This window comes from Streptacidiphilus melanogenes, from assembly GCF_000787835.1.
Lineage (GTDB): Bacteria > Actinomycetota > Actinomycetes > Streptomycetales > Streptomycetaceae > Streptacidiphilus > Streptacidiphilus melanogenes.
Genome location: NZ_BBPP01000012.1, coordinates 99,842 through 156,505 on the forward strand (window position 1 = coordinate 99,842; position 56,664 = coordinate 156,505).

Below are 56,664 nucleotides of genomic sequence, written 5' to 3' on the forward strand. Positions count from 1 at the left end.
AGGCCGTCGGCCATCGCGCGGACCACGGTGTCGGCCAGGCGCTGTTCGCCGAACAGTTCGCCGTCGGCGGCGCGCGCCTCGGTGACTCCGTCGGTGAAGAACAGCAGTCGGTCGCCGGGCTGCAGTTGCGCGGTGTGGACGGGCGGCGGCGAAGCGTCGTACCCCGACAGCCCGAGCGGCAGGTGCGGCGTGCGTTCGAGTGCGCCGGTCACGATGCGGCGGTCGCGGATCAACAGCGGGTGCGGGTGGCCGCAGTTGACCCAGTGCAGGCGCCCACTGGCATGGTCGAGGTCGGCGATGACGCAGGTCAGCAGTCGTTCCGGGATCCAGCGTGTCAGGGTGCGGTCGATCTGTTCGGCGATGTCCTGCAGCCCACCGCCCGCCCGGCGGGTGGAGCGGCAGGCTGCCATCGCGGCGGCGCTGCTGCCGCCGGAGGCGAGGTCGTGGCCCATGGCGTCCAGCAGTGTCAGGTGCAGCAGGGATCCGGCCAGGTTGTGGTCATAGGCGTCGCCGCCCACCTCGTAGGCGGGTTCCAGCATGGCGCTGGAGGTCACCGCGTCGGTGCCGATGGTGCGCGGCGGCAGGAACGCCCACAGCAGTTCCGCCTGGAGGCTCATCGGCCGGCTGCGCGTGGTCCGGGCAAGAACATCGCTGTAGGGCTGCTTGGTGGCCAGCATCATGGCCACCAGGGAGGCGAGGGCCTCGCAGTGCTTGAGCAGGGCGGGGTCGAGCTCCGGTGCGGCGATCCGCAGCACGCCCATGCGGCCGATGCCGTCCACGACCGGGAGCCAGCCGGTCCGTCCGTTGTCGTCCGTGCCCGGCCTGCCGAGTTGCGGCGTCTCGGTGCGGTACGCGTGTCCGGCGAGGGAGTTGTCGATGGGCAGCGTCTCCAGGTCCGGTGCCGCACTCCCGGCGGCCGTGAGCCGCTGCGCCTGTTCGGGCGTGGGCAGCGCCACCAGGTCGTGCTGTTGCAGGTCGGCGATGTACACGCGGGCCTCGGACAGGCCCAGCCGTCGTCCGGCTTGCGCTACCAGCCCGGGGACTTCACGCGGCGCGAGGCGGTGGCACACGGCCAGCATGTCGGCCAGCACCGGACCCAGACTCTCGCGCTCGGCTGGCACCACATCGCCCTCCGCCGTCGGTCCCCGGACACACTCGGATGATCTCCCCATCATGCGTCGAATCCGGTGGCCGCGTCGGGCGCCGCGCGGGAACGGCGCCGTGCGGGGGCACGGGCCTGTCCGGTGAACCGGTCAGGGGGCATGCGCGCTCGACAAGTGCCGCTGCGGGAGTGGCGAGGCTCCGACCTGCGCGGATCGTTCCTCGGCAGGCGCGAGGCGGCTGCCGAGGCGAAGATGGAGACGCCGTGTTCTGCGGCTCCCGCCTGCTGGGCCCGGGCCGTCTGGGCCGGTCTTCCCTCATGCACGACGGAGAAGGGAGGCGGGGGTCACGCCGTCGATCCCGGCGCTGCCGTCGGGCCCCGTGCCCCGCCGGCAGAACCCGCTCAGGCGCCGCAGCGACTGCCTTCGCAACTGGCTGCCGGCCCTGTTCGCCATGACCCTGTCCATCGCCGGGGCCCTGTCCATCCTGCTGGGTCTCCACGTCTACCTCGGTCTTCGTGCCGCCGCGGAGCGGCAGGCGGAGGGGCTGCACCGGGTGGTCGCGGTCGCCGCCTCCCAGCCCTTGCAGGTCGGCGTCGGCGTCGGAATCGCGACCCTCGACTGGACCGACGCCACCGGAAACCACGCCGCACAGGCGTCGGTCCCGGTCACGACGAGGCCGGGCGACCAGGTGCCGATCCTGGTCGACCGGAACGGCGTTCCCCAGCCCGCACCCCCACCGGCCGCCCAGAGTGTGGGCACCGCCACGGCGTACGCGGCGGCGGTCTTCGCCGGATCGGTTGTGCTGCTGACCGGCGGCCACGCCTGGGCCCGGCACACCCTGGACAGACGGGTGGCCCGTGCCTGGGAAGACGAGTGGGCGCTGGTCGAGCCCCAGTGGAGTCGGGGCAACCCTCGGGGCTGAGCAGGGACGAGGCTCCGGGCGCAGGCTCGGTTCGTCCGCGTGGGCCCGGTCGGCGGAACCGTGGCGCGCACCTTGCGGCCGGATTTCCTGCGGACTCCCTCCGGGTTACGCGTCGCCGCCCGCCTGTCATGGCGTCAACAGGATGTCCGTTTCTGCGGGTTGGACGTCCTGGTGGTCAACAATTTGTTGATCGTAGCGTGGGGGCGTCCAACCGAACCGCCGAACGAAAAGGTGCACCACCGTGGCGACGACGACCCTGCGGGAACTCAACAGCTTCGACCAGAGCCCGGCCCGGCTGGCCGACTCCACGCTGATCCTCATCGACTACCAGAACACCTACACCCAGGGCGTCATGGAGCTCGACGGCTGGAAGGAGGCCCTCGACGCCGCCGCCGACCTGCTCGCCCGGGCCCGCGCCGCCGGCGCGACGGTCATCCACGTCGTCAACGACGGCGGCGAGGGCACCCCCTACGACATCCGCGCGGAGATCGGCCGGATCCACCCCAAGGTCGCCCCCGTCGACGGCGAGCCGACCGTGGTCAAGGGCAAGCCGAACGCGTTCCTCGACACCGACCTCGGCGAGCTCGTCGACGCCGCGGGCAGGGACAAGCTGATCATCGCCGGCTTCATGACCCACATGTGCGTCGCCTTCACTGCCCAGGGCGCGTTCCTGCGCGGCAACCACGCCACCGTCGTCGCCGACGCCTCCGCCACCCGCCCGCTGCAGAGCCCGGCCGGCCAGGTCACCGCCGAGGAGCTCCACCAGGGCGCACTGGCCACCATCCACGACCTCTACGGCGTCGTCGTGCCCACGGCCGACCACCTGTCCTGACCCACACCCCGACGCGCGAACCGACGCACGTCCCGACACACCGCACCACGTGCACCCGGGCGCAGCCTCCCGACGAGGCTGCGCCCGTCCATCCGAGGGGGGAACCCGAGATGTCACCGACCCGCAGAACCGTCCTGGGCGGCGCGGCCGCCATCGGCGCAGCCGCCGCACTGACCGGCCTCAACGCCCGCAACGCGTCCGCCGACGGCACCAGCGGCAGCGTCACGCAGGCGCAGGCCCGCAACAACATGATCGCCGTCGACACGGCCATGCAGAGCAACTACGACGCCCTGCGCGCGAACGTCATCAACCAGCTGGCCCCCGTCATCGTCGTCAACAACGACCTCGTGGGCGGCACCTACTACCTGATCAACAAGGGCACGGTGGTGGAGCAGATCCAGCCCGTCGACCCGGTCTTCGCCCTCGCCAAGTCCATCGCGCACACCCCGCTGGGCATCTACTCCATCTGCGCGCCGTCGCTGGACCCGGGCCGCATCCTGCCCGCGCAGAAGCAGTACATCGACCCGCACGACCTGCGGATGGTGGCGTTCAACGGGCCCGGCAACACCAGCTGGACGACCCCGCTGCAGACCTTCGCCACCACCCTGCAGAACGCACGGCAGACCCTGGAGGCCGCCAACCTGCCCCAGGACGCCAACGGCAGCCTGCACGACTCCTGCGCCTACATCCTCGACAAGGCCCAGGACTACATCAGCGAGACGATCCGCAGCCGCGAGTTCGACATGGCGAAGTTCGAGGCCTTCACCGCCGACGTCTACCCGAGCGTCCGCACCAACATGTACTGGTCCTCGCGCGTCCAGATCGACGGCGTCAGCCAGCTGATGACCCGCTGGCGCAACCAGATCGGCTCCGCCTGGTCGGGCCTGTACGTGGTGGTCCTGTCCATCTGGACCACCTACGAGCAGAACCAGAACAGCATCATCCTGCAGAACTTCATGGACCAGAGCCAGGTCTCCACGCACCTGGTCAACCTGATGACGGCGCAGACCCCCACCGACCCGGTCCACGTCGCCCTGGACAACCTGGCGCGCATCGTCCAGGACAACATCGCCGCCGAAATGGTCTTCTCCACCGACCAGCCCACCGCCGACGCCCTCAAGGGTCAGCCGGACCTGCTGTCCACGGAAATCCTCAAACTGCTCGGCGGCACCACCGCCACCGGCAGCGGCGCGAAGGCGGCGAGCGCCCTCACCAAGGGCCAACTCACGCAGATCGCCTGCCCGTTCCACAACCGGTCCGCCGCCCTCAAGGCCTGACCCCACCCGCGCGCACCCGCGCGCGTCAACCCTTCACCACCGACGGCTTCCCCCCGGCCCGCGGCACACCGCCGCACCCCCGGGCGGGAAGCCGTCGCCGTTTGCGCACCACATGTCCCGGGGGGAAACCAATCGTGAACCGCACACGCGGCCTGCGCCACGGCAGACAGGCCTGGACACTCGTCGGCCTGGTCCTGCTCACCGTCAACCTCCGCGCCGCCATCACCGGCGTCCCGCCGCTCCTCGGTCAACTCCAGGCCACCGTGCACCTGTCCGGCCTCGCCGTCAGCGCCCTGGCGACGCTGCCGGTGCTCTGCCTGGGCGTGTTCTCCGCCGTGGCTCCGGCCCTCGGCCGCCGCCACGGCAAGGAAGCCACCATCGCCGCAGCCCTGCTGGCCACCACGGCCGGCATCGTCCTGCGCGTGGCGCCGGGCCCGGTGGCCCTGTTCGCGGGCACGGTCCTGGCGGGCGCGGGCATCGCCGTCGGCGGCGCGCTCCTGCCCGCCGTCATCAAACAGCACTTCCCGGCCCAGGTCGGCCCGTTGACCGGCGTCGCCATGACGCTCATGGCCGCCAGCGGAGCCGTCGCCGCAGCCGCCGCGGTTCCCCTGGCCCAGGCGGCCGGATGGCGCCTCGCACTGGCGGCGTGGGCGCTGCCCTCGCTCGTCGCCGCCCTCACCTGGAGCCCTCTCGCGGCCCTCGCCCGACGTGTGCCCGCACCGCCGCAGGCGCGGCCGGACGCGGGCACGCTGCTGCGCTCGCCGCTGGCCTGGTCCGTCTCGGCGTTCCTGGGAGCGGTGTCGCTGATGTTCTACGTCCTGGTCGCCTGGCTGCCACAGATCATGCAGTCCCGCGGCTACACCCCCGACGAGGCCGGGGCGATGGTGTCCGTCATGCTCGCCACCGGCATCCCCCTCGGGTTCGTCACGCCCTACCTGGCCGCACGCCTGCACGACCAGCTCCCGCTCGTCCTGGCCGTCGCCGCCGTCAAGGTCGTCGGCCTCGGCGGCATCCTGCTGCTGCCCGGGGATGCCTGGGTCTGGGCCGCCGTCCTCGGCGTCGCCGTCGGCGCCGCGTTCCCGCTGGCCATGACCTTCCTCAGCCTGCGCTCACCCGACGCAGCCACCACCGCCCGCCTCTCCGGCATGGCCCAGACCGCCGGCTACCTCCTCGCCGGAACCGGCCCCCTGGCCTTCGGCCTCCTCCACACCGCCACCGGCGGCTGGACCACCCCGCTGGCACTCCTCGGCACGCTGATCGTCCCCGAAGCGCTCTCCGGCCTGCGCGCCGCCCGCCCCGGCCAGGTCCGCACCGCCCCTCCCACGCGCCCGGCCTCCACGCCCCGGCCGCCGAGACGCGAAACCGTCCACCGGTGACGGGCCCTGGGTTCGGCCCGGGAGCCCGCACGCAAGTGCCGTGCGGGCCCCCGGCACCCCTGACCGGCGGCGCTAGCCGACGGTCAGGCTGATGTCGTCGCAGGTGGCTGTGGCCGATGCGGACGGCAGGTAGCAGAAGACCGTCGCGGACGTGCTGGTGGCACCGGTGGTGAAGGTGTCGGAGACCGGGGTCCACCCGGTGGCCGTGGTGTGGGTGGTGACCTGGGGGCCTCCGAAGTTCTTCACCCCGAAGCTGGTGGAGGCGCCGGAGTCGGCGCGCACCCAGCCGGAGTAGGTGTAGGTGGTGGCCGGTCGCAAGCCGGTGACCTTGTACTCCATGGTCGCGTAGTCGCCGGCCGGGGACTTCAGCTGAAGGTCGTGGGTGGGGCTGTGGGCCGCCGCGTCGCCGACGACGGCGGCGTTGTGAGCGGTCCAGCCGGGCAGGGCGCCGGACTCGAAGTCCCCGCCGGGGATGAGGTTCGCGGATCCGGCCGGGAAGGTGAGCGTCTGGGCGTCGACCGGGTGCGTGTTGCCCGCGGCGCCGGTGTCGGACCAGTCGCGCTGCGGCGCGGTGACGACGCCGCCGCTGCCGGAGGTCAGGCTGAGTGCCTGGCCGCTGTAGCGGTTCGCGTTGCCGGTGCAGCCGTACGTGCCGATCTCCTCGGGACCGGCGCCCTTCTGCGGCCCGTAGACGGCGCCGGCGCCGTCCGGGCCGAGGAGCGGGTTGGTGACGTCGGTGAGCAGCCGGACACCGCCCGGCGGCGCGGGCCGCAAGCGGCTGAGGGCGATCCGGTGCAGGCGGGTGAGGGCCCCGCCTCCGTCCGCGAGCGGGAGGCCGTCGGCGCCGAGCAGCCGCACGCCGAGGGCGCTCAGCAGCCCGGCTCCGCCGTCGCTGGAGGCGGAGCCGCCCAGCCCGACCAGCAACGGGCCGCTGCTGCCCGGCGTCGGGCCAAGGGGGAGCGTCGCGGCGTGGTCGAGCGCGGCGGCGATGAGCTCGCCGGTGCCGCGGGTGGTGGCGGCGAGCGGATCAGGACGGGCCATCAGCGGCAGTCCGCTGGCGGTGGCGAGCTCGACCACGGCGGTGCCGTCGGCGAGGAGCGCGAACTCACCGTCGACGGGGCGGCCGTCGGGGCCGGTGCAGCCGCCCACGCGGGCAGGGCGCTCCCCGGGTGGGCGGCCAGGACGGCGGCCAGGGTCCCCTCGCCGCCGTCGGCCATGGGGAGGGTCGCGATGCGATCATCCGGTCTGAGAGAGCGCCAGCCCTCGCTGAGGGCGCGTGCCGCCTCCTCGGCGGTGACGGTGCCCTTGAAGAGCGGAGCAGGGCGCGAGGGGCGCTGCGGTCAGCGGGACCTCCGCGATGCCTGGGCGCGGTAGCCGTCCAGCAGGGCGGTCAGGATGTCGGTGAGGCGCGGTGCGACGTCGACCACGGCGTGGGCGAGGTCGGGGGTTTCCTCGTAGAAGCGGCGCAGCTCGGTGCCGGGCGCTGCCATCTGCCACAGGGCGCCGGCCATCGCGGTGGCGGTGGCGACCGTGTCGCCCGCCTGACGCGCGGAGATGGCAGGGGCCGCCTGGCACAAGGCCGCGCCGACCGCACCGGCTTCGGCGAGCGCGGTGGTCTTGAAGGCTCTGACCGCCGTGAGGGACACCCCGCGTTCGAGCGTGATCGGCGTGTGGGCGAGCAGGTCGCAGAAGAGCGGACGGGCGACCAGGGTGTCCGCGAGGACGCCCGCGACCACGGCGCTCGCCGGCTCGACGCTGGTCGCGCCATCGGCCGGGCCCGCGAGCCGCTCGCGGACGGCCTGCGACCACTCCGTCCAGCCGCTGGCCGCCAGCCGGAGGAAGATCTCCTCGCGCGTCTCGAAGTAGCGCAGCATCGCCGACTTGTGCATGCCCACGGCAGCGGCGATGTCGGTGAGGGTCACCGCGCGGACGCCGGCCTCCGTGGCCAGCCGCCCCGCGGCCTCCAGGATCGCTGTCTCGCGGATGCGCTTGGCCTCGGCGCTGCGGGCGCGTTCGAACTGCGGTGGGGTCACCCGTCCATGCTAGCGCAACCACGTTGCACTATTAGCGCAACGGTGTTTCACTAAAAGGGCACCCGCGGACCCGCGGACCTGGGACAGCGAAGGAAGAAGGCCCCGCCATGTCATCCAAGACCATCGTCATCACCGGAACCGCCAGCGGCTTCGGCCGCCTGGCCGTGGGGCGGTTCACCGAAGCCGGGTGGAACGTCGTCGCCACCGTCCGCAGGAAGGAGGACCTGGGCGCGCACGCCGACCTGGAGAACGTGAGGACGCTTCTGCTGGACGTCGACGACGAGGAGGCCGACCTGGCCTTCGGTGAGCTGGCGAAGTCCCAGTTCGGCCGCGTCGACGCGTTGATCAACAACGCGGGCTACTTCCAGTCCGGGCCGCTGGAGGCCACGACCATGGATCAGGCCCACCGTCAGTTCCAGACCAACGTCTTCGGGCTGATCGCGCTCAACAAGGCCTTCATCCCGATCTTCCGCGAGCAGCGCTCGGGCGTCATCGTCAATGTCAGCTCGATCAGCGCGGATGCGGGATTCCCGTACACCTCGGTCTACGAGGCGTCCAAAGCGGCGGTCGCCGCGCTCAGTGAGGGCCTGAACGCCGAGCTGTCGGAGTTCGGCGTCACCGTCAAGGCCCTGTTTCCGGGCAACATGGACACCGGGATCTTCGGCAAGGTCGACCGGGCCCAGGACGTCCCCGAGGACTACCTCGCCTCCTGGGGCCGCTTCGCCTCACTGAACGCCGTCCGCTCGGACCCGCGGATCACCGCCGACGTGATGCTCCGCATGGTCACCGACGGAGACACCCGCAAGGTCCGCTACTACAGCGGTCCGGACGGGGAGGCGATCCCGCGGGTGAAGCAACTGCTCGGACAGGACTGGTACTGGCAGGAGTTCAGTGCGCGCAACCGCGGAGAGTCCACGCCGCTGTGGGACGCCCTGATGCCGCAGCCGGTGACGGCCGAGCGGCGCTGACGCAGCGTCACGGAGCTTGCGGCGCCGGGGCGTCCGTATGCGCCGTGCTGTCCTTCTGTGACGGCGGCCCCTCTGCGCCGCCTGCCACGAAGGTGTGGAGCTCGACGATGACCCCGTCCCTGACGTGGGCGATGTCCATGCCGGTGACAACGGGCGGCTGTCCGGGCGGGCCGAAGCGGAAGCCCAGATGGCCGAGGTCGTCGTTGACCGAGACGGGCCCGTCGGGCTGGAAGACCCAGCCGGGGGTCTGCGCCTGAAGCTCCGCCGCGCGGACGGCCAGGGCCTCGCGCCCGCGGACGACGCGGTCCGGTTCGTGCCAGACCACGTCCTCGGCGTAGGTCTCGGCGATGGCCTTGGCGCGGCGCTCGGCGTCGGGTTCGTTGAAGACGTCGAGGAGGTTGCGCCGCATGAGGTCGGCGACGGTGGTGGCCATGAGCGGTGGTCCTTTCGGGTGACTGTGTGGGTGCCGCTGCTCCGCCGCCCGCAGCGGGTGGGTGCGGGCGGGCGTCAGGTGCGCAGGGTCTTCATGGCGGTCGACCAGGCCTCGATCTCCTCGAACAGTTTCGTCGCCGCGGCGTCGTGGTGCGCGCCGGGCTTGAACAGGCTGAGGTTCTCGAAGTCAGTGAACAGCGAGAAGGCCAGCTGCTGGTGCACGTGGGCCAGTTGGACGGCGCTGGCGATGCTGCGCAGGTGCTCGGCCGCGCGGATGCCGCCGACGGTGCCGTAGGAGACGAAGGCGGCGGCCTTGTCGTTCCACTCGGCGTAGGCGTAGTCGATGGCGTTCTTCAGCACCGCGGGGATGGAGTGGTTGTACTCCGGGGTGACGAAGACATAGCCGTCGAACTCGGCGACCTTGGCCGCCCAGGCCTTGGTGTGCTCGCCCTGGTACTGGCCCATGGAGGGCGGCATCGGCTCGTCCATCAACGGCAGCGGCCAGTCGGCGAGGTCGACCAGCTCGTACTCGGCGCCGGTGCGGGCGCCCGCGCGGTCGACGACCCAGTCGGCGACGGCCTTGCCGTTGCGGCCGGGACGGGTGCTGCCCAGGATGACAGCGATCTTGAGGGTGCTCATGTCGTGCTCTCCTTCCGCGTGCCCGGCCCGCTCAGGCGGAGTGGTCGCCGTCGCCGTGGCGGGCCCGGATGGTGGCGGTCAGCTGGAGGTGGCGCGCGGCCATGCCCTTGAGCTTGGTGACGCCGTGGGCGTAGCGGTCGACGATCGCGGTGGCCTCCACGGTGATCTCGTCGCCGTCGACCTCTGCGCGGGTCACGGTGAAGGTGACGGGTGCGTCGACGCCGTGTGCGGTCAGCCGGCCTTGAAGGGCCCAGGTGCCGGCCTGGTCCAGCTCGGCACCGGCGGCGCGGAAGACGATGTCCGGGTAGTTCTCCGTGTCCAGCAGCGCCTTGGACAGGACCTGGCGGTCCCGGTTCCTGTTGCCCGTGGCGAAACTGGCCGCATCGGCCACGGCGTCCACGTGGGTACCGGTGAGCGGCTCGGCGAGGGCGACGGTGCCGCTGCGCAGCCGGAAGCTGCCGCGCACGGTGCCCAGGCCGAACAGGTGCTTGGTGGTGAAGGTGATCTCCGAACGCGGGGCGTCGATGACGTAGCGGCCGGGCGTCGGAGTCGGCGTTGCGGTGGTCATGATGACCTCCTTGGTCACTTGAGCCTTCAAGTGAAACGTTAGACCTGTCAACTTGAATGCTCAAGTGATGAGGGAGAATTCCCACCGCTCAGGCGAGGCCGAGCTGCCGGGCGATGACCGAGCCCTCCGCGTAGCAGTCGAAGCGCTTGATCTTGCCGTCGACCAGCTCGAACACGTCGCAGCAGGGCGCGTCCATGCGCCGGCCGGTGGGCGGGACGGTGCCGGAGGGCAGCTCCAGCGGGCCGGTGTGGGTGCCCTGCAGGCGCAGCTGCACGATCACCGTGTCTCCGTCGCTGGCGTAGAAGCGCTCCAGCTCGCGGTGCATGTCGGGGAAGGCCTTGGCGTAGACCTCGACCGTCCTGCCGAGCTCGTCGGGGCCGCAGTAGGTCAGCGGGATCGACATGTCGGTGAAGGTGCCGTCCTCGGTGAAGGCCGCGATCCAGCCGGCGACGTCCTGCTCCTCGGCGACCTGGTAGGCGGCGCGGATGATCTTCTCGTTGTCGTGGGACATCTCTCGACTCCCCTGGTTCGTGTGTGGTTGCTGGGCTTCTGTCCACCATTCACTTTAATGCTCAAGTCATATCCCGGCACAAGAGGTCCTTGCTCATTGAGTTCCAGGTGAGTTCGCGACCGGTGACTTGAAGCGTCAACGCGCTGGGGAGTCGATCCGCTGCAGGATCCGCTCCGCGTCCTGGCCGAGGCGCCGCAGGCGTTCGCCGGAGAGGTTGTCGACCACCAGGCGGCGGACGTAGGCCACGTGTGCGGGCGCGGCGGACTCCAGCTTGGCCATGCCGGCGGGGAGCAGGATCGCGTTGGTGAACCGCCCGTCGGCCGGATCCGCCTCGCGCCGTACGTGGCCGCGCCGCTCCAGTCGCTTGACCAGGTGGGAAAGGCGCGACAGCGAGGTGCTGGTGTTCTCCGCGAGCGTGCTCATCCGCAGGGTCCACTCCGGGGCCTCGGACAGCATGGCCAGGGTCATGTACTCGACCATGCTGAGGTCGGCGTCGCGCTGGAGCTGCGTGTCGATAGCCCAGGGCAGCCGGGTCATCAGGCGGACGACCGAGAGCCACGAGTCCAGCTCGCCGGAGGTGAGCCACAGGCCCGCGTGTTCGTCTGCGGGCGCCTCGGCGGGTGCTTCGTCCTGAGTCGTCATGGGGGGAGCGTAACAGCCCCATCCTGCGGATGACATGCCTCTGCTGGGAAGTCCCCGATCCCGAACTTTCACTTGAAGCATCAAGTCAGGCAGGCGTAGGCTCTCAGTGAGAAGTGATCCGGAACCGGCGCGCCGCCCGGAACGCGGACCGGTGATCCGGCGGTGTGAATCAACCGAATCCGGTGAGGTGGGCACACCGGCCCGGTGGTAGGACTCGCAGGGGCGGCGGACATCACGGGCCGTGGGTTCGCCTTCCACCCCATCACCACGATCGTGAACGGCAGGGGTTCGACATGAGCGAAGCACTCGACTGGAACGCGAGGACCATCGCGGAGTTCCGAGCCAACGAGGGCCGCGTCGGTGGGCCCTTCGAGGGCGCTCCGTTGGTCCTGGTCCATCACCGGGGCCGCAAGAGCGGCCGTGAGCACGTCACTCCGATGATGTACCTCGCGCACGAAACGGAGCCGGAGACCGTCTACGTCTTCGCGAGCAAGAATGGAGCACCGACCAACCCGGACTGGTACCGCAACCTGATCGCCGCCGGCGAGGGCACCATCGAGCGCGGAACCGAGACCTACCGGGTCACCGTGCGGGATCTGACCGGTGACGAGCACGACCGCGTCTACGCCGAGCAGGCACGGCGCTACCCGGCCTTCGCCGAGTACGCGCGCCAGACCGAGGGGGTGCGCACCATCCCGGTGCTCGAGCTCCGGCGGGTCTGACAACGCCTCGGGAAGGAGGAGTCATGCCGAAAGCGGTCCGGTACGACCGGTTCGGCGGGATCGACGTGCTGCACGTCGCCGAGGTGGAACGCCCGGCGCCCCAGGACGGGCAGGTCCTCGTGCGCGTGAAGGCGGCCGGCATCAACCCGAGTGAGGCGGTCATCCGCACCGGGGCGCTGGCGGAGATGTTCCCGTCGACGTTCCCCTCCGGGCAGGGCAGCGACCTCGCCGGGATCGTCGAGGAGGTCGCAGCCGGGGTCGGCGGATACCGGCCCGGCGACGAGGTGATCGGGTTCAGCAACGAGCGGGCCGCCCAGGCCGAGCTGGTCCTCGTCGAGGCAGGTGACCTCACCCGCAAGCCGGCGGAGGTCTCCTGGGAGGTCGCGGGCGGCCTCTACGTCGCCGGCGTCACCGCGTGGGGCGCGGTCCACTCCGTGCGGCCCGCCGAGGGCGAGACCGTCGTCGTCTCCGGAGCCGCCGGGGGCGTCGGCTCGCTCGCGGTCCAGCTCGCGCGCCGCACCGGCGCCACGGTGATCGGGCTCGCCGGCACGGGCAACCACGACTGGCTGAGGGGCCACGGCGTGATCCCCGTCGCGTACGGCGACGGAGTCGCGGACCGGATCCGGGCCGCCGCACCCGGCGGCGTGGACGCCTTCGTCGACACCTACGGCGACGGGTACGTCGAGCTGGCCCTCGGCCTCGGCGTCGCGCCCGAGCGGATCGACATCATCGCCGATTTCGCCGCCGCCGCGACGTACGGGGTGAAGACGGACGGAGGAACGGCGGCGGGCCCCGGCGCCGCGGTGCTCGCCGAGCTGGCCGGCCTGATCGCCGACGGCCGGCTCGAGGTCCCGGTCGCGAAGGTCTACCCGCTGGAGCAGGTCCGCGAGGCCTACGCCGAACTCGAACGCCGCCACACCCACGGCAAGATCGTTCTGCGGCCCTAGGCGGTGGCCTGGCGATCAAGAGCGCTGGCGCCAGGTGCAGCCGAACGTGGCGACGAACAGTATCGCTGCCAGTCCCGCTCGGACGACGCTTCAACGCGCCGGCCCGATCCCCTCCGGCAGGACGGCCACCACGAAGGCGACGGCCTCCTCCGGCGTCTCGAAGCGCGCGAGCACCTCATGCCCGTTCCGTACCGCGTAGGACCTCTCATAGTGCGGCCAGATCATGGGCCCGATCCCTGTCGTCCTCCGATTAGCCGTGGTACTGGTGGAGAACCAGAGGTTGAAGTGGCTGGTCACCGGCATCAGTTGGCGGAGCACCGGCTGGGCGTACGCCGCTGCCAACAGCGCGTGCACGCGCGGGAAACGGTTCATCGGCGGCATGTGGATGCCGTCGAGCCTGCGGCACCACTCCAATTCGACAGCACCGAGCGGCTCCCGCTCGTGCGCGAGAGCCCAAGGGCGGAAGTCAATGCACGAGGCCTGCTCCTTGGTCTCCTCGAGCCCCGCTCCACCGGTCCAAGCCACCACTGCCCTCACCACCTCAGCCAGATCGGCGGTCAACCCGCCGGCCAGGCGCAGGCCATTGCTCTGCAGGTACACCCAGAAAGTCCGACACTGCTCGCCGGTCGGACTCACCCCCACCCACCGGTTGAGCCCTGCGTCGACGTACACGGCTATGCGGCTCCACTGTCCTTCGTGGTCAGGCAAGACGACCCCAAGGCCCTCCGCCGCACGCAGCAACCTCTCCCCGAGTGTCATGCCGCCCCAGTCGTTCTCGCCGGACCCCACCTTGAAGCTCGTCCCGCCAGTATGCCGCCGAGCGCGTCGACGGTCTCAGGCGATCAGGTGCCGGTCTTCCCAACCCCGGGCCATGCGGGCCCGGAATTCGGCCAGGTGACCTTTGGCGACCCAGCCGGCCTGGGGCTCGCAGCCCTGTTCGGCCAGGTGCCGACCTGCGTCGATGCCTTCGGCCTGGTCCAAGCCGAGGCGGATGCGGCCGGTGAGATCGACTGGGACGTCGCGGTCGACTCGACGTCCGTGCGCGCGCACCAGCACGCCGCCGGTGCCCGGCTCGCTCCGCCACCTGCCCTCAAAAGGGGCTCCGTGTAGGTGGTCAAAGCCGCTCAGGTCCGGGCGGAACTGATCGACCGGCTGGCGGAGGTGGCGCGGGAGGTGAGGCGCTCGGCCGCTCGAGCGGCGGGTTCACCACCAAGATCCACCTGAGTGCGGCCGGGCGCTGCCAGGTGCTGTCGCTGGTCATCACGCCCGGCCAGTGCGCCGACTGCACTCAGTCGAAGACGATCTCTCGTGCGGCCTGCCGGGTCACCCGTGGACTGGCCCGGCCGAGATCTGCAGGTGGCGTCGGTCCCAGTCGGTTTCCATGGTCCAGCGCAGCACCGGGTCGGTCATCCAGGGGGACAGCTCGTGGCTGCCGTCGTGGACTGCGAGGAGGAATTCGACCATGCCGCCGTCGAAGGGGACCACTTCGGCCGGTCCGCGAAGCAGCATGACCACGGGCCAGCGGTCGGGGTCGGCGTCCTGGGTCGACCAGTAGAAGGTGTCGCCGCTCAGGTTGTGTCCCCATGCCAGCAGTCCGCCCGGCGCCGGGAGGTCGGGGTAGGCCGGGCCGTCCCAGCAGTTGACTTCGTGATCGAGCGTCAACCCGGAGATCGTCTCCTCCACGAAGGCCCGGAAGCCTCCGGGATCACCGGACAGGTAGGGCGCGGACGAGGGGGCCATTACGGACGTGGGCAACTCCTCCGGCCCGACGTGTATCACTCCTCCGCCGAACCGGTTGACGAACTCCCGGTAGTCCGCGGGGAAGTCGAAGCCGCACTCCGCTTTCGACCGTTCCCATGGCGGCGCGGCCACGGCTTCCTGCGGTGGCGGCAGTAGTCGGGACAGGGCATCAAGGTTCGCGCTCACCGGAACTCCTCGTGTGCTGGCCGTCTCTGGTCGCCGCCGCGTCGGCGACGATCGTGCTCGGACCGCACAGTAGCTCCCGGCCAGGACATCTCGGGGCGCCGGCGGGGCTCAGGCCCCCTGCCGACGCGCGTCGTCGGGGCCGCTCTGGCCTTGGGTGCGCAGGAGCCCGACGGGCGGCCGGTGGTCAGCGATCGTGCGGTGCCCGCACCACGAGGTCCTCCTCGGGCACGGCGTGGCCGGCCTCGCAGTGGATCTCCACGTGGGCGGGCGCCCCGCAGTCCGCGTGCGTCAGGCGGCTGGGGCCGAACTCCGAAGGTGTGTAGCGTCCGCCCCACTCCAGCAGTGCGATGACGATCGGCAGCAGTGCGTGGCCGGCCTCGGTGAGCCGGTACTCGTGGCGGGTGCGCTGGCCCGGCTCGCGGTAGGGCTCCTTGGTGAGGACACCGGCGGCGACCAGCTCCTTCAGGCGCTGCGCCGCCACGGCCTCGGTGACCCCGACCCGCCTGTGCAGGGCGTCGAACCGGGTGGTGCCGTGGAACGCCTCGCGCAGAAGCAGCATGGAGGTCCGGTTGCCGACCAGCTGCATGGTGCGGTCGATGCCGCAGTGGTCGCCGAGGGGCGTGTCGCCCCGGCGGGCGAACCAGCCTTCGAGTTGAAGGGTCATGGGTCCATCGTACGGCCCTGGCTTGCCATTGCCATAGTCAGCTGTCTAGATTCTGGCTATGGCATCCAATAGTCAGCCTCCGCGCACGAGGCTCGCGGTCGCGATCCTGACCGGCTCCGCCTTCCTCGCCAGCCTTGACCTGTTCATCGTGAACGTGGCGTTCGACGAGATCGGACACGACTTCGGCACCTCCTCGCTCGGCTCGTTGAGCTGGATCCTCAACGCCTACGCGGTCGTCTACGCCGCGCTGCTGGTACCCATGGGGCGACTGACCGACCGCTACGGCCGCAAGTCCGGCTTCCTGGCCGGAATGCTCGTCTTCACCCTCGCCAGCCTCGCCTGCGGCTTCGCCCCGGGCATCTGGTGGCTGGTCGGCTTCCGCATCGTGCAGGCCGCGGGCGCGGCCCTGATGACACCGGCCTCCCTCGGCCTGCTCCTGGCCGCACTCCCGGCGGACCGGCGCGCCGCCGGCGCGCGCCTGTGGGCGATGACCGGTGCGGTCGCGGCTGCCTTCGGCCCCGCGGTCGGCGGCATCCTGGTGCAGATCTCCTGGCAGACGGCCTTCTGGATCAACGTCCCCATCGGTCTCGCGCTGACACTGGCCGCCGCCAAGGTGGTGCCCGACGTGCGCCACAACGCCGACGCCCCCCGGCCCGACCTGCTCGGCGGCGCCGTCATCGCCGTGTCCGCCGGTGCGCTCGTGCTCGGCCTCGTCCAGGGCAACGACTGGGGCTGGGCGTCCGGCCCCGTCCTCGCCTCCTGGGCGGTGGCGGCCGCGGGCCTGGCCGTCTTCGTCTGGCGCATCAACCACCACGCGGCCCCGATGATAGATCCGGCCCTGCTCCGGATCCCCTCCTTCGCCTGGGCGAACACCGCCCAGTTGCTGTTCAACACCGCCTTCGGCGTCGGCCTGCTCTCGCGGATCCTGTGGCTCCAGCAGCACTGGGGCTACTCCGCCATCCGCACCGGTCTGGCCGTAGCGGTCGGCCCCGCCCTCGTGCCGGTCACCTCCATGCTGGTCACGCGTGCCTTCCCGCGTGCAGCGCGGGGGCGCCTCATCGCGCTGGGCTGCGTCCTCTTCGGCGCCGGCGCCGTGTGGCAGGCCGCGGTGACCGGCGACCAGCCGGCCTACGCCACGCAGATGCTCGGTCCGTGGATTCTCTCCGGCGTCGCCGTCGGCATCGTCCTCCCTCAGCTCACGGCAGCCGGAACGGCGGCACTGCCGCCGCACCAGGCCTCCACAGGCTCCGGCGTCGTCAACATGGCACGCCAACTGGGCATGGTGATCGGCACATCGGTGATGGTCGGCCTGCTCGGCAGCGGAGAGCCCTCGCTGGCGCGCTTCCAGCACGTGTGGGTCTTCATGGCGGCCTCCTCCGTGGCGGCCGCGATCGCGGCCCTCGTCATGGACGGCGTCCGCAGCCCGGCGGTCCAACCCGCGACGGCCTGACCGTCGACGCGATGCCCGGTCGGGACGCCCGTCCCGGCGTCAGAACCTGCCGTACAGCGCGAACCGCCGACCGACATGACGGCTGATCAGCCGGTCGGCTCTCCGCCGATGACGAGGTTGGATCCCCCGGTCAGGGGGCCTTAGCCGGGTGACCAGGGGTGCTCGGCCGGGCGGCGTCCCCAGGCCGAGATCAGCGGCGCGAGGGTCAGGTCGAGTTCGCCCGCGTGGATGGCGGCCAGGTGCGCGTCGATCTCGGCGTCGTCGGCCAGGCCGGCCGCGAGCAGCTCGGCGCGCACGTGCCGGATGGTCGACGCCTCCAGGTGGTTGCAGGCCGGTCCGCCGACCGGGAAGGAGCCCGAAGCCGCGACGTCGACCAGGCCCGCGTCACGCAAGGCCCGCGGCAGGGTCCGGCCGTAGCGCAGGTCCGCGCCGCGACCCGCCAGCAGCGCGCGGATCGCCTCGCGCAGCCGGTTGGCACGCCGCTGCGCAGGGCCGCTGTCGTCGAGGCAGGCCAGCGGCTGCAAAGCGGTGTCGGCGTCCTCGACCAACAGCCAGCCGCCGGGCCGTAGCGCTGCCGCCATCGTGGCCAGCGCCCGCGCCCGGTCCGGTACATGGACCAGCACCAGCCGGGCGTGCACCAGGTCGAACGTCCCCGGCTCCGGGGTCGGATCAGCGGCGAGGTCGTGCCGGCGCACCTCGTACCCGTGGCCCGCGTTCAGCCACGACGGGTCGATGTCCGTGGCCAGCACGTGGCCGGTCGGACCGACGGCCGCCGCGAGCGCCTCGGGGATGCCAGGGCCTCCGGCCCCCACTTCCCAGACGCGCGAGCCGGCCTTGACGCCGAGTCGATCGACGTGTCCGCGGGTCACACCGTCGAACAACTCGGCCAGCCAGACGAATCGCTCGCCCGCCTCGGCGCGCGCGTTGTCCAGCAGGTACCCGCGGCCGGGAGCGGACTCTCCATCGAGCTCGGACGTCATGACTCCATGATCGACCCTCCCCGGCCACCGGCGCCACGACGACGCGCGAGGGATGGCTCACACAGAGCGGCGAACCCCGCACCTCCTACGGCAAGTTCGGTACCCGTGACGCGGTGCCGGGATCAGGGTTGGTGCCAGACCTCCAGTTCGCCGGTGGCATCGAGGGTGTAGTCGGTGGTGGTGCCGTTCTCGGTGACCTCGAGGCGGGCGGGGGTGTCGGAAGCGGCGGTGGCCGGGAGGACGGTCAGCTGGGTGACGGCGTTCCAGCCCGTGGCCGGAGCCGGTGCCGGAGCCGGCGTCGGTGCCGGGTGGGTGAGAGGTTCGGCGGTCGTCGCGTAGGTGCCGTCGCTCTGGCCTCGGTAGAGCTGGAGTTGGCCGACGGTGTCGAGAACGATCCGGTCGGTGAGGCCGTCGCCGGTGAGGTCGCCGAGAGCGGAGAGCCGCACCGCGGGTGCGGCGACGGTGAAGCGGTAGCCGGTCGTGGGGGAGGTGCGGGCGTCGGTGGTGGTGAAGCGGACGTACAGGGTGTGCGTGCCCGCCGCCGACGGGGTGAGGGTGATCGTCGCCTGACCGGCCGGGTCGGGCTGCACCGTCGTCGGCGTGACGCCCGTGGAGGTGAAGGGCTGGTCGAGGCTGTACTGGAATGCCGCAGTCCCGGCCGCCTGCGCGGTGGTGAGCCGGAATGTGCCGGGGGTTCCGGCAGGGGAGCCCGCCTGCGCGGCGGGGTACTGCGTGGAGGTGACGGTCGGGGCCGTCAGCGGCATGGGCTTCGGCGGCTTGGGCTCACCCGGCTTGGGCCTGCCCGGGGCGGTCGGCCGACGCGGGGGAGTGGGCTTTCCCGGCCGGGCCGGTGTGGTGGGGGGCGGCAGGGCCGGATCGCCGGGATCGGGACGGACGGCGCCGAGAACCGGATTGCGGTCCAGGGGCACGATGTCGACGACGGCGCCGGGGCGCGGGGCCTGGATGACCCTGCCGTCGCCGAGGTAGAGGGCGACGTGGCTCGCACCGGCGAAGTACACGACCAGGTCGCCGGGCCGCAGCTCGCCGAGCGGAACGTGCTGAAGCTGCGCCCACTGGTCCTGGCTCGTGCGCGGGATGGCGATGCCCGCGTGCGCCCACGCCTGCGAGGTCAGGCCGGAGCAGTCGAAGGTGTCCGGACCCGACGCGCCCCACACGTACGGCTTGCCGAGCTGGGCCACGGCGTAGCGGACCGCGGCCGCACCGGCGACCGAGGGCCGGTCGCTCGCGGAGGCGAGGGCTGCCATGACGACGGCCGCCTGGAGGGTGGGGTCGGAAGTCTGCGCGGCGGCGACCTGGACCACCGGAGGCACGCTGTCGCTCGCCTGACCGGGATGCTGATAGCGGTGGATCCAGGACAGGACGTCGGCCAGGTACGGCGCGGAGTGGTTGTACGCGCGGATCGCCCTGTCCAGTCCGCTGCCGGAGGCGAGGTCGCCGCCCGCCGCGCACAGGTAGTGGCCTGCGGCCAGGGCCGCGTCGTAGACGTTGTTCGGGTCCTTGCGGCCGTCGCCGTTCCCGTCCGCACCCCACGTCGCCCAGGTCGACGGCAGGAACTGCATCGGGCCGACGGCACGGGCCCAACTGCCGTCGTTCGCCCGGACGGCGGCGAACGCCTGACCGTCGAGCGCCGGCCCCACGATCGGGTGGACCGTGGTGCCGTCGGCGGTGACCTGCCCGCCGTCGGCCTGGCCGGACTCGACCTGCCCGATGGCGGCGAGGACCGGCCAACTGAGGTGGCATCCCGGGTCGGTGGCCGCGATGGCCGCGGTGGCCCTGCGGTAGGCGTCGGCGACGATCGCGGGGACTGCGACCAGCCCGGGGCTCGTGCTGACGGGCAGCGCGCCCGCGCCCGGGACTGGGTTCGACGCCGCGGCGGTGCCGCTGCGGGCCGCCGGAGCGTAGGCGGCCGGGGGAGTGGTCGGCGTCGCGGGTGCCGCGGCGGCCCCGGCGAGTTGGGCGACGGTCGCGGTCAGCGCGGTGGCGCAGGCGAGGCGGGCGAGACGGGACGGAAGGCCAGGGAAGACAAGGTGCATGAGTGGAGAGAGATAGGGGATCGGTCGGGGCGGTGAGGGCGCTCAGCTGCAGTCGAGGCTGTTGTCCTTGGCCTGGAAGAAGGTCATGGGGCCGGTGCGGACCTTGCCGGTGGCGGGGTCGGTGTCGTTGCCGGCGTTCTGGTGGGCGACGGTGATGGTCCAGTCGCCGTGGTCGAGCGCGATGGTGTCGGGCCCGGCCCCGGCGTCGGGGGTCCAGCCGGAGGCCTTGACGGCGTGCTCCAGCGTGGTGGCGACCTGGGCGGCGTGAGCGTTGGGGACCAGCAACAGGAGGCTGTTGAGGCAGTACTTCGCACTCGTGCTGGTCAGCGAGCCGCCCGGGTGCAGGTCCACCACGGCGTCGCCCTTGAGGCCGGCAGCGCTCACGGCCTGGTTCATCTCGGTCCGGATCTGCGCGAACTGGGTCTGGCGGGCGGTGGTGGCCGGGTCGGCGGCCGCGGTCCGGTGGGCGGCCGGGGACACCGGCGCCGTGCCGGTGCCGACGTCATGGCCGGCGCCGCAGGCGGTGAGGAGCAGAGCGGCGGTGGTCGCTCCGGCGGCGCAGGCGAGCGTGCGAGCGGTGTGGTGGCGGTGCGTCATGGTGCGGTTCCTGACAGCTGGGAGTGGTGGTCGGGGTGAGCGGCGAACAGGGCCGGGGCCCGCCCGCCCTGCACAGGCGGGCGGGCCCCTGCGTGTCCGGCTACATGCCGTTCCAGTCCCCGGTGACGGGGGTGTCGGTGGAGATGCCGAACAGCGTCGACTGGCTGGTGGTTCCCGAGGTGAGGGAGTCGTCCAGGTAGAAGGTGCTGTTGGCGGAGTGGCGGACGCCGAAGGTGGTGGTGCCGTTCCCGGTCCAGTCGCCGGTGAACGGGGCGTCGCCCGAGGAGCCGAAGACCTGGGTGGACAGCGCGGTGGCGTTGGTCAGTGAGGCGGCGGGGATGAACTGCTCGGTGCTGGGGCGGTAGACGCCGATGCTGTCGACGCCGGTGCCAGTCCAGTCGCCCACCAGCGGCTGGTCGCCGCTGTCGCCGTACCAGACCACGTGGTCGGCGTTCGAGACGGTCAGCGAGTCGTCGAGGTAGAAGTGCTCGTTGCCCGGCCGGTAGACGCCGATGGTGGTGATGCCGTCGCCGTTCCAGTCGCCGACGACGGGGGTGTCGCCGGAGTCGCCGAAGCGAATGGTGTGGTCGATCTCGGAGACCGTGTTGGAGTCGTCCAGGTAGAACGTCTCGTTGCTCGGCCGGTAGACGCCGACCCCGTCGACGCCGGTGCCGGACCAGTCACCGACCAGCGGGACGTCGCCAGCCTGGGCGAACCCGAGGGTGAGGCTGTGGTCGAGGGTCGTGCTGTTGTTGGCCTTGTCGAAGTAGAAGGTGACGTTGCTCGACCGGTAGACCCCGATGCTGCTGGTGGGGTGGAGCGGTCGGACGCCCTCGAGGGTCTGGGTGCCCTCCGCCCAACCGACCGTGCTGACCGGGGTCGCGGAGCCGAGCGTGACCGTGCTGCCGTTGACCGTCGTCGGGATGTCGAACAGCCGGCCGGTCTTGTTCGTGGCCCAGATCGTGGGGCCGGATCCGTCCTCGGGCCCGTCGCTGGTGACGGACGGGTACTGGCCGACGCGGTAGCCGCTCGCGGCGATGGTGCTGGCCGAGGGGGCCGCCGTCAGGCTCTGCCAGGACTCGACGCCGGTGAACTGCAGCAGCGCGCCGGTGCTCAGGGAACGCACCCACAGGGCTGGCGAGCCGCCCACCAGACCGGGGGACATCAGCGTGTAGTCGGACAGCCAGCTGCCGCTGGCCAGCATGGTTGCCGTGTGGAACGTGGAGCCGGACGCGGTGTACAGCCACAGCGACGGGGTGCCGCCGTAGTTCTCCAGGGCCAGCAGGGCGGGCTTGTTGTTGGTGGCGCTGGTGGCGGGCAGTGCGACGAGCTGCTGCACGGAGGACCAGTCGGTCTGGTTGTACAGGCTGTTGCCGGTGACGACGGGTCGGGCCTCGCCGCCGCTCAGCGTCCACGAGGTCGTGGGGCTGCAGTTGTTGTTGTCGGAGGCCACGTGCAGGCTGCCGGACTGGATGACGACGAGGTCGTCGCACGTCTGGCCGGTGAGCGAGCCGTTGTGGGCGATCAGCGCCCCGGCGAAGCTGGTGCCGTTGGGCGCGGAGGTGCTCTTGATCATGACGGCGCCGCCGTCGGGGTTGCCGCCCGAGCCGTTGGGGCTGACGGCGAACGGGTCGCTGTAGTAGCGGATGTTGCCCTGCGCGTCGATGACGGCCAGGTCGGGCTTGTGGTCGCCGTCCAGGTCCCCGGAGGTGCCCGGGGTGAAGGCGCCGTCGGCGAGGTAGTAGTCGAAGTGCTGCGGGGCCGACTGGTTGCCCGCGTTGTCGACGGTGTCGTACCACACGACGTGGGTGCCCCAGCTGGTGGCGGGCAGGGTGATCGTCGCCGTGGCGGCGGTGACCGACCGCTCCTCGGCGCCCCCGCTGTTCAGCGAGGTGCCGTCGATGTTGTAGTCGATCTTCGCGATGCCGGAGGGGTTGGTGCCCGAGTCGGACGCGGTCAGGTTGAGGGTGCCGGTCTGGGGTCCGACGCTCGTGGGCGGGGCGCTGGAGGAGACGGAGACGGCCGGCGCGGTGAAGTCGGTCCGGAACCAGCAGGAGGTGCTGCTGCTGGGCGCGGCCGCGCTGCTGTAGGCGCCGCCGTCGGACTGCGCGTAGACCTGCCACTGGTACTCCTCGCCGTCACCGAGCGTGGGAGGAGTCACGCTCACCGGCTGCGGAGTGCTCTGCGCGGTGACGGTGGGACCGTTCAGGTTCGTCCAGGTCGTGTTGCCGATCTTCTGGTACCAGAAGTCGGCGGTCTCCGCGTAGCCCGTGTCGGGGCCGGTCAGCGCGGCGTTCAGGGTGACCGTCCTGGAGTCGTTCGCGTCGATCCAGGTGCCGGGTGCGGTGGTGTTGCAGGCGGTGGTGGCACCGGTGTTGGTGACCGACAGGCTGCTCGGCAGGTTCGGCGTGGACCAGTAGGTCACCTCGAGATCCGGGTGGCCGGAGTCGGTCGCACTGCCGATCAGGTGCCGGTAGGCGGTGTCGTCGCTCTCGTCGTGCGCCTGCAGGACCATCGTCTGGGTCTGGTAGCCGGACGCGATCGCGTTCTGCACCAGCGAGGTCACGTCGAAGTTGGCGTTGCCCGTGGTGTTGCTGGTGATGCTGGGGAAGTTCGCCGAGGCGGCCACCGCGCCCCACACGCTCTGGTTGCTCCAGGTGGTGCCGGAGCTGATCCCGCCGCCACCGTGCAGGTCGATCTGCTTGGTGCCGGACCACGAGGAGGTGGGCCCCTGCTCGGTCATGCTGAACGTGGCGCCGGTGACGTGCTTGCCGGCGAGCTTGCTCATGTCGAAGGAGAACAGCGCACGGGTGATGCCGAAGCCGGTGCACCCGCTCGAGCCGTCGGAGCACCAGTTGTCGTAGCCGACGCGGGCGAGGTTGTCGGTGCTGTTGTTGCTGCCCTCCCAGTAGCTCGTCCCCGAGTCGACGGACGAGATCCACGTCCAGCCGGGCTCGGACGGAGCCATCGACGGGTCGATGATCAGCGGGTAGGTGGCGTCGCTCCCGGTCAGGGAGCCGGTGGGCGGCACCAGGTCCAGGCCGTCGCCGCTCACGGCGACGCCGAGGTCGGCGACCGGGTGGGCGTTGTCGAGGGACGCCTTGGGGGAGCCGTCGGAGCTCTGAGCGCTCTTCGCCCGCGCGGCCGGCGCGGCGCCTGCGATACCCGTGGTGCCCGAGCCGGCGGCCGACGTGGCGCCGGACCACATGGTGGCGGTGGGCGAGGAGAACACGGCGTCACCGTGCGCGTCCGTGACCTGGAGCCCGTCGGCGGCGCTCTTGCTGACCTTCAGGCCCGAGCTGGTCCGGACGCCGAAGTGGATGTCCTTCAGCGCCGGGTTCGCCGCCGCGGCGGCGTTCTGCACGACCAGGTGCTCGGTGTAGCCGCCGCCGGTGCCCGCGGTCATCTGCAGGTCCACACCCGGATACACCGACGCGTAGGTGGCGGTCGCACCGGAAACCGTCGGGGCGGGCAGCGGGCTCGGCCAGGAGACCGAGATCTGCTGGCCGTCCCCGTTCGTCAGCGTCACCAGCGGAGCGGTCCCGCCGGGGGAGAACGTGAGGCCCGAAACGGCCGCCTTCGGCGAGTAGCCCCCGTCGGAGTCGCGCTGCAGGGACGCGTCGACCGGCACCCAGCCGCCGTGCTGGTTCACCTGGAAGGGGAACGGGCTGGCCGTGTAGGTGAAGCTGCCGTCCGGATTCGCCTTCGTGGTCGAACTCTCGGTGTTGTCTGCGGTGACCGTCACGCTCTTGTGCGTGCTCTCCGCCTGCGCCTGCGCGATCGCCTCGGGCGAGGCCACGACCGGCGGCGCGTCGGCGCTCGCAGCGGCGTGGGCCACGGCCGGCGCGAGCGCCGACAGCGGCGCCGCGAGCAGGGCGCCGGCTGCCAGGCCGGCGATCCGTCTGGCCAGCGGACGTGCGGGCGCGGCGCCGTTCAGCGCGCGCCGGGTGGAACTGTGCGGCATGGTTCTGGTCCTGGGGGTCGGGGATCGGGTCGGTGGTTCAGCCGACTTGGACGTAGGTGCTGGGGGTGCCGGCGTCGGTGTGGGTGGTGTCGGGGGTGGTGTAGCCGACGGCCCAGATGCCGCTGGTGGTGGCGGTGGCGTGGAGGGTGTAGTACCCGGTGCTGCTGGTCTGGGCGGTGGTGATGGTGTGCCAGGTGGTGGATCCGGTGGCGCGGAAGTAGAGGGTGACCTTGGCGTTGGGGATGCGGGCCCAGCCGGTCATGCCCTGTTCCCACAGGCCGCCGGAGAAGGTGAGGGTCTGGCCGTGATGGGCGTGGGTGGTGCTCGGGGTTCCGCCGGTGATGTTGGTGAGGTAGCGGAAGGTGTGCACGGTGTTGCTGGTGGCGGTGGCGTACCCGGTGGTGGCGGGGGAGTAGAGGCGCCAGTAGCCGTGCGGGTTGGTGACGTGCAGGGTGTGGCTGCCGGTGGCTGCGGGGAGGGTGGCGATGGTGGTCCACCCGGTGTGGCCGTCGGCGGACTGCTGCAGCTGGACGTGGCCGGGGAGCGTGCCGTTGCTGCTGGTGGCGGCCTGGTGGAAGGTCAGGTTGCTGTGGGCGTCGATGCTCGCGCCGGAGAGCACACGGTAACCCGCACCTCTAGGGCTCTGACCAGCGGGAACGCTCCGATGGGCTGTCAAGGATGTCTGATTGAGGGGGCTTTGACGCGGTTCGCCGTGATCATCTGTCGGCCGATCAGGTGAGAAGTGAATGAGGATCGGTCCACATGAAAAGAAGATGTGCAAAGCCAGTGAATCTGGACAATCTCCCGTGCTCGCAGTCACTGTTAACGCTTTGAAAGACTCCGGTAAGGAAGATCATTTTGCGGACACTGAGTACGTCGACGGATCAATGGATCCCTTACCTTGCAAGCCCGACCGGCGACGAGCTCCCCGCCGATGGAGCCCAGGTCAGGTCGTATGTGGGGTGCTTCGTACGGCGCAGGTCCGGGCATAGGCCGCAAGTTCCCGGTCAAGCGGTCTGCTATGTCCGATTTGGTGATCTTGGTGTTGCTATGCCCTCCCCAAGAAGGGTAAGAAGTTAATAATCGTCACTCCGGTTGGAGTTGTCGGGGGATCTACATTTCGTGATCGTCTCTGCGGCCTGGCCGCACACCATCGATCACGGGGGTCCCATGGCCACCACACGCGGCTCACGCCGCGCCCGGCGGTTCCGCTCCAGACTGACCGGCCTGCTGGCGCTGGTCACCGTCTTCGGTCTGGGCTCGGTATTCGTGCCAGACGTGGCGTTCGCCGCCCAGTACCACAAGGGCCAGGTCTGGTCCCCGCCGCAGACGCCGCTCCCGCACGCCAAGCCCGTGCCCGGCAGCTACGCCGACGGTGCCCGAAGCCACGCCGCCGCCCCCGCGCAGCACCCGTTCCACGCCCCTGCGGTCGCGCTGCCCAAGGCCGGACAGAGCACCACGGCGCTGACGAAGGGCCAGGTCACAGAGCTGGCGAAGAGCCGCGTGGTGTCCGGAACGGCCGCGCGCGTGGGCTCCTCCCCGTTGTGGGTGGCCGCCGCGGCCACCGGCTCCGCCGCGCCCAGCGGCGTGCAGGTGCGCTTCGCCGACCCGGCCTCGGCCCGCAAGGGCGGCATCAAGTCCGGCGTGCTGTTCGGCCTGTCCCGCAACGACGTCTCGACGGCCGACGGCAAGGTCGCGGTCCAGCTGGACCCCAGCCTGCTCACCGGTGAGGGCGGCGCCAACCTCGGCTCGCGCATGCACCTGGTGGAGCTGCCGGCCTGCGCGCTGACCGCCCCTCAGGAAGCGGCCTGCCAGAAGCAGACCCCCGTCACCGCCGTGCGCGACCCGCACAGCGGACGCATCGTCGCGGACCTGACCCTGCCCGCCGCCAAGGCCCCCGCCGCGGCCGAGCCGTCCACGACGACGGCCGCCACCCACGCCTCCCTCGTCGGCGGAACGACCCCGACCGCGACGTACGCGAGCGCGGTGAGCCCGCAGACTCCCGCGAGCCCGATGGTCGTCATGGCCGCCGTCGCCGGGCAGTCCGGCTCCACCGGCAGCTTCGCCGCGACCTCGATGAGGCCCTCCGACCAGTGGTCCGGCGGGGACGCGACCGGCGACTTCAACTACAGCTACCCGATCAACGTCCCGGCCTCCATCGGCGGGGCCGCGCCCTCGGTCACGCTCAACTACTCCTCCTCCAGCGTCGACGGCGAGAACGCCTCCACCAACTCCCAGACCTCCTGGGTCGGTGACGGCTGGTCCACCGCGTCGAACTTCATCGAGCGCAGCTACGAGGCCTGCTCCCAGGACGGCCTGTCCACCTCCTCCGACACCTGCTGGGCCTACGGCGGCCACGAGGTGAGCGTCTCCGGCAGCAACGGCGGCCAGCTCGTCTACGACGACACCAGCACCAAGTGGCACCTGTCCGCGGACAGCGGAGCCACCGTCACCCACCTGACCGGTCTGAACAACGGCGCCTACAACGGCGAGGGCTGGGTCGTCACCCTGCAGGACGGCACCCGCATGTACTACGGCGCGGGCAAGCTGCCCACCGCCGAAGGCGGCACCGGCTCGGACACGGCCACCAACTCCGTTTCGACCGAGCCGATCTACTGCCCCAACAGCGCCGACCCCTGCTACTCCTCCACCACCGGCACCAGCTCCAACGCCACCAACATGGCCTACCGCTGGTACCTGGACTTCGTGATCGACCCGCACGGCAACACCACGGAGTACACCTACGGCCAGGAGACCAACTACTACGCCCGCTCCAGCGCGCACACCCTGACCGTCTACGACCGCAGCGCCCACCTGGTCAACATCGAATACGGCTGGCGCGCCGCCGACATCGCCTCCGAAGGCGCCTCCCCGGCGCCCGCCGCGAAGGTCGTGTTCACCAACGCCACCCGCTGCATCCCCGGCACGGTCATCAGCGGACACACCGTCACCTCCACCGACTGCGCGTCCCTGACCTCCACCACCGCGCCGTACTGGCCCGACGTCCCCCAGGACCAGGTCTGCGCCTCCAGCGGCACCTGCACCAACTACTCGATGTCGTACTTCTCGACCGTACGACTGACGACCATCACCACGGACGTCAACACCGGCAGCACCACCGCGAGCAGCTACAGCCCGGTCGACTCCTACTACCTGACCCAGTCCTATCCGGACCCGGGTGACGGCACCTCGCCCGCGCTGCGCTTCGACAGCATCGTCCGCCAGGGTCGCGACGGCACCTCCATCAGCATGCCGGCCGTGAGCTTCGGCTATGCCGCCATGGCCAACCGGGTCCCGGGCGCCGCGCAGTGGCAGGCCTTCAACCGCTACCGCATCACCGCGATCAACACCGAGACCGGCGAGACGATCAACGTCACCTACTCGGCCGCGGACTGCAACCAGTCCACCACCAGCCCGGATCTGCCGACCCCGTCGAACGACACCAGGCTGTGCTACCAGGAGTACTGGACCCCACCCGGTTCCACGCTGACCTCCGACTGGTTCGAGAAGTACGTCGTCAAGGAGGTCCGGCAGATAGACGAGGTCGGCGGCGCGCCGACCCGCTACACCGACTACATCTACGAGGGCACCCCGGCCTGGCACCGCAACGACTCCGTGCAGGTCGCCAACGCCCAGCGCACCTGGGACCAGTTCCGCGGCTACGGCGACGTTCTCACCGAGACCGGCCACGGGACCGACCAGATCACCGACACCCACACCCTGTACCTGCGGGGCATGGACGGCGACTCGCAGTCCACCACGGGCGGCAGCCCGCGCTCGGTCACCGTCACCGACCTCCTCGGTGACACGATCACGGACTCCAACCAGTACGCCGGTCGCTCCTACGAGACCAAGACGTACACCAGCCACACCGGCACCATGGTCCGCTACACCATCACGCTGCCCTGGTCCCACCTGACCGCGACCCACGCCGAGGGCACCCCGACCGGTACCCCTGCCGAGACGGCGTACTTCACCGGCGACGCGACCACCATCACGCGCGGCCTGATGGCCGACGGCACCACCTGGCGCACCGCCAAGACCGTCAACGTCTACTCGCCCACCACCGGCCTGCTCACCCAGACCGACTCCCAGGGCGACACCTCCCTGCTGGGCACCGCCCACTCGCAGGAGACCTGCACCACCTACACCTACGCCACGCCGCCAGCCAGCGGCCTCAACACCGGCCTGGTCGAGGCCCCCGCCGAGTCCACCACCGTCGCCGTCACCAGCGGCACCGGTGTCGGCACGAGCGCCTGCCCGGCCAAGACCGCCGCCAACACCACCGAGGACACCCGCTCCTTCTACGACGGCAGCACCACCGCGGGCGTCATCCCGACGACCGGCGTCGGCAACGTCACCGAGCTCGACACCATGGGCGCCTGGTCCGGCAGCACCGAGAACTGGACCAAGAAGACCACCGCCCCCAACGGCTCCACCGGCTTCGACGCCTACGGCCGCCAGCTGTCCACCACCGACGTGCGCGGCGACACCACCACCACCGCCTACACGCCGGCCACCGGCACCCTGCCAACGAGTGTGGTCACCACCAACGTCACCACCGGCAACTGGACCACCACCACCAGCCTGGACCAGCTGCGCCAGCTGCCGACCAAGGTCGTCGACCCCAACAGCAGCAGCACCAGCAAGGCGTACGACTCGCTCGGACGACTCACCTCCGTCTGGCTGCCCGGCCGCGCCACCAGCGCCAGCGCCTCCCAGGTGTTCGTCTACACCGTGGGCGGGCAGAGCAGCCCGACCTGGATCGAGACCGAGACGCTGCGCGAGGACGCGACGTACCACCTCGACTACCAGATCTACAACGGGTTCATGGACCTTCGCCAGGACCAGAACCTGTCGCTGGACGGCGCCAACTCCAACGGCACCCTGGTCTCGGACTACTTCTACGACTCCCACGGCCAGCAGGTGAAGACCACCAGCACGCCGTACTACATCACCAACGCGCCGTCCTCCACGATCTACCAGGCCGCCGACGCCAACGTCCCCGGCCAGACCGTGACCACCTACGACGGCATGGACCGCCCGACGAAGTCGTCGTTCTACTCCTACGGCCAGTTGCAGTGGTCCAGCACCACCGCCTACCCCGGCGTGGACCGCACCGACAACTCCACCCCGACAGGCGGCACCGCCACCTCCACCGTCACCGACGGCCTCGGCCGCACCACGGCGCTGTGGACCTACCACTCCAACACGGCCACCGGCCAGGCCTCCGACGCCACCGTCACCAGCTACGACTACACCCAGAGCACGACCGGGTCGGGCGGCGAGGCGCTGCTGACCACCATCACCGACGCCTCCGGCCACGTCCGCACGTCCACCACGGACGCGCTCGGCAACAAGATCGCCTCCACCGATCCCGACGCCGGATCTTCCAGCTCCACCTACGACACCGCCGGCGATGAGCTGACGTCCACCGACGCCAACAACACCACCCTCACCTACACCTACGACGTCCTCGGTCGGAAGAAGACCCTCGCCCAGGGCAGCACCCAGCTGGACTCCTGGAGCTACGACACCGCCACCGGCGGCAAGGGCCGTCTCGCGAGCCAGACCTCGTACGTCAGCGGCAACCAGTACACCCAGACCGTCACCGGCTACACCGCTCTTGGCTCCTCCACCGGGAGCACCACGACGATCCCGAGCAGCGAAGGCAGCCTCGCCGGTAGCTACAGCGTCAGCTACGCCTACACCCCGATCACCGGACTGCTCGACCACACCACCTACAACGCCGACGGCGGCCTGCCCGCCGAGACGGTCTACAACTCGTACACCGAGGCCGGCACCCTCACCAACCTCGCCGGCAACGCGGACTACCTGACCCAGATCGTCTCCAACCCGCTCGGCCAGGTCACCCGTTACACCCTCGGCGACATGCCCGACCAGGTGGTCCTGACCAACTTCTATGACACCGCCACCGGCCGCACCACCGAGTCCACCCTGGACAAGGAGAACGGCACCGGCCACGTCGACGACACCACCACCCTGTGGAACCAGGCGGGCAAGGTCACCGCCGAGCAGGACGTCCAGGACGCGGGAACCGCGACCGACCTGCAGTGCTTCACCTACAACGGCCTCGAGCAGCTCCAGACCGCCTGGACCGACACGAAGGGCACCACCAGCGCCGCATCCCCGTCGGTCCCGAACATCGGCGGCTGCAACAGCACCGCCCCGAGCTCTGCCAGCAACGGCGGCCCGGCCCCCTACTGGGAGACCTACACCTACGACGCCGACGGCAACCGCAAGACCCTGACCACGCAGGACACCACCGGCGCCACCACCGGCACCCAGACCAGCACCTACCCGACCGCCACCGGCCAGACCGGACAGCCCGACACCGCCCAGAGCACCACCACCCAGGACTCCACCGGCGCCACCACCGCCACCTCCGCGTACACCTACTTCGCCGACGGCTCCACCAAGACCCGGACCGTCACCAACGGCGGCGGCACCACCACCAGCAACCAGAGCTTCACCTACACCCCCGACGGCCGCACCAACACCGTCACCGACGCCACCACCGGCAACAGCTCCACCTACATCTACGACGCCTCAGGCAGCCTGCTGGAGCAGAAGAACACCGTCTCCGGCCACACCACCACCCTGCTCTACCTCCCCGGCGAGCAGATCACTCTCAACTCCTCCGGCGGCAAGACCGCCCTGCGCTACTACGGCGCCGGCGGCGGCCTGACCGTCGTCCGCGACAACACCGGCGCCCTCACCTACGAGGTCACCAACGGCCAGGGCACCGGCACGGTCACCCTCGACTCGGGCCTCACCACCGAGAACCGCCGCGCCTACACCCCTTACGGCACCGCCCGCGGGGTCACCGGCGGCTCCTGGGTCGACGGTCGCGGCTACCTCAACCAGCCCAACGACCCGGCCTCCGGCTACACCCTCCTCGGCGCCCGTAACTACGACCCCACCACCGGCCGCTTCCTCCAGGCCGACCCCATCCTCGAGACGGCAAGCCCCAACCAGCTCGGCGGCTACACCTACTCCGCCGACGACCCGGTCAACGGCGCCGACCCCTCCGGCCTGCGCCCCGACGACTGCGCCGAATCCGGCTTCTCCTGCGGCAACGGGACCGTCACGGACCCCGAGGGCCAGATCGTCGACAAGAACGGCGACATCACCGGCTACACCACACCGCCCCACACCTGCGGCGTCGGTTCCTGCGACCCCTCCGCCTGGGGCGACAGCAAGGGCTTCGCCGAGCGCCACCACATCTGGGACGACGCCACCAACAAGCGCTGGGACGCCATGTGGGCCCCCGCCCGCGCAGCCCTGGCGGCGAAGGAGACCGCCGAAGCCAAGTACCGGGCCCAGCAGGCCGCCATCGCCGCCCAGGCGAACAAGCCCTGGTGGGAGAAGGCCGCAAACTTCGTCTACCAAGCCTCCGGCGCGGCCGACGTCGTCGGCTGCATCGAGAACCCCTCCTGGGGCCAGTGCGCCCAAGCCGCAGGCATGATCGCCTTGACCCTCGCCACCGGCGGTGAAGACGAAGCCGCCATGCTCGCCGCGAAGGGCCTCGAAGACGGCGCTGAGGTAGCCGGCGACGAGCTTGGCACCGACCTGGCCGGTCAGACCTGCGACGCCTTCAGCTTCGCCCCGACCACTCCGGTCCTCCTGGCCGACGGCAAGACCAAGCCCATCGCGAAGCTGCAGGTCGGGGACAAGGTCGAGTCCGCGAACCCCGCCGACGGCAAGGTCGCCGGAGCCCAGACCGTCCAGCACGTCTGGATCAACCACGACCACGACCTGCTCGACCTCACGGTCAACACCGGCGACGGCCACACCAGTGTCATCCACACCACCGCCAACCACCCCGTCTGGGACGACACCACCCACACCTGGGTCCGCGCCGACCACCTGAAGCCGGGCCACAAGCTCGCCAGCACAAACGGTCGCCACCCGACCGTCGCGAAGCTCGTCATCACGCCGGGCAGCGCCGACCGCTGGAACCTCACCGTAAGCAACCTCCACACGTACTATGTGATGGCGGGTGGCGTATCCGTCCTCGTTCACAACACTGCGGGGTTCTCGTGTGAGGTCTCCTTTGGCGCGAAGCAGATCAATAAGAAGTTCAAGCACGCGATTGACTTTGATGTCACCGAAAATAACAACAACATTGGACGCCAGGCGTTTGAGTCCGCGATGAAGGATTTCCTTGATGGGGACGGCGTTGTCAAGGATTCCATCAGTTATCGCGGGAACCCAGCCACTGCCTACTACCACGCAGAGAGCCGGTTGGCCGTTCTCGCCAACCCAGATGGCAGCTTCCTCAGCGCTTGGAAGCTGAGCGAGAGTCAAATTTCAAGCGTAATGAACGATAGGTTCCTATTCTGATGGACAGTAGGATCGAGCCATTCCGGGTTGCTGCGAATGCCTTCCTCGGTGGGAGGATTTCAGCCCCCGAGTTCGAGACACTTTTCCTGGCGCTCTTTCGGGGAGTCAGCAAGGGTCTTGTCGGATCACAGGCACAAGAGCTGGATCGACTCTTCAGTGCTGTTGATGCGTACTGTTCAGACCCAGAACTTCGGGACGGCTTTGACATCGACGAGCTGGGACTCCATCGTGCGGTAGCGGATTTCATCGCCCACGTCGGGGGCTGAGAGCGATAGGGGTTGATCCTTCGCGGATGTTGGACGGGTGCTTGCCTCCAAGGTGGAGCGCCCGTCCAGTCGCACCTGCAGCAGCAAGGTGTTCCATTCGGCGAGAAGGTTGAGGTCTTCCTCGAGTCCAGGGTTATGGGTGTCGCGAGATCCCGATCGCGTCGAGGATGTCGCGTTCTGGCTTCGCGACCTCAGCCCCACCGCCTCCATCGCGGTGGTTCTGGCGGGTCTCGAAGGACCGGTCGGATGCGGCGCGCCTGCCAGCTGTCTCAGGCGTTCGCCGGGATGCAGACGGATCAGCAGCCGACAGCCGTGACCTGGAGGTCCTTCTCTTCAGCCGTTCCGTCGGCCTTGTCCCAGGCGGCGAGCGTGGCGGTGAGCGTGTAGGTGCCGTGCCCCTGGCACTCGTACGGGACCAGGAGCTCGCCGACACCACGCTCGGATGTGAAGATCTTGAAGCCGTCCGCAACGGTCCTCCCGTCGTGGACGAGCTCGTAGGACGCGTCCACGTCGCAGTCGGCCCGCTCCCAGGGCGCGAGGATGCTGAGCCCGTTGACCGGCTTGTACTCGCACTCGGCGCCGAAGCGCAGGACGCGCTTCCCGTCCCTTGCGGTCAGGCAGGCCGAGGCCTTCTCCCAGTAGTGGCCCGGCTCGTTGCGCCACGACCCGTAGGCGCTACCCCGGGCACAGCCGGCGGGCGGCGTCGAAGCGGCGCGGTGAGCATGGGCTGCCGCGGAACCGACACCGCCGAAGGCGAGCGCGGCGCCGGCGACCAGCGACGCGGTGACACGGGTGGACCCGGGAGGAGTTCGCATGCCCCATACATAGTTGGCCGAGGTCCGCAGGTGTCGGCATCCCCGCGCGCGTCTTCACCCGGCGTGACGCAAGACCACCCGAACGCCGTCATCGAAGCGCGCCGAGCGTTCATCGCCCGCCATCGCGCACTGCGGCCCTCCTCCGAACAAGCGGCACACAGGATCTGGCGTGACGGGCTGTAACACACCGATGTCGGCCCGGCCCCGGCCTCCCCCTCCCTGTTGGCGTCGATGGCCTGGTCAGGCATACTGCGGGTCGGCCGCACGGGGCGCTGTCCCGCGCCAACGCCGACTGTTCATCAACGGGAGAGTCATGCGGGACCGTAAGAGACGAGAGGCCACCGCGGTCGTAGCCGGACTGATCGTGTTCACGGTCCTCACGGCCTGCGCCGGGCCGGAGAGCACGCCGGAATCCACGCCGGTCTACGCACCGGTGGGCGCACCAGGCCACGGATCTGTCGGAGGATCGGACCAGACGTCGGACCAGGTCTCTGGAGCACTGGCCGCCAGCCGCCACCTTCCGGCCAGGACCGTGTTGGCCAGCAGGCCCCACATGGTGCGGGAGTGTCACCCCGTCGTCAGGCGGGTCAGGCACACCACCGGCTTCGGCAAGCGCAAGACCACCACCTACACCATGGTGAGCACTACCGAATGTGAAGGCGTTCAGCAGGGGACCGAGACCTACCGCAGGGTCGTCTCCGCCGAGCACTGGTGTGTCGAGATCGACAACGTCAACGGTCACGCCGACCAGGACCAGCGCTGGTACCGGGTCACGCCCGACGTCTACCAGCAAGCCCTGGGCCAGCGCCTCGGCACCCAGCTCGCCTTCGAGCCCACCGGCGAAGGCTGCTGAGCTTCCGCCCGGGCCGGCACGGAGCGCCGCCCTCCTCGTTCTGCACCCGCGGGTCGCGGTCCTTGAACGGCGGCGCGGTCCGCGTCCGGCTGACCTCCGGTCACCGGCTGTCCGGGCCGAAGCCCTCCCCGTCCACTGCCCTGGCCCAGCGACGGTTGTACTCGTCAGGGTCGGCCCGAGCAGCGCTGAGGGTGGTATCGAAGAGGTTGTGCAGTCGTGGTGGGTAGGCCTGACGCGACACTGGCAGCATGCGCAACACGCGGTAGCGGACCCCCACGTCCGTGGTCTCGGTGTAGACCTTCATCGACACCTCAAACCAAGCCTCGACTGCCTCCTCTGATGCATCCAGCGAGGCAGGTCGAGTCCCGTCCGGGGCGTAGGCAGCGGAGCGCTCTGCGCGAAGCGGCATGTGCGCCCAGTACCAGGCTCGTGTTGCGCCCGCGCGTTCGGGATCGCTGCCTGATCGCAGGTACTCGACGAGTGCTTCCAACACGCGGCGGCGGCCGAAGCTGTAGAGAGCAGGTTCGACGAACCAGCGGCAGAAGCTCGGGTCCGGGTCGTGAACGGCTGCGGCCATGAGTGGCGTGAACAGCTCGTCTGCCAGACGCGGGCTCTCGAGAAGCGGGCGTCTCACCGCATGAGCCAGGTCTCGTGCCCTCCTCTTGGCGGTCAGGGTGTCCGGCCCGTCGACGTTGACGTCGACCGGTAGGAGCCGCGCCACCTCCGCAGTGCACGCGAGGAACGCGCGCGTCATCTCCGTGTCTTCTGTCTTGTCGGTCACGGCAGCATTCTGGACCGACGCGGTGCCACGATGGGTGCACTCAGCGATCCCTTGCTGTCCACGGACAGTGGTCCGTCCGTCCGGGTGGGCGGACAGCTCGTGGTCGTCGTTGGCGGACAGTTCATCTCCCTGCGCGGCATGACTAGTCATCGCCCGTGCGGTCGTGCGGAGGGTGTTCGGAGGCAGCCGCTCGCACTCGCTAGGGTGAGCGAAGGAGGAAGGATCTGTGCCTCCCGCCGCCTGTGAACGGAGCACACGTGGGAAATTCCGCCCTCTATCGAGTGCTTGAGCCGTTCCCTGACGCGGCGATGGCCGTCGCGCGAGCACGCGAGATCCTCGGTTCTCTGTCCGAGGGGTATGGCCTTCCGTGGGTGAAGCCCAAGCCGATCGTCACGCGTGAGCAGTTCGAACATGCGGTCGCAGGGTTCCCCGCCGCTCAGATCATGGGGATCGACCATCGGGATGTGCCGCCCTTCCTGGACGAGCTCGTCCGGCGAGGTGCCGTGTTCGAGCGTGAGGAGCCGAGCTATCGGTTCAAGATCGACCTGCGTCTGGCGCCCGAACTGCTCGACCTGTGGCCGTTGCCGAGCGGGCTGCTCGTGAGCCTCGGGATGACCAGTCCGTTCGGCGGTCCGGACAGCACCGACGAGGACGACAGCACCGAGGCGGAACTGGATGAGATGGTCGCGGTCCTGGGCCCCCTCGCCCTGGACGTGAGCTGGGACTGCGCGTGGCGGGGCCTGCCGCGCGCCAAGATGTGCGGCCTCCAGCTCTGCCTGAACGGCGTGTGGGACGAGGACTGCACGGTCCAGGCGCCCGGCGAGTCCGGGCTGTGGCTGTCCACCGGTAGCACTCCGGAGAACCGGGCGGTCAGGGACGCGTGGCGTGAGGCCTGCCGCCTCGACCTCGGCCCCTCCCAGGTCGGCTGGTAGGAGAGCCCGCCCCTCAGGAAGTCGACCAGGAAGATCCTCCGCGACTGCCGGCTGAAGGGCGACGGCGTCCACACGGCGATGCTCGGAATCGCCCGACTGCACAACCTGGCCATGACCAGCTGACGGCGAACCACCTATGAGGCTGGCAGCGGCTCACTTCCCAGGGCAGCGGAGAGCGCATCGGACTGGGGACGAGTCAGGTTGAGCCTCCACAAAACCGCCGACGGACCGGCATCGGTGCACTGAGGCCGGCCGCGGCTGAGCGGCGAGCCGGATCCGCCGTGGTGCCAGGCCGCAGGCCGCCGGTTTCCCAGCAGATGGTCCGCGGTGTCAGGCGCCGAGTACGCCGAATCGGCTTCGGCATCAAGCCGAGCGGCTGCCTGGTGATTCCTTGCTGTCACGGATTCGAGTGCTTGGGAGCTGACCAGCATGTATGCAGGTGGCGGCAGGGATACCTTGCGGCCACGGCTCGGTGGGGTCGATCTGGTCCGGGGCTGGCCGGTGGAGGACTGAGCGCGGATACTGACTTGGCATCAGTCATGGACCATAGGGGGATCGGCATGCTGCGCAGGCCGCTGGGCGCGCCAGATCCCGACTACAACGATCCGTCGGTACTGATCGTCCATCGCTGGATTCGCCGCTCTGCCCACCATACGCTGGACGCCCGGTTGCGGTTGACGCAGGACCTGGCGCGGGAGTTGGGCGAGATGGCGGCGGCACGCGGGATGCGATGTGTGGGGAAGGTGGCTACGGACTATCCGTGGCCGTCTCAGTTCTCGCGGGAGTTGACCGACGAGCTGATGAGGCAGCGGCCGGGAGCGTGGTGGGAAGTGTTAACGCCGCGGTGGGCGATCATACGCGCCTGGTCTGCGGCAGAGCCGAACTGATTCCCACTTCCTCCAGCACCCCTGGCTCCTTGCCCCGTCGGCCGCCGCGGCCCGGGGGCCCTCAGTCCACTGGCGCATGCGCAAGCACGCGCTGGATGCCGATCTGGAGCGAGTCGCCGAGCAGATCGACACTCAGCACGCCGCTCGCCAACTCAAGCGCTCGCTCGCCAACTGAAGCGCTCAATCACACTGGGCTTCACCGCCCGTCATGGACGAGGCCTCGGGACCGATCGTCTATCTGCTCATGTCCTACAGCAGGGCCGAGGAAGTGTCCGAGTTTGCCGTTGCCCTGGCGACCGAGCACGGGCTCGTCTGCTACGACCCCCAGGGAGAAACCCTGCGGGGCCGAGCCGCCCGATCAGCGGACCGCCCAGACGACGCTCATGACCCACTGCCCGGACCGGCCACGGCCTTTGCGAGCGTGAACCGGCCCGGCGCCGACTCGACCAACCAGCCGCGCGCCGTCAGTCGCTTCGCCTTCGCCCGCAGCGCTTCCACCTTCGCGGGCACCAGGTCCAGGCCGAGGCGCGCCGCCATCTCCTGGCACGTCAGCGTACCTTGACCCAGACGGCCGCGGTCTGCGAGAGCCTGCAGGATGCGCTGGTAGTCCACCGACACTGTCGACCAGTCCAGTCCGGCCCGCCACACCGGCACCATCGATCTCGGCTTCGCCGCCTCGGAGAGTCCGGCCGGCGCCGGCTGGTCATCGCGATCTGGCAGGTCCTCGGACCCATCGGGGCAGGCAGCGTCGCTGTCGCCCGGGGCCAGTACCTCGCCGACGCGTGAGCGGGTGATGATCCACTCGCTCCACTCCCGCTCGGCTGTGTCCAGCTCGGCGTGAATGCGGTCGGCCTCCTCCCGAAGCCTGTCCACACGACGGCGAGCGGTGAGCTCACGCTGTTTCAGCAGCCCCACGACCGACGGCATTCCCGACCTCCACCAAGTGACGACATGGCACGTCACCACTGCCACGGGATCACCAACCCTATGCCTGAGCAGCGGAAATGCATCCCTCAAGCTCGGAAAGGCAACGGCTTCTCAGCACAGTCGTCACCGAACCACTCGGGCGCGGGCCGCGGTCCCGGGGAGGTGAACCGACACATGGACAACAGGTGGTTCGACCAGAATCCGGCGCACTCAAGCAACCGCTCACCAGGGACCAGCGGCCCGTAGTCGTACCCCTTGATCAGCACGGACCACAGTCTTGCAGGTGCCGACCACAGTCGCTGCTGGCAGGCCGACTCGTGTTGCGGACATCCTCTAGCGACAGCGGACGGGAGTCCGAACCGTGCGTCGCTTGCGCGAACGCCCTCCCCGACTTCCTTCGGGGAGGGCGTCCTGGCGCGGGGTGGTGCGAGGCCGACTGACGGTCAGACGGTCAGCTCGATGGCTTCCATCCGCAGCGACTGTCCGGTCGTGCCGACGACGGCGGTAGAGCCGGCGGCCGCACAGGCCCAGCCCTGCCACCCGATGTTCTGCACGTGGGCGTCGGCGCAGACCGTGCCGGAGGCGACGTTGATCTGCAGCGCCTCCATCCGAAGGGACTGCCCGGTGGTGCCCACGTACACGTCGACGTTGTCGCCGGCGCAGGCCCAGCCTTGCCAGCCGATGTTCTGCACGTGGGCGTCGGCGCAGACACCGCCGACACCCGAGACGGCGATGTCGAGCGCCTCCATGCGCAGCGACTGCCCCGTCGTCCCGGCCATGGCCCCGTCGCACACCGGCGTCTGCCAGCCGATGTTCTGCACGTGGGCGGCGTAACAGATGTGACGACCGCTGGCGTTGGGGTGCAGCGCGGCCTGGCGCTTGACGGCCGCCACCAGGGCGGCCTGCCGCTGCGCGTCCGCGCCGGTTGCGGCCGTCGTGGTGCGGGTCGCGGTGGTGTGACCGGCGGCGAACGCCGTCCCCCCGGGTGCGGCGGCCGACAATCCGGCCGCCAACAGGCCGGCTGCGGCGAGTACTGCGCCCCTGCGGGTGAGAGTGAACATGTTGCTCCCCCCTTCGTTGTCGGGCAAGGCCCGCAACAAGGTTGATGTCATGTACACGGCTGTAAAACGGCACCACCGTAACTCTCCCCGAGGGGCCGCAACAGAGGTACGTGTACCTCCGGTTCGTACGCGGTTGCTTCCTCTGCGCCACCACGCGCCGGGCGTGTCAGCTGCTCGGGCGCGAGCGACGAAGACGCGCACGACGATCCGTACGCCTCCTTGCTGCCGGTGCCCAGAGCTCGTAGCACGATCTTGCCAATGACGGCGGATCGGCCGTCGCCTGTTCGTCAGTCAGCCGGGTGGCAGGCTGTTCTGGCAGAGTCGACCGTATGTCCGAGCAGCTTCCAGGTGTGGCCAGAGTCGCCAATCCCTTTCACGAGCACGGGTCGCTTGCGGATGTGCCGCCGACCGATCCCGCGCATCCCTTGCACGCGTACGCCACCCTCTATCCCGAGGTGGTCAGGGCAGGCTCGCTGCAGAACGCCCTCCAGTTGGTGATCGATCGTTCGGGACTTGGGCTCACGGTCGAGCTGACGTCCTCGCCGGGCTGGCGCTACGTGGCCGCGAAGGTGGAAGTCGACGGCCGCTCGGCGACTGTCCTGATGGCCAGTAACGGGCGCAACTTCTCCGTCGACTGCTGGGCCCAGGGCGTGCACATGGCCTCGGGCAGCTCGCAGGCCCTGTCCGAGGTGGCCGGCGCGATGCACTCGTGGCACCAGGGGTCGAAGGTGCGCGAACTCGCCTCGCAGTGGGCTTTCCTGAGGACATGGGAGCTGGCCGAGGCCCATGAGCGCGGCGAGGCCGTACCGGCACGGTGGGAGATGATGCGCCGGGTCGCCGCCGGGCACGCCGAGCGCCGCCGGGACACCGAGTGGCGGGACCTCGTCGAGGCTGCCTTCGAACAGCCGCAGCTCCGGGTCCTGTCTCCCGGGAAGGCCATGTACTGGTTCACCCTCAGCCGCCGGGCCGCGCCACCCATTTGCGTCGACCTTCCGAGGACCAGGCCGCTGGGCAACGGCCGCTTCGAGGTGACGTTCGCCGACGGCAAGGTGCAAGAGGTGGACGGTGCAGCGGCGGCTGCGGCGGTGATCGCGGACGGCCTTCCCGCCGACGCGGTCCCGCTTCCCTAGCCGTGTCGTCGGGCGACGCCCGGGTCGTCGGCGCCCGGTCTTGTCCGGGGCAGCCCCGGCGCGAGGCGCCGTGGAAATGCGCGAGCAGCGCGACCTGCCGTCTCAGTACCCTGCGGGCATGAAACTCGACGGACTTTCCCTCATGGAGTTCGGCTTCCCCGGTCCGCTGCGGGACCGGCTCGTCGCCGCGGCTCTGTCCGGCGCCAAGACCTCCACCTCCGGGCTGGTGCTGGAATACGACAGGGAGGGTGAGCCGTTGCCGAGGGTCGGCGAGCGGCTTGCCGTGGTCGACTCAGGAGAGCGGCGGGTCGCGGTGATCGAGCTGACCGAGGTCCGCACGGTCCGACTCGCCGACGTCGACCTGCAGCACGCCCTCGACGAGGGCGAGGGGTACGACTCCGTGGCCGGATGGCGGACCGCGCACGAAGAGTTCTGGCACAGCGCCGAGATGCGTGCGGAACTGGGCGACCCGGACTTCGTGGTCGATGACGACACCCTGGTGCTGGCCCAGCGCTTCCGACTGGTCCACACGGTCTGAGCCTCGCGCTTTCACGAGGGGAGGTGCTGATGGGGGATCAGGATGCGAGATGCCACTCCTGACTTCTTGTTCTGCTTCCTACGCGGGCTCGGGCGACCAGCTGCGGGGTTCACCTTTCAGGTGAAGTCTTGACGCGCCGCGCGCTGGCCGGGCTGATGGCTCGTCCGGCTGGTAGACCACGGATCGCACCGGGTCGGGTGACCCACGCGGATTCGGGCAGCGGGGCGAGCTCGTGGCTGAGAGCTTCTGTCTCTGCCGCGAATTCGTCCAACACTGCAGCAAGATCCAGGATTACCGGGTGGTCGAAGTCCATACGCCGAACCACTGCTCGGCGCCGTACTGCTCGAACCGCTCTACCTCGGTGAACCCCAGCTTTGCCGCGACGCGCAAGGATCCCTCGTTCGCCGTCTGCGTGGTGAGCACGACCGGCTCACCGGGAAGTGTCTTGGCGAACCAGGCGAGTGCCGCCGCGGACGCTTCGGCGGCGTACCCGAATCCCCAGGACTCCGGCAGGAACAGGTAGCCCAGCTCGGCCTCCCCGCCCTCCGGCAGGACGCGACCGAGGCGGTCCGGGTCGCGCCGATCCAGCGTGATCATGCCGATCATCGTGCCGTCGAGCTCGACTACGAAGAATCCCGGGCGCCGCCCAGGTATCTCAGGCACCGCCTGTTCGAGTTGCTCGCGCGGTTGGGAGCCACCGATGTATGTGCCCACTTCCGGCGAGGCGTACAGCTCGATCACGGCAGCTCGATCCCGGGCCTCGGACTCGCGGAGCACGAGTCGCTCGGTCTTGATGGGGGCAGGGGGCCACGGGACGGGTCCAAGTTTCATGGCAGGCAAACTATCCCAGTCCCGCCAGGCAGGAGCCCCGAACAAGTGACATGTCCGTACGCATCCGGCGGCCGGAGTTGCCCACCGAGGAGCCGTCAGGACGCGGCAATGGCGGTGGACGCCGGCTCGGCCTGGGGAAGTCCCGCATGCGGCGCAGCGGGGAGAAGAAGAGGATCCAGCCAGCGGCTCAGATTCCGATGAAGGACACCCACAGCGCGGGCCGTACCCCGATCAGCGTGCCCAGCAGCCCACCGAGAATTCCGCCGATCGGCATCGTGCCCCAGACAACCCCCACCCAGAACCGGATCTGGCTGGAGATCGTCCAGCTCGCCCTGGACCTGCTCGCCTCGATGCCCATGCTCGCCCTCACGGGCGAAACCCGCAGGTGGGAACCCAAGCGCCTGCGGCTGCGGCTGTTCTCCGCTGCCGGCCAGCTCGTCACGACCGGCCGTCGTCGCTGGCTCTGCCTGGCCCGTCGTTGGCCCTGGACCCAGATCATCACCGCCGCCTTCGGTCGGCTGCAGACCCTCCCGAATCCCGGCTGACCAGCGAGACCAATCCGCACCGACGAGCCCTCGCACGACCGGAGCAGTGGAACCCGGCGCCCACCCGACGCGACAGCCGGGTCGCCGACATGCCCGCCATCAGCCCGAAAGACCGAAACGGCCCTCCAGGCGAACCGACGGACCGTCACGAAGGATCGAGGCTGAGGACGGCCGGCTCGTTGCAAGGGGGGCGGAAGAGCCCGACCAGTTCGGCCCGGACAGCGGACGACATCCGGCCTCCCGCGACGGAAGCGGCGCCCCGAACTTGGCGCTGCCCCGGCGGAGCCACTTCGACGACTCCCGTCACCGCCGACCCCTCGTCCAGCGCAGCCTGACTCGTGCCGCGCTGCTCTCGGCCTTTGCTCTGCCGTTGCGTTCTGGCAGTTCCTTCTCTCTCCGGCGATGGGGTGGATGCACGCCGAAGGCTGCGCCGAAGTCTGCTGATTCGCGCAAGACCGGCCCCGTGCACGCTTCTAACGTGGCATCGAATTCGCAGCGAGCAAGGGGTCCCGTGTGACTGTTGAGCCTGAGAATGTGGAACGCCTGGGGAATTGGCTCGTCGACGGCAGTTCCGTGCGCTCTGGGAACACGGGGGCCGACATCCTCGTGGAGAAGCTGGCCCAGCTGATCTTCGAGGGTGAACGGGACTGGCCGGCCCGAAGCGACCGGTTCGACGCCTACCGCGACCGCCTGACCGAGCGGTTCGTGGACGACTCGGCCCGGGAGCGCCAGTTCGTGGAGCTGACCGGTCCGGACGCGGACCCTGGGGTCTTCATCGACTGGTTCCTGCCGGTGGTCCTCGCATGGGAGGAAGACGGCAGTGCCGAGAGTGGGCAGCCGGCCTGGGACGAGGCCCGCGCGGTGTTCTACCGCACAGGCCCCGGTGGGGCTTTCGAGTTCGCCGAGGCCAAGACCCGCGGTCAGCAGGGGACCGGCTGCAGCGGTTCGTGGCTCAGCCATCAGGAGCTGATCGAACTCGGCGAGGACCCGGCGACCCGGGCCCACGGCTGGGACGGCGCCCGGGCCATGTTCCACCGTACGGGTTCTGGTGGCGCTTTCGAGTTCGCCGAGGCCAAGACCCGCGGTCAGCAGGGGACCGGCTGCAGCGGTTCGTGGCTCAGCCATCAGGAGCTGATCGAACTCGGCGAGGACCCGGCGACCCGGGCCCACGGCTGGGACGGCGCCCGGGCGATGTTCTACCGAACCGGTCCTGGTGGCGCTTTCGAGTTCGCCGAGGCCAACACTCGAGGCCAACGCACCAGCGGCTGCACCGCCACCTGGCTGACGGATGAGCAGGCCCGAGAACGGGCACTCGCCGCCGATGAGGTGACAGAGACACAGGATGGGCCCATCGACCCGCTCACCACGTCCCAGTCGGTGTACGACAAGGTCATGGGCGCGATAGCCGGGGAGGGACCCGCGTCCGGCACCACTGAGCAGGAGCGCACCGAACTGTGGAACGTGGCGTGGGCCAAGGTTCACGAGGCTGCTGCCGACTGCGGACCGGACCAGCAGGAGCAGGTCGCGGAAGCGGCGGTACAAGCCTGCCTTGAGCACGTGGAGCAGGAAACCCAAGTCCGCGACCAGTTGGTCACGGAGCTTCAGGCCTTCGCCGAACTACTGGCCGGCGACACCCCCGCCGAGAACTAAACCGCTCAGCCACGAGAAGGGAAAGACGCCTCATGTGGGGATTCCTCGCCTACGAGCGAGCCTGCGATGCCGTCCACGCGCTTGCCGACGTGCGGCGCCGATTCGACGCGCACCAGATTTCGGCGGAACAGGCCCTGGTCGAGGTGAGCGGGATCACCACCCGAATGCGACCCGATCTCGACCTCCTGTCCATGGAACGCCGCGCACCGATCGACGATGCGCTTCGGGTCCTGAACAATGTTCTTACAAGGGCCGCGTCCTCCGCATGGACCGGGCGATGCACGGGCTGTGAGCGCCGTTTCGGCACGAATCTGCACCAGTACGTCGAGTGCACACGCTGTCGCGCCCAGTACCTGAACGGCCATCAGCCCGAGCGCTGCGCCTGCCGATCCCTGACCTGGAGCGCGGTCATCAACCCGACCGGACTCGGTGTGCCCGCCACCATGGCCGAGGGGGTGGCGCGGATCGATTTCAGCGCCGACGACGACCCGTCGAGCGACGGTTCCGACGGGGAGCAGGAGGACGCTTCGAGCTCGCCGAACTCCGAGCCGCTGCACGAGGCCGCTTCGAGCTCGTCCGCGGCCGGCGCCGGGGACTGCGCGTTCTGCGGTGACGCCATGCTCTTCAGCCAAGTGGCGGAACTGGCTGTCGTGGCGTGTCCCAACGGGAACGAGGAGCCCCATACGCTGACCCACGCGGGCTGTATTCCACCAACGGGTTGCTGGGACTGCGACAGCGCAAACCGTACCAGCGCCGGGACCTGCGAATCCTGCGCGGACACCATGCTCTTCAACCAGACGCGGAAGCTGGCTGTCGTGAGGTGTCCCAACGGGAGCGAAGCGCCACATCTGTTCACCCATATGGAGTGCATTTCGGCCAGTGGTGACTGCAGGTACTGCGGACTCCAAAACCTCGCCGACCCGCACTACATCGTCCGGGATGCCGTGACCGTGCCGACCGTGCTCGCCGTAGCCACCGGCCCGGCGTCTGCCTGGACGCCGGTGCGTGCAGCCCGCTGGTCGGACGCCTTCATGCAGAGGCAGGAAAGGATGCTGTGCTACGCCACGGCGGCATCGGCTGTGTACCAGGCGTTCAACGACCCGAGGAGCCCCCGGGAGTGTGCGCACGAATTCGCCGTCACCCCCGGCGCGGCCAGTTATTTTCCTATCTACCGCGAGGCATTCCAGCAGACCGCCTCCACCCTCCCTCCGTCCACTCCCGTTGCCACCATCCAGGCCCGCACCTTCCAGGGCGCGAACGGCCGGGCGGCGGAGAACGAGTTGGTCGGCAACACCGGGGAGCCGATTCTCACCCCACTCGGACGTCCCGTGGCAAGGCGCACCAGCATGCCGTTCCAGGACCTGCAGAACGCGATCGGCCAAGACCAGTTGATCATGGTCGCAAACTCGGTCCACTGGGTTGTGGTCTTCGGCTACGAGACGGACGGCACCGGCGGCACGAGGGTGAACTTCTTCGACCCCCTCACGGGTGGAGGCCACCGCGAGGAATACGACGAATTCGTAGCCGACAAAGACGAGTTCCTGGTTGTCGGCTGACTTCCTCCGCGTACGGGCACGCCCAGCCCGCGCCGCGGCGGGCTGGGCGACGACCGCCGCCGATCCCGGACTGCCGGTCGTCCGGGTGAGGTGGACCGGCACGGCGAACGACCGCACCGCGGTCCGGTTCGCGGTGTCGGCCTCGCGGGCGAATGAGGACCGATCCATCGTCCCGCCGGGATACCGCAGCCCGCTGATCGACCGTTGCCGACCCGCTCGCTTCCTCTGCGGTCACCCGCTGCGGTCACGAAGCCGCTGACAGCGCTGGGTTACCAACGAGTTTCGTGCCGGCCGTCAGGAGATGACCCGATTCGGGAAGCCCTCCCGCCTCATGGGACGGCCTGGCCTCGTTCGTCGGGCCAGCCCGGTCGCCACCTCGCCACATGCTCGTCGAAGTCGTCGGTCACGAACTGCGGATCAACGGCCTTGAGGCGGACCTGCTGGCGCTCGTCCGCCCACCACAACTCGAACTCGGTGATCGTCCCCACGGTCGGCCAGCGGTCGGCTGTCTCCGGCAAGAGGCGGCAGTCCACGAAGCCGCCGACGGGGAGGCCGATGTCGACGAAGACGCCGATTGCGCCCGGGTTCGGGACAAGGGTCACCTTCCCCTGGAAGCGCTGGCCGAAGCGAAGGTCCCTGCGGATGCGGTCCCATTCCTCAGCGGTCGGCATGTCCGCATTCTCCCACGAGGCCGCTCATTCTCGCGGCTGCGCCGAGCAGCGGGACTGGCACGCGCCCGCAAAACCGGCCTTGCCACGACGGCGCAGGACGTCGGGCAGGGCGGCACCCGCTGCGGGTGCCGCCCTGTTGGGTTCAGCCGGTCAGCTCGCGTTCAGCGCCGTGTCGTCGATGACGAAGGAGGTCTGCAGCGAGGAGTCCTCGGTGCCGGTGAACTTGAGGGTCACCGTCTGGCCGGCGTAGGCGGACAGGTCGAGGCTCCGCAGCTGGTAGCCGGTGGCCTTGTTGAGGTTGGAGTAGGTGGCCAGGGTGGTCGATTCGGCCTGGACGGTCAGCTTGTCGTAGGCCGTCGTCGTGGTGGTCTCGGCCGTGTCGACGTGCAGGTAGAAGGTGAGGGTCGCAGAGCAGCCCGCCGGGATGGTGACCTGCTGCGACAGGGTGTCGGTGTGGGTGGTGCCGTAGCCGTCGAGCCAGGCCTTCCAGGAGCCGGAGTGGGCGGGCTCACCGCTGGAGTTGTCGACGACGCCGGAGCTCGCGGTCCAGGGGGAGGCGCTGCCGGTCTCGAAGCCGGGGTTGCCGAGCAGCTGACCGCCGGTGCAGCCGCCACCGCCGCCGGTGGAGCTGACCGTCAGTGAGAAGGAGGCGGTGTGGGTCGCCGAACTGCCGGTGCCGGTCACGGTGACGTTGAACGTTCCCGTGGGCGTCGAGGAGGCGGTGCTGACGGACAGCTGGGAGGTGCCACCGGCCGTCACCGACGCGGGGCTGAAGGTCGCGGTGGCGCCGGCGGGCAGGCCTGAGGCGGACAGGGCTACCGACTGGGCGGATCCGCTGGTGAGGGTGGTCGCCACGGTGGCCTTCACGGTGGCGCCGGGGGTGACCGTGCCCGACGTCGGGGAGACGGCGAGGGAGAAGTCGTTCGTGCCGGTGGTGCAGGTCGGGTCGCCGGACTGGGCGGGGACGCTGACCGCGTTCCAGGCGGCCTTGACCGTGTTGAACTCGGCGCAGGAGGGGTCGAGGTTCTTGGCGGCCTGCAGCGTCCAGGTGCGGTAGGTCAGGTAGGAGCTGGAGGAGTTCTTCATCAGCTGCGCGTTGTAGACGATCTTGAGGGCGTTCTGGATGCCGATGCCGCTGACGGTGGAGCCGTTGCAGGTCGGGCTGGTCGGCCCGCCGGTGGGGTTGCTGCCCTGGGAGAGCAGGTAGAACCAGTGGTTGCCGGGGCCGGCGGCGGTGTGGACCTCGTCGCCGGGGATGCTGCTGGAGTAGCAGTTCGGATCGCTGTTGATCAGGGAGGGGTTGTACATGTTGCGGATCGGGCCGGTGCCCTCCAGGTTGACCTGGTTGCCGACCAGGAAGTCCGGGACCGCGTACGGCGCCGGCTCGTTCAGGAAGGCCTCGGTCGAGGCGCCGTAGACGTCGCCGATCCACTCCTGGGTGCCGTTGCCGGAGATGCCGCCGGGGGTGTGGTCGTCGATGCCGTGGCCCATCTCGTGGGCGATGACGTCGATCGCGCCGATCCACTGCCCTGCGCTGTTGTGCCCGACCTCGACCTCGGTGCCGTCGTAGTAGGCGTTGACGTCCTGCAGACCCACCCGGATGGGCCACGCCCCGCCGTTGCCGTCCATGCCGTTGCGGCCCAGCCACTGCGACAGCATCCGGAACTCGCCCTGCGCGCCGTACAGGGCGTCCACGCAGCCGGTCTCCTTGCTGGTGGCGTCGCCGTTGCCCCAGCTGTCGGTCGATTTGGTGAACGTCGTGTTGGTCGCGGCGTCCTGGCAGGGCATGTTGGTGATGCCGGGGGAGTTCATCGAGTAGCTGCTACCGGAGCCGGTGGTGCCGATGGTCAGCGGTTCCGGCCCGTTCCACGCGCCGGTGGCGCTGCCGTGCATCACGTGTTCCTGGGTGTGCAGCACTGCGCCGGTGTGTGCGTCGACGTCCACGCTCAGCCTGCTGTATCCGTCCGGGCCGGTGCCGTCCACCGTGGTCTCCCACGCGAGCGCCGCGGGCCCGGCGCCCAGTGCGTAGACCACCAGCCGGGTGCCCTCGACCTTGGCCACCGACCTCAGGCGGGCGGAGGCGACGGACGCGGCCTTGGAGCTGCTCAGCGTCGGGGTGATCGAGAGTCTGCCGATCGGGTGCTGCTGGGCGACCGAGTGCGCCAGCACCTGGCCTGCGCTGTTGGTGACCACGACGAAGTCGCCGCCGACGACCGGAACGCCTGCGTAGGTGCGGTCGTAGGGCACGTACTGCGTGCCACTGGACGAGATGACCGCGTGCTGGACGAACTGGTCGTCGGCGCCCGCCTGGAGGAACGCCGGGCGACCGGCGACGAGCGCCTGCGCGCTCGCGGCGGCCAGCGCCCGGGCGTCGGGGGACGGCGGCGGCACGGCTTTGGCCGCGGGGGCGGCGGCGAGGCCGCCGATCAGCGCTGCCGCGGCTATCGCCGCCGCGGTGGTGCGGCGTCGGGACTTGCTCATGGTGATCCGGTTCCTCTCAGGATGCCATGGACATGACATGCAGCACCGCGCGTACCTGCAACATGCTTGGCAGGATGGGAAGTTGCAACCACGCGGCATGGTGTTCGCTCTCGTCAAAGAGAAGCAGGACCCTGACAGCGCGTCAATGACATACTCACAACAAACTCATAGGTTGGCGTCCCGCTCGAGCTTCCCGCCAACGCGCTGAACTGACCGAGAGGGCGCTCAGGCTGGCGCAAGGGTTGGGCCACGAGGCGTTCGCCCAGGGGTCTCCCGCGGCTGGTCGCTGATCGGGTCTGCGTTCGAGCGAAGGTCAGGCGTGCGCCGCCTGCTCGCGGGCGGTCTTCCGCTGCCGGGCCGTTGTTCCGGCTGGCCTCAACGGTGTTCAGGCTGGTGATCACTAGGGTGAAGACGTCGGCCCCGGCGCCAGCGTCGGCGTGGTCGCCTCGGCCCTCGGCCTGAACCCGCTCCGAGAGGGACAACCACTCATGACCCAGCAGGCTCCGGTGATCATTTCGAGTGCTTCGCCGTTCGCCGCGGATGTGTTCCGCACGCGGCACCCTGCGCTGATCGACCGGCTCATCCGGGCCTGGCCCTTCGCCCCAGCGCAGTTGGAGGCGCTGGCCGAGCTCGTGAAGGAAAACCTCGGCGGCGTGATCCGGCCTCTTCCGGACCACGCCCTTGGCGCCCATGACTGGCGCGAGTGGGGGAGCGGCTTCTACGGCCGTCCGTGGGCGGAGGTGCCGTTCCTGTGGGCCGAGTCGTTCTTCTACCGACGTCTCCTCGAAGCGGTCGGATACTTCGAGCCCAGCAGCCCGTGGCGGGGCGTCGACCTGTTTGCGCCGTTCAAGCAGGCCGAACTCGCCGGTGGGACGGTCGCGGCGGAAATCGCCGCGCTCGACGACATCGCCGACGCGGGCGAAGACGAACGCGGGCAGGCGCTGCTGCTGTCGAGCCTGTGGGGCAACCGCGCCGACCTGGCGCTTCAGATCACCGCGGGTGCGCAGATCGAGGCCTCCGGCTTGGTGGCCGACGACAGCCAGCACCTGTGGGAGCTCCTCGGCTCCCAGCCGGGAGGCAACGTGGCCCTGGTCGCGGACAACGCCGGCAGCGAGATGGTCGCGGACCTCGTCCTTGTCGACCACCTGCTCGCCCGCGGCTTGGCCGACCAGGTGGTGCTGCACGTCAAGCCGGCGCCGTACTACGTCTCCGACGCCCTGCTCGCGGACGTCGCGGACTGCCTGCGGCGGCTCTGGAGCGGTGAGGGCGCGGCGCGTGCTGTCGCGGAGCGGCTTCGCGAGGCTGCGGCGGTCGGCCGGCTTCGGATGCGCACCGACGCGTTCTGGTGCGCACCGTTCGACTTCACCGCCATGCCGGAGGCGCTGCGGGAGGATCTCGCCGCGGCCAAGGTGACGATCCTGAAGGGCGACCTCAACTACCGTCGCCTGGTCGGCGACCGCTGGTGGGACCCGACGACGTCTTTCAGCGAGGTGACGCGCTACTTCCCGGGCCGGGTCGCGGCGCTGCGGACGCTGAAGTCGGACGTGATCGTGGGATTGGAACCGCGAGCCCTGGACACCCTGGAGGCGTCTGGACGGGATTGGAGGACATCGGGTTCGCGAGGGTTGATCCAGGTACGTTGAGGCTCCGCCTGCTGCAGTCGGCCCGCCCGCGCTGTCAGGCCCGTGCCCGCAGGGGCTTTGCGCCGTGGGAGCCGCTGTGGCGAGGAAGCGCCGGGTATCGCGTGGACCGCGCCACGCACCGGGGCCGCGACGATGTCCGGCGTCGAGGCGGCGGGTGTGCCGCCCCGGTGCAGGAACGCCAGGCCGCGGACGAGCGTCCCGACGGCCGTCGAAAGCGCCTCCGCAAGGGTGCCGGGGAAGACGCCGTGGACGAGGCAACGCACGTACGCCGCGATCGCGGCGCCCCGCTCCGCTCTGGCGGGGTCGTAAGGGCTTCCGTGCCGGTTCAGGCTCGGTCTGGTGTGTTGCAGCCGAGCTCCGCGAGGATCCCAGGGGCCTCGAAGAACTGCCCGATCCCCAGTCCCGCCCCGAGGTCCGGTCGGTCGGGCGCGAGGCCGTGAGCGTGATGGCAGGTGTGGAGGTCCGTGACTGCGTCGTGGCCGGGTCAGGCGAGTCGGGCGGGGAACCCGCCGATGGCGACCGGGGCCCAGCGGTCGGGTGTGACGCGCACGCGTGCCTTGCCTTGACTGACCGTGGCTTCGCGGTACTGCGCCCAGTCGGGGCGCTCCTCGTCGAGGTTCTGCGCTGAAACGCAGTCATGCGCAGCCGCGCACCCATGAGTCAGGTCAACGAAGTCTCAGCCGGATTCTCGGAGCGCCGGTAGGTTCTCTGCGGTGACCTTGATGAAGATGCACGGCCTCGCGCCGATGACGGACGGGGCGCGGATTCGCTGGGCCGTGCTGGGTGACACGGCTCGGAGACCACCCGTGGTCATGCTCCATGGCGGCCCGGGTCTGCCGGACTACCTGGGCGACGTCGCCCCCATGATCGCGGATCTCGCACCCGTGTACCGCTACGACCAGCGGGGGACACGTGGATCCCCATGGCAGGGCCGCCATACCTTCTCCCGGCATGTGGACGATCTGGCCGAGCTGCTCGACCACTGGGGCGCCGCCAAGGCCGTGCTGATCGGGCACTCGTACGGCGCTGATCTGGCCAGCCGGTTCTGCCTGGCCCACTCCGATCGGGTAGCCGCCATGCTGCTGATGTGCGGACCGTTCGTCGGTGGCTGGCGCACGCAGGACCAGGCGGAACGCCACCGCCGCATGTCCGCAGCCCAACGGGAGCGCCTCCGCGTCCTGGAGCAGATGCCGGAACGCACCCAGGATGAAGAAGTCGAGCTGCTCACGCTGTCGTGGTTCACCGACCACGCCGAGCCCGAGCGGGGCTGGCACTGGGCCGAGCAGGGCGCTCGGCAGCGCCGCCCCGTCAACTGGGCCATGAACAGCGAACTCGGCAAGGAAAGGCATGCGGACCCACTCGATGAACACCTGGACGAGCTCCGCGCATGCCTACCGGCTCAAGTGGAGCTCCTCGGCGGAGCCTGCGACCCCCGCCCCCTGTCGGCACTGGTATCGCTTGCGCTCCGCCTGGGGGCGCCGCTGAGGCGGATCGACAACGCAGGACACGAGCCCTGGCTGGAGCAGCCCGACGCCGTGCGCGAGCACCTTCGCCGTTTCGTGCAGGGCACGGTTGTCCCGTAGGACTTCAGCGGCCATCCGACGTGGAGCGTCGCAGGTAGCAGATGAGGGCTGCGGCGATGCCGGCGAAGGTGCGCGGACGTGCTCAGCCCTGCGCTCGTGGCGACGGTAGGTCTCTGGCCTCCGGCCAACCACGCCACCGTACGCTCAACGGTTCGCCCGTAGCGACCCAGGTGCTGGGAGGACCATGGCCACCGCGACCGCTCGCCATCCACCTCGGTCATGAGGTCTCGGGCGCCAGACGGTGACGATCCCCGCCGACGCCCCGACCACGGCCCCGGCTCCATGACCGGCTCCCGGGCGCCTCCGCCCGTCGCAGGGCCCGTCGCCGACCTGAGGCGCGTCGTCATCTATGCTTCCCGATGGCCGTGGGGTGGTCGTGCGGCGCGGTACGCGTTGACGCAGAGTGCTCGCTCGACGGGCTCGGTCCCAGGTCACGGTGATCCTGAGTGGAGCCCGGGACTCCGTCGGCTGTCGGCATGCGTCGCGGCGGATTCTGTTCAGCCCACGCGTCCGTGGACCAACACGCCCTCAGGGAGAAGCGAGGTATGACGGTGATCTGCGTCGGAGGCATGATCGGGATCGGCAAGACGAGCGTTGCCGAGGTCCTCGCCAAGGCGCTGGGCAGCGAAGTCTTCTACGAGAGCGTGGAGGACAATCCGATCCTCCCGCTGTTCTACAAGGCGAGCCCCGAGGAGATCCAGGCCAAGCGCTATCCCTTCTTGCTGCAACTCCACTTCCTGCGGACGCGGTTCGCCTCGATCAAGGAGGCCTACCAGAAGGACGACAACGTCCTCGACCGCTCCATCTACGAGGACTGGTACTTCGCCAAGGTCAACCACGAGCTGGGTCGGATCAGCTCCCTCGAGATGCGCGTCTACGAGGGGCTGCTCGAGGAGATGATGCGCGAGATCGAGGGCCTGCCGTACCGCAAGGCTCCTGATCTCATGGTCTATCTCAAGGCGGACTTCGAGACGGTACTGCACCGCATCGGACTTCGGGGCCGTGAGTTCGAACAGGACGAGAGCCTGGTCGAGTACTACCGGACCCTGTGGTCGGGCTACGACGACTGGGTGCACAAGCACTACTCGGCCAGCGAGGTCCTGGTCGTGGACATGAACCACACGGATGTGGTGAACAGCCCCGAGGACGCGGCCCGTGTCGCGCAACAGGTCAAGGACGCCCTGGCCGCCGCCAGGCTGCGCGCCTGAGTCGGGCCGGGCCCCTGCGGGCACGACGGTGTCCGGATCGTCTGCGCGCGTCGGCCGGTTGCGGCCGTGACGACTGGTGCCGGAACCGGCGGCGAGGTCCTGCCGGACGGGGTCCCGCCAGGGAATCCGTCGCGGGTCGCGGTCAGGAAGTCCGGCGCCGGAGCCGGGTGGCGTGGTGCTCCTTGTGGACACCGGCCACGTTGGCCGGGGTTGTGGTCGGGCTCGATGCAACTTTTTCGCATTAGGCTGGGTGTATGAGTGCTCGAGCGACCACGCGGCCCGGCGGGCGTAGTGCGCGTGTGCAGGAGTCCGTTCACCAGGCGGTGCGTGATCTGGAGGCGGAGGTGGGGCGGGATGCGCTGACGGTGCCGTTGATCGCGGCCCGTGCGGGGGTGACGCCGTCCACCGTCTACCGCCGTTGGGGGGACCTGCGGGAGTTGCTGTCCGACGTGGCCGTCGAGCGGTTGCGTCCCGACGGTGCGCCGGCCGATCACGGCGGGCTGCGGGCGGATCTGGAGGCGTGGGCGGTGCAGTTCGCGGAGGAGATGTCCTCGGCGGCGGGCCGCACGTACGTCCGCGACGCCCTGCTGGGCGACCCCGAGCAGGGCAATGCGGTTCGCTGCTCCGATTACGCCGCCGAGCAGTTGAAGGCCATCGGGGTGCGTGCGGCCGGGCGGGGGGAGGCCGTGCCTGATGTGGAGACCCTGCTGGACGTCGTCGTGGCCCCGCTGATGTACCGCATCCTGTTCCGCCCTTCGGATCTGTCGGCGGCCTATACCGACGGTCTCGTGGCGGCTGCGCTCGGCCGGGGTTCGGCCCCCTCTCACACCTAAAAGCTAATCGTTTGCGTTTTGAGTGCCGTGGGGCCTAGTCTCTCCTCTAACGCAAAGAGTTTGCTTTTAGGTGTGAGAGGTGCTCCGTGCTCAGCGTCGTGGCCCCGCCGTCCCTTTCCCGTCGCCTGCCCCGGCTGGCCCGCCGCAGTGCTTTCCCGCTCCATGTCTCCGTCCTGGTCGGTCTGTTGGCCGCCTCGAGCGCGCCGACCCCGCTGTACGCCCTCTACCAGAGCGCATGGCACTTCTCGGCGATGACGGTCACGGTCGTGTTCAGCGCCTACGCGCTGGCCCTGCTCGGCGCGCTGCTGACCGCGGGCTCCCTCTCGGAGCACCTGGGCCGGCGTCCGGTCCTGGCCGGTTCGCTGCTCGCGGAGGCCGCCGCGATGGCGGTCTTCGCCGCCGCCCAGGGCGTGACGGCGCTGATCGCCGCGCGGATCCTGCAGGGCGTGGCCGCCGGGGTGGCCACCGGCGCCGCCGGGGCCGCCCTGCTCGACTTCGAGAACCCCGACCGCCCGGGACGGGCGACGCTCGCCAACGGTGTCGCCCCCGTCGCCGGCATGGCGACCGGCGTGCTGGCCGCCACCGCCCTGGTGCAGTACGCGCCGGCACCCACCCGCACCGTCTACCTCCTGCTGCTCGTACTGTTCACCGCGCAGGCGGCCGCGGTGCTCCTCGCCAGCGAGACGGCGCATCCCCACCCCGGCGCGTGGCGCTCCCTGCGTCCCGGCATCGCTGTCGCGCCGGCTTCCCGCCCTGCCATGCGGCTGCTCGCCCCGGGCGTTGTCGCCGCCTGGGCGCTGGGTGGCTTCTACTCCTCCCTCGGTCCGTCGCTCGCCCGGCTCATCGCCCCGCACACGTCCCGCGCCACCGGCGGCCTGGTCTTCTTCACCCTGACAGCGGCGGCCGGCCTCGCGGTCCACGCCGCACGGCCACTGCCCGCCCGCACCGCGAGCTCGGTCGGAACGGCGCTCCTGGTCCCAGGGGCCCTGCTGACCCTGAGCGGGGCCCAGTTGCACAGCCTGCTCGCGCTGTTCGCGGGCACCGCCCTGGCCGGCACCGGCTTCGGCGCCTCCACCCAGGGAGCCCTGCGCCTGCTGCTGCCCCCGGCCGCCCCGGACGAACGCGCGGGCACGCTCGCCGCCTACTACGTCCTCAGCTACCTGGCCATGAGCGTCCCCGCCGTCCTGGCGGGCCTGCTGACGAACCTGTACGGCCTGCAGACCGCCGTCGTGCTGTACACCGTGACGGTCGTCGCGCTGACCGTGATCGGGCTCGCCCGCGCCGTGCGCCGACCCACCACCGGCTGACCGGTTCCCGCCTCTCCCGCCTCTCCCGTACCGGCCCTGCCGCCTCTCCCTTACCGGCCCTGCCGCCTCTTCCGTACAGGCTCCCTCCTGTACCGGTGCTTCCGCGCCGGTGCGCCCATCCGAAAGGACCCACCGATGAGCAACTCCGCCACGCCCCGTCAGGCCGCTTTCCCGACCAGCGAGGGATGGACCCTCGGCGACATCACCGTACGCCGCGTCGACGAGGTCGAACTGCCGCGCCAGACCGGACCGTGGCTGCTGCCGCACGCCACCAAGGAGGTCCTGGACGAGGCGCGTTGGCTGCGACCCGACTTCGCCGACGCCGAGGTCCCGCGCCTGGCGAGCCACAGCTTCGCGGTGGAGGCGGGCGGGCTGCGGATCGTCGTGGACACCGGCATCGGCAACGACAAGCCACGCGCCAACCCGGCCTGGAACGGTCTCGACACCGACGTCCCGGCGCGCCTGGCCGCGGCCGGATTCCCGCCCGAGTCCGTGGACCTGGTGATCACCACGCACCTGCACACCGACCACGTCGGCTGGAACACCCGCCTGGTCGGCGAGGACTGGGTCCCCACCTTCCCAGGAGCCCGCTACCTCACCAGCCGCACCGAGTGGGACCACTGGGCCGCCACCGAGCTGGACGAGGCCCGTGCCCAGATGTTCCGCGACTCCGTCCACCCCGTCCGCGACGCCGGACAGTACGACCTGGTGGACGTGCCCGAGCACGGTCACGAAGTGGCGCCGGGCGTCGTCCTGGTCCCGGCCCCGGGCCACACGCCGGGGCAGGTCGCCGTGGAACTGCGCGGCAGCGGCCGCCGGGCGCTGATCACCGGCGACAGTATCCACCACCCGGTGCAGCTGTCCCACCCGCACGTGCACAGCTGCGTCGACATCGACCCGGCCCAGGCCGTCCGCACCCGCGCCCGGCTGCTCGACACGGTGGCGGACACCGGCGCGCTGCTGCTGGGCACCCACTTCCCGCGGCCCACGGCCGGCACCGTCCTGCGCGAGGACGGCCGTTACCGGCTGCTGGCCGAGCCGGGCGTCGCCCTCCCGGCCACCACCCTCCCGGCCACCGCCGTCTGACCACACCTGCGACGCACCCGCCCGCCTGACAGGGAGAACACCCGTGTCCGCCTTCGGACTCACACCACCGCTGGCCGCCCGCCTGGCCGCCCGCGCCGGACTCGTG

General features: G+C 70.2%; 49 protein-coding genes and 4 pseudogenes (2 of these 53 only partly in view). 27 read left to right on the plus strand and 26 right to left on the minus strand.

The window, feature by feature from the left end; translation table 11 throughout:
- A protein-coding gene (locus tag TR49_RS16040) for a PP2C family protein-serine/threonine phosphatase (protein ID WP_236653384.1) crosses the window boundary here: on the minus strand, positions 1 to 1,124 show its 5' portion. It extends 112 nt beyond the left edge of the window; 1,124 of the gene's 1,236 nt are visible here — the first part of the coding sequence; it begins with the start codon at positions 1,122 to 1,124; its stop codon lies beyond the left edge, outside the window.
- Between the two features lie 358 nt (positions 1,125 to 1,482).
- Here TR49_RS16040 and TR49_RS16045 point away from each other — a divergent pair, with 358 nt between their 5' ends.
- The 4 genes from TR49_RS16045 to TR49_RS16060 all read left to right on the plus strand — a co-directional run bounded on the left by TR49_RS16045 (position 1,483) and on the right by TR49_RS16060 (position 5,510).
- Complete coding sequence (locus tag TR49_RS16045) at positions 1,483 to 2,025, plus strand: Rv1733c family protein (protein WP_042382238.1); 543 nt, start codon at positions 1,483 to 1,485, stop codon at positions 2,023 to 2,025.
- A gap of 241 nt (positions 2,026 to 2,266) precedes the next feature.
- A complete protein-coding gene (locus tag TR49_RS16050; RefSeq protein WP_042382240.1) occupies positions 2,267 to 2,857 on the plus strand; it encodes an isochorismatase family protein in 591 nt (196 codons plus the stop codon).
- 110 nt (positions 2,858 to 2,967) lie between these two features.
- Positions 2,968 to 4,134 carry a hypothetical protein gene (locus TR49_RS16055; protein WP_042382242.1) on the plus strand — a complete coding sequence of 389 codons (1,167 nt, stop codon included), beginning with the start codon at positions 2,968 to 2,970 and terminating at the stop codon, positions 4,132 to 4,134.
- A 134-nt stretch (positions 4,135 to 4,268) separates the two neighbouring features.
- Complete coding sequence (locus tag TR49_RS16060) at positions 4,269 to 5,510, plus strand: MFS transporter (protein WP_042382244.1); 1,242 nt, start codon at positions 4,269 to 4,271, stop codon at positions 5,508 to 5,510.
- Between the two features lie 72 nt (positions 5,511 to 5,582).
- On the opposite strand, the gene TR49_RS44990 is transcribed toward TR49_RS16060, so the two are convergent.
- From TR49_RS44990 to TR49_RS16070, 3 genes and pseudogenes are all read right to left on the minus strand, one after another.
- Positions 5,583 to 6,659 (minus strand): glycerate kinase, encoded by a 1,077-nt coding sequence (locus TR49_RS44990; RefSeq protein WP_052434343.1) that lies wholly within the window; start codon positions 6,657 to 6,659, stop codon positions 5,583 to 5,585.
- Between the two features lie 44 nt (positions 6,660 to 6,703).
- A pseudogene (locus tag TR49_RS46700) lies at positions 6,704 to 6,760 on the minus strand (hypothetical protein); the annotation flags it as partial.
- A gap of 90 nt (positions 6,761 to 6,850) precedes the next feature.
- Entirely contained in the window at positions 6,851 to 7,543 is a 693-nt protein-coding gene (locus tag TR49_RS16070; RefSeq protein ID WP_042382245.1) for a TetR/AcrR family transcriptional regulator, read from the minus strand.
- A gap of 107 nt (positions 7,544 to 7,650) precedes the next feature.
- Between TR49_RS16070 and TR49_RS16075 the strand changes: the two genes are divergently transcribed.
- Positions 7,651 to 8,511 (plus strand): SDR family oxidoreductase, encoded by an 861-nt coding sequence (locus tag TR49_RS16075; RefSeq protein WP_042382248.1) that lies wholly within the window; start codon positions 7,651 to 7,653, stop codon positions 8,509 to 8,511.
- A gap of 7 nt (positions 8,512 to 8,518) precedes the next feature.
- Here the strand turns inward: TR49_RS16075 and TR49_RS16080 are convergent, their stop codons facing one another.
- The 5 genes from TR49_RS16080 to TR49_RS16100 all read right to left on the minus strand — a co-directional run bounded on the left by TR49_RS16080 (position 8,519) and on the right by TR49_RS16100 (position 11,303).
- Positions 8,519 to 8,944: a nuclear transport factor 2 family protein gene (locus TR49_RS16080; protein ID WP_042382249.1), complete on the minus strand. Its 426-nt coding sequence runs from the start codon at positions 8,942 to 8,944 to the stop codon at positions 8,519 to 8,521.
- A 74-nt stretch (positions 8,945 to 9,018) separates the two neighbouring features.
- The gene (locus TR49_RS16085; protein ID WP_042382251.1) at positions 9,019 to 9,582 is read right to left on the minus strand and encodes an NADPH-dependent FMN reductase; all 564 of its coding nucleotides are present in this window, start codon (positions 9,580 to 9,582) and stop codon (positions 9,019 to 9,021) included.
- Between the two features lie 31 nt (positions 9,583 to 9,613).
- Complete coding sequence (locus TR49_RS16090) at positions 9,614 to 10,150, minus strand: YceI family protein (RefSeq protein WP_042382381.1); 537 nt, start codon at positions 10,148 to 10,150, stop codon at positions 9,614 to 9,616.
- Positions 10,151 to 10,238: 88 nt separating this feature from the next.
- Entirely contained in the window at positions 10,239 to 10,661 is a 423-nt protein-coding gene (locus TR49_RS16095) for a nuclear transport factor 2 family protein (protein WP_042382253.1), read from the minus strand.
- A 135-nt stretch (positions 10,662 to 10,796) separates the two neighbouring features.
- Complete coding sequence (locus tag TR49_RS16100; protein ID WP_042382256.1) at positions 10,797 to 11,303, minus strand: MarR family winged helix-turn-helix transcriptional regulator; 507 nt, start codon at positions 11,301 to 11,303, stop codon at positions 10,797 to 10,799.
- A gap of 293 nt (positions 11,304 to 11,596) precedes the next feature.
- On the opposite strand from TR49_RS16100, the gene TR49_RS16105 reads away from it, so the two are divergent.
- Together TR49_RS16105 and TR49_RS16110 are read left to right on the plus strand one after the other, a co-directional pair.
- A complete protein-coding gene (locus tag TR49_RS16105; protein ID WP_042382259.1) occupies positions 11,597 to 12,025 on the plus strand; it encodes a nitroreductase family deazaflavin-dependent oxidoreductase in 429 nt (142 codons plus the stop codon).
- A gap of 23 nt (positions 12,026 to 12,048) precedes the next feature.
- Positions 12,049 to 12,972: an NADP-dependent oxidoreductase gene (locus TR49_RS16110; RefSeq protein WP_042382262.1), complete on the plus strand. Its 924-nt coding sequence runs from the start codon at positions 12,049 to 12,051 to the stop codon at positions 12,970 to 12,972.
- A gap of 90 nt (positions 12,973 to 13,062) precedes the next feature.
- Here the strand turns inward: TR49_RS16110 and TR49_RS40020 are convergent, their stop codons facing one another.
- Both TR49_RS40020 and TR49_RS47030 read right to left on the minus strand, forming a co-directional pair.
- Positions 13,063 to 13,644, minus strand: coding sequence for a DUF6193 family natural product biosynthesis protein (locus tag TR49_RS40020; protein WP_152627295.1), 582 nt, complete (start codon positions 13,642 to 13,644; stop codon positions 13,063 to 13,065).
- Positions 13,645 to 13,806: 162 nt separating this feature from the next.
- Entirely contained in the window at positions 13,807 to 14,028 is a 222-nt protein-coding gene (locus TR49_RS47030; RefSeq protein WP_162484680.1) for a hypothetical protein, read from the minus strand.
- Here TR49_RS47030 and TR49_RS47035 point away from each other — a divergent pair.
- Positions 13,996 to 14,261, plus strand: a pseudogene (locus TR49_RS47035) (hypothetical protein); the annotation flags it as partial. The gene TR49_RS47030 and the pseudogene TR49_RS47035 sit on opposite strands and share 33 nt — an antisense overlap.
- A gap of 34 nt (positions 14,262 to 14,295) precedes the next feature.
- On the opposite strand, the gene TR49_RS44360 reads toward TR49_RS47035, so the two are convergent.
- Together TR49_RS44360 and TR49_RS16130 are read right to left on the minus strand one after the other, a co-directional pair.
- On the minus strand, positions 14,296 to 14,898 hold the full coding sequence (locus TR49_RS44360; protein ID WP_162484681.1) for a hypothetical protein: 603 nt from the start codon (positions 14,896 to 14,898) through the stop codon (positions 14,296 to 14,298).
- A 184-nt stretch (positions 14,899 to 15,082) separates the two neighbouring features.
- Positions 15,083 to 15,562, minus strand: a complete 480-nt coding sequence (locus TR49_RS16130) for a winged helix-turn-helix transcriptional regulator (protein ID WP_042382264.1) — start codon at positions 15,560 to 15,562, stop codon at positions 15,083 to 15,085.
- A 58-nt stretch (positions 15,563 to 15,620) separates the two neighbouring features.
- On the opposite strand from TR49_RS16130, the gene TR49_RS16135 reads away from it, so the two are divergent.
- Complete coding sequence (locus TR49_RS16135) at positions 15,621 to 17,012, plus strand: MFS transporter (RefSeq protein WP_042382269.1); 1,392 nt, start codon at positions 15,621 to 15,623, stop codon at positions 17,010 to 17,012.
- A gap of 140 nt (positions 17,013 to 17,152) precedes the next feature.
- Here TR49_RS16135 and TR49_RS16140 read toward each other — a convergent pair whose 3' ends face one another.
- From TR49_RS16140 to TR49_RS16165, 5 genes are all read right to left on the minus strand, one after another.
- Entirely contained in the window at positions 17,153 to 17,992 is an 840-nt protein-coding gene (locus tag TR49_RS16140; protein WP_042382270.1) for a methyltransferase domain-containing protein, read from the minus strand.
- Between the two features lie 122 nt (positions 17,993 to 18,114).
- Positions 18,115 to 20,046, minus strand: a complete 1,932-nt coding sequence (locus TR49_RS47040) for an NlpC/P60 family protein (RefSeq protein ID WP_052434347.1) — start codon at positions 20,044 to 20,046, stop codon at positions 18,115 to 18,117.
- A gap of 42 nt (positions 20,047 to 20,088) precedes the next feature.
- Positions 20,089 to 20,643 (minus strand): hypothetical protein, encoded by a 555-nt coding sequence (locus TR49_RS16155; RefSeq protein WP_042382275.1) that lies wholly within the window; start codon positions 20,641 to 20,643, stop codon positions 20,089 to 20,091.
- Between the two features lie 100 nt (positions 20,644 to 20,743).
- Positions 20,744 to 24,607, minus strand: a complete 3,864-nt coding sequence (locus tag TR49_RS16160; RefSeq protein ID WP_042382277.1) for a DNRLRE domain-containing protein — start codon at positions 24,605 to 24,607, stop codon at positions 20,744 to 20,746.
- Between the two features lie 37 nt (positions 24,608 to 24,644).
- Entirely contained in the window at positions 24,645 to 25,226 is a 582-nt protein-coding gene (locus TR49_RS16165) for a hypothetical protein (RefSeq protein WP_042382278.1), read from the minus strand.
- Between the two features lie 551 nt (positions 25,227 to 25,777).
- Between TR49_RS16165 and TR49_RS46415 the strand changes: the two genes are divergently transcribed.
- Positions 25,778 to 32,974: a polymorphic toxin-type HINT domain-containing protein gene (locus TR49_RS46415; protein ID WP_042382280.1), complete on the plus strand. Its 7,197-nt coding sequence runs from the start codon at positions 25,778 to 25,780 to the stop codon at positions 32,972 to 32,974.
- The gene (locus TR49_RS46715; protein WP_084724942.1) at positions 32,974 to 33,240 is read left to right on the plus strand and encodes a colicin immunity domain-containing protein; all 267 of its coding nucleotides are present in this window, start codon (positions 32,974 to 32,976) and stop codon (positions 33,238 to 33,240) included. The genes TR49_RS46415 and TR49_RS46715 overlap by 1 nt, the downstream gene beginning before the upstream one ends.
- Here the strand turns inward: TR49_RS46715 and TR49_RS44365 are convergent.
- A complete protein-coding gene (locus TR49_RS44365; protein ID WP_162484682.1) occupies positions 33,151 to 33,450 on the minus strand; it encodes a hypothetical protein in 300 nt (99 codons plus the stop codon). The two genes, TR49_RS46715 and TR49_RS44365, sit on opposite strands and share 90 nt — an antisense overlap.
- An 86-nt stretch (positions 33,451 to 33,536) precedes the next feature.
- A complete protein-coding gene (locus tag TR49_RS16175; protein ID WP_042382283.1) occupies positions 33,537 to 34,055 on the minus strand; it encodes a hypothetical protein in 519 nt (172 codons plus the stop codon).
- Positions 34,056 to 34,608: 553 nt separating this feature from the next.
- On the opposite strand from TR49_RS16175, the gene TR49_RS16180 reads away from it, so the two are divergent.
- Positions 34,609 to 34,908: a hypothetical protein gene (locus TR49_RS16180; protein WP_052434348.1), complete on the plus strand. Its 300-nt coding sequence runs from the start codon at positions 34,609 to 34,611 to the stop codon at positions 34,906 to 34,908.
- 100 nt (positions 34,909 to 35,008) lie between these two features.
- Here TR49_RS16180 and TR49_RS16185 read toward each other — a convergent pair whose 3' ends face one another.
- Positions 35,009 to 35,689, minus strand: a complete 681-nt coding sequence (locus TR49_RS16185) for a hypothetical protein (RefSeq protein ID WP_236653385.1) — start codon at positions 35,687 to 35,689, stop codon at positions 35,009 to 35,011.
- Between the two features lie 371 nt (positions 35,690 to 36,060).
- Here TR49_RS16185 and TR49_RS16190 point away from each other — a divergent pair, with 371 nt between their 5' ends.
- The 3 genes and pseudogenes from TR49_RS16190 (at position 36,061) to TR49_RS16195 (ending at position 37,508) form a co-directional block, all read left to right on the plus strand.
- Positions 36,061 to 36,621 (plus strand): hypothetical protein, encoded by a 561-nt coding sequence (locus tag TR49_RS16190; protein ID WP_152627296.1) that lies wholly within the window; start codon positions 36,061 to 36,063, stop codon positions 36,619 to 36,621.
- A 15-nt stretch (positions 36,622 to 36,636) separates the two neighbouring features.
- A pseudogene (locus TR49_RS42825) lies at positions 36,637 to 36,744 on the plus strand (IS5/IS1182 family transposase); the annotation flags it as partial.
- Positions 36,745 to 37,181: 437 nt separating this feature from the next.
- Complete coding sequence (locus TR49_RS16195; protein ID WP_152627297.1) at positions 37,182 to 37,508, plus strand: hypothetical protein; 327 nt, start codon at positions 37,182 to 37,184, stop codon at positions 37,506 to 37,508.
- A 381-nt stretch (positions 37,509 to 37,889) separates the two neighbouring features.
- On the opposite strand, the gene TR49_RS16200 is transcribed toward TR49_RS16195, so the two are convergent.
- The gene (locus tag TR49_RS16200) at positions 37,890 to 38,435 is read right to left on the minus strand and encodes a hypothetical protein (protein ID WP_042382292.1); all 546 of its coding nucleotides are present in this window, start codon (positions 38,433 to 38,435) and stop codon (positions 37,890 to 37,892) included.
- Between the two features lie 443 nt (positions 38,436 to 38,878).
- Entirely contained in the window at positions 38,879 to 39,496 is a 618-nt protein-coding gene (locus TR49_RS16205; protein WP_052434349.1) for a hypothetical protein, read from the minus strand.
- Between the two features lie 329 nt (positions 39,497 to 39,825).
- Between TR49_RS16205 and TR49_RS16210 the strand changes: the two genes are divergently transcribed.
- Both TR49_RS16210 and TR49_RS16215 read left to right on the plus strand, forming a co-directional pair.
- On the plus strand, positions 39,826 to 40,626 hold the full coding sequence (locus TR49_RS16210) for a DUF6193 family natural product biosynthesis protein (protein ID WP_152627298.1): 801 nt from the start codon (positions 39,826 to 39,828) through the stop codon (positions 40,624 to 40,626).
- A 118-nt stretch (positions 40,627 to 40,744) separates the two neighbouring features.
- Complete coding sequence (locus tag TR49_RS16215; protein ID WP_042382391.1) at positions 40,745 to 41,164, plus strand: ASCH domain-containing protein; 420 nt, start codon at positions 40,745 to 40,747, stop codon at positions 41,162 to 41,164.
- Positions 41,165 to 41,455: 291 nt separating this feature from the next.
- Here the strand turns inward: TR49_RS16215 and TR49_RS16220 are convergent, their stop codons facing one another.
- A complete protein-coding gene (locus TR49_RS16220; RefSeq protein ID WP_042382298.1) occupies positions 41,456 to 41,995 on the minus strand; it encodes a GNAT family N-acetyltransferase in 540 nt (179 codons plus the stop codon).
- 287 nt (positions 41,996 to 42,282) lie between these two features.
- Between TR49_RS16220 and TR49_RS16225 the strand changes: the two are divergent.
- The 3 genes and pseudogenes from TR49_RS16225 to TR49_RS16235 form a co-directional block, all read left to right on the plus strand.
- Positions 42,283 to 42,540, plus strand: a pseudogene (locus TR49_RS16225) (transposase); the annotation flags it as partial.
- 573 nt (positions 42,541 to 43,113) lie between these two features.
- Entirely contained in the window at positions 43,114 to 44,190 is a 1,077-nt protein-coding gene (locus tag TR49_RS16230; RefSeq protein ID WP_042382303.1) for a hypothetical protein, read from the plus strand.
- Positions 44,191 to 44,222: 32 nt separating this feature from the next.
- Positions 44,223 to 45,746, plus strand: a complete 1,524-nt coding sequence (locus TR49_RS16235) for a hypothetical protein (protein ID WP_042382305.1) — start codon at positions 44,223 to 44,225, stop codon at positions 45,744 to 45,746.
- 329 nt (positions 45,747 to 46,075) lie between these two features.
- Here TR49_RS16235 and TR49_RS16240 read toward each other — a convergent pair whose 3' ends face one another.
- Together TR49_RS16240 and TR49_RS16245 are read right to left on the minus strand one after the other, a co-directional pair.
- On the minus strand, positions 46,076 to 46,417 hold the full coding sequence (locus tag TR49_RS16240; RefSeq protein ID WP_052434350.1) for a hypothetical protein: 342 nt from the start codon (positions 46,415 to 46,417) through the stop codon (positions 46,076 to 46,078).
- Positions 46,418 to 46,567: 150 nt separating this feature from the next.
- The gene (locus TR49_RS16245) at positions 46,568 to 48,898 is read right to left on the minus strand and encodes a M4 family metallopeptidase (protein ID WP_052434351.1); all 2,331 of its coding nucleotides are present in this window, start codon (positions 48,896 to 48,898) and stop codon (positions 46,568 to 46,570) included.
- 488 nt (positions 48,899 to 49,386) lie between these two features.
- On the opposite strand from TR49_RS16245, the gene TR49_RS16250 reads away from it, so the two are divergent.
- The 7 genes from TR49_RS16250 to TR49_RS16280 all read left to right on the plus strand — a co-directional run.
- Positions 49,387 to 50,541 carry a damage-control phosphatase ARMT1 family protein gene (locus TR49_RS16250; RefSeq protein WP_042382308.1) on the plus strand — a complete coding sequence of 385 codons (1,155 nt, stop codon included), beginning with the start codon at positions 49,387 to 49,389 and terminating at the stop codon, positions 50,539 to 50,541.
- A gap of 722 nt (positions 50,542 to 51,263) precedes the next feature.
- Positions 51,264 to 52,124, plus strand: coding sequence for an alpha/beta fold hydrolase (locus TR49_RS16255; protein WP_236653393.1), 861 nt, complete (start codon positions 51,264 to 51,266; stop codon positions 52,122 to 52,124).
- 545 nt (positions 52,125 to 52,669) lie between these two features.
- On the plus strand, positions 52,670 to 53,332 hold the full coding sequence (locus tag TR49_RS16260; RefSeq protein ID WP_042382311.1) for a deoxynucleoside kinase: 663 nt from the start codon (positions 52,670 to 52,672) through the stop codon (positions 53,330 to 53,332).
- 254 nt (positions 53,333 to 53,586) lie between these two features.
- Positions 53,587 to 54,165 carry a TetR/AcrR family transcriptional regulator gene (locus tag TR49_RS16265; protein ID WP_084724944.1) on the plus strand — a complete coding sequence of 193 codons (579 nt, stop codon included), beginning with the start codon at positions 53,587 to 53,589 and terminating at the stop codon, positions 54,163 to 54,165.
- Positions 54,166 to 54,251: 86 nt separating this feature from the next.
- The gene (locus TR49_RS16270; RefSeq protein WP_042382315.1) at positions 54,252 to 55,472 is read left to right on the plus strand and encodes an MFS transporter; all 1,221 of its coding nucleotides are present in this window, start codon (positions 54,252 to 54,254) and stop codon (positions 55,470 to 55,472) included.
- Positions 55,473 to 55,607: 135 nt separating this feature from the next.
- Positions 55,608 to 56,558, plus strand: coding sequence for an MBL fold metallo-hydrolase (locus TR49_RS16275; protein ID WP_042382317.1), 951 nt, complete (start codon positions 55,608 to 55,610; stop codon positions 56,556 to 56,558).
- A 43-nt stretch (positions 56,559 to 56,601) separates the two neighbouring features.
- Positions 56,602 to 56,664, plus strand: partial view of a hypothetical protein gene (locus TR49_RS16280; protein WP_042382321.1) — the beginning only. The gene runs 153 nt beyond the window's last position; the window shows 63 of its 216 coding nt (coding positions 1-63); it begins with the start codon at positions 56,602 to 56,604; the stop codon falls past the right edge of the window.

What these genes read in the sequence shown, in the direction of transcription:
- TR49_RS16055 (WP_042382242.1), top strand. Translation starts at nt 2,968, where the DNA reads ATGTCACCGACCCGCAGAACCGTCCTGGGCGGCGCGGCCGCCATCGGC.
- TR49_RS16075 (WP_042382248.1), top strand. Translation starts at nt 7,651, where the DNA reads ATGTCATCCAAGACCATCGTCATCACCGGAACCGCCAGCGGCTTCGGC.
- TR49_RS16080 (WP_042382249.1), bottom strand. Translation starts at nt 8,944, where the DNA reads ATGGCCACCACCGTCGCCGACCTCATGCGGCGCAACCTCCTCGACGTC.
- TR49_RS16085 (WP_042382251.1), bottom strand. Translation starts at nt 9,582, where the DNA reads ATGAGCACCCTCAAGATCGCTGTCATCCTGGGCAGCACCCGTCCCGGC.
- TR49_RS16090 (WP_042382381.1), bottom strand. Translation starts at nt 10,150, where the DNA reads ATGACCACCGCAACGCCGACTCCGACGCCCGGCCGCTACGTCATCGAC.
- TR49_RS16095 (WP_042382253.1), bottom strand. Translation starts at nt 10,661, where the DNA reads ATGTCCCACGACAACGAGAAGATCATCCGCGCCGCCTACCAGGTCGCC.
- TR49_RS16100 (WP_042382256.1), bottom strand. Translation starts at nt 11,303, where the DNA reads ATGACGACTCAGGACGAAGCACCCGCCGAGGCGCCCGCAGACGAACAC.
- TR49_RS16105 (WP_042382259.1), top strand. Translation starts at nt 11,597, where the DNA reads ATGAGCGAAGCACTCGACTGGAACGCGAGGACCATCGCGGAGTTCCGA.
- TR49_RS16110 (WP_042382262.1), top strand. Translation starts at nt 12,049, where the DNA reads ATGCCGAAAGCGGTCCGGTACGACCGGTTCGGCGGGATCGACGTGCTG.
- TR49_RS16130 (WP_042382264.1), bottom strand. Translation starts at nt 15,562, where the DNA reads ATGACCCTTCAACTCGAAGGCTGGTTCGCCCGCCGGGGCGACACGCCC.
- TR49_RS16135 (WP_042382269.1), top strand. Translation starts at nt 15,621, where the DNA reads ATGGCATCCAATAGTCAGCCTCCGCGCACGAGGCTCGCGGTCGCGATC.
- TR49_RS16140 (WP_042382270.1), bottom strand. Translation starts at nt 17,992, where the DNA reads ATGACGTCCGAGCTCGATGGAGAGTCCGCTCCCGGCCGCGGGTACCTG.
- TR49_RS47040 (WP_052434347.1), bottom strand. Translation starts at nt 20,046, where the DNA reads ATGCACCTTGTCTTCCCTGGCCTTCCGTCCCGTCTCGCCCGCCTCGCC.
- TR49_RS16155 (WP_042382275.1), bottom strand. Translation starts at nt 20,643, where the DNA reads ATGACGCACCGCCACCACACCGCTCGCACGCTCGCCTGCGCCGCCGGA.
- TR49_RS16160 (WP_042382277.1), bottom strand. Translation starts at nt 24,607, where the DNA reads ATGCCGCACAGTTCCACCCGGCGCGCGCTGAACGGCGCCGCGCCCGCA.
- TR49_RS46415 (WP_042382280.1), top strand. Translation starts at nt 25,778, where the DNA reads ATGGCCACCACACGCGGCTCACGCCGCGCCCGGCGGTTCCGCTCCAGA.
- TR49_RS46715 (WP_084724942.1), top strand. Translation starts at nt 32,974, where the DNA reads ATGGACAGTAGGATCGAGCCATTCCGGGTTGCTGCGAATGCCTTCCTC.
- TR49_RS44365 (WP_162484682.1), bottom strand. Translation starts at nt 33,450, where the DNA reads ATGGAGGCGGTGGGGCTGAGGTCGCGAAGCCAGAACGCGACATCCTCG.
- TR49_RS16175 (WP_042382283.1), bottom strand. Translation starts at nt 34,055, where the DNA reads ATGCGAACTCCTCCCGGGTCCACCCGTGTCACCGCGTCGCTGGTCGCC.
- TR49_RS16180 (WP_052434348.1), top strand. Translation starts at nt 34,609, where the DNA reads ATGGTGCGGGAGTGTCACCCCGTCGTCAGGCGGGTCAGGCACACCACC.
- TR49_RS16195 (WP_152627297.1), top strand. Translation starts at nt 37,182, where the DNA reads ATGCTGCGCAGGCCGCTGGGCGCGCCAGATCCCGACTACAACGATCCG.
- TR49_RS16200 (WP_042382292.1), bottom strand. Translation starts at nt 38,435, where the DNA reads ATGCCGTCGGTCGTGGGGCTGCTGAAACAGCGTGAGCTCACCGCTCGC.
- TR49_RS16205 (WP_052434349.1), bottom strand. Translation starts at nt 39,496, where the DNA reads ATGTTCACTCTCACCCGCAGGGGCGCAGTACTCGCCGCAGCCGGCCTG.
- TR49_RS16210 (WP_152627298.1), top strand. Translation starts at nt 39,826, where the DNA reads ATGTCCGAGCAGCTTCCAGGTGTGGCCAGAGTCGCCAATCCCTTTCAC.
- TR49_RS16215 (WP_042382391.1), top strand. Translation starts at nt 40,745, where the DNA reads ATGAAACTCGACGGACTTTCCCTCATGGAGTTCGGCTTCCCCGGTCCG.
- TR49_RS16220 (WP_042382298.1), bottom strand. Translation starts at nt 41,995, where the DNA reads ATGAAACTTGGACCCGTCCCGTGGCCCCCTGCCCCCATCAAGACCGAG.
- TR49_RS16235 (WP_042382305.1), top strand. Translation starts at nt 44,223, where the DNA reads ATGTGGGGATTCCTCGCCTACGAGCGAGCCTGCGATGCCGTCCACGCG.
- TR49_RS16240 (WP_052434350.1), bottom strand. Translation starts at nt 46,417, where the DNA reads ATGCCGACCGCTGAGGAATGGGACCGCATCCGCAGGGACCTTCGCTTC.
- TR49_RS16245 (WP_052434351.1), bottom strand. Translation starts at nt 48,898, where the DNA reads ATGAGCAAGTCCCGACGCCGCACCACCGCGGCGGCGATAGCCGCGGCA.
- TR49_RS16250 (WP_042382308.1), top strand. Translation starts at nt 49,387, where the DNA reads ATGACCCAGCAGGCTCCGGTGATCATTTCGAGTGCTTCGCCGTTCGCC.
- TR49_RS16255 (WP_236653393.1), top strand. Translation starts at nt 51,264, where the DNA reads ATGAAGATGCACGGCCTCGCGCCGATGACGGACGGGGCGCGGATTCGC.
- TR49_RS16260 (WP_042382311.1), top strand. Translation starts at nt 52,670, where the DNA reads ATGACGGTGATCTGCGTCGGAGGCATGATCGGGATCGGCAAGACGAGC.
- TR49_RS16265 (WP_084724944.1), top strand. Translation starts at nt 53,587, where the DNA reads ATGAGTGCTCGAGCGACCACGCGGCCCGGCGGGCGTAGTGCGCGTGTG.
- TR49_RS16275 (WP_042382317.1), top strand. Translation starts at nt 55,608, where the DNA reads ATGAGCAACTCCGCCACGCCCCGTCAGGCCGCTTTCCCGACCAGCGAG.